The sequence below is a fragment of the Paenibacillus sp. FSL k6-2145 genome, from assembly GCF_037976585.1.
In the GTDB taxonomy this organism is placed as follows: domain Bacteria; phylum Bacillota; class Bacilli; order Paenibacillales; family Paenibacillaceae; genus Paenibacillus.
Genome location: NZ_CP150267.1, coordinates 5017191 through 5074861, shown reverse-complemented (window position 1 = coordinate 5074861; position 57671 = coordinate 5017191). Strand labels below are relative to the sequence as shown.

Genomic DNA, 57671 nt, shown 5'->3' with positions numbered 1-57671 from the left:
GCAGGTAACTCAGGTTGCTCATCAGAAGGTTCAGGTTGTGAACTCACCTCATCGGCTTTTACCGAAGTACCTGCTGGATTTGAAGCTGTACCACTACCGCTCCAAGCGGATGGTGGATACGGAAAAGTCATGGCTGCGGCCCGTTTGCTTTCACTTTTCTCACCTGCTGAATTCTCCGTCCATACTTCCACCTCATAATGCTGCTCGGCATTCAGCCCTGACCATACATGACTACGCTCGGTGCCACGGTAGATCTCACGATCTTTATGGGTGATCACAATCACCTCATTCATGGAATCCAGTTCCCAAGTTAGCTTAATCGTATTAGTACCTTGCGCTATGGCTGCTACTGTCAGTTCCTCGGAAGGCAACGTCTCGAATTCCGGAACCTGGAGTGCCTCACCCTCCCCTGCCTCATTAAATGGAATGATTGCAAAGTCAGTATAACGCTCTGCACTGATTAATTCAGACACATGTATTGATGTCTCCGTTGTTGTTCCCACAAGCTCTTCATTTCGATAGATTCGATAACCCGCAGCACCGGGAATCAGTTCCCATACGATGTCTGCACCATACATGGAACGTCCCTCTACTACAGGAGGTGAAGCAGCACTACCGGGCAAAGTCATTGCATGAAGGTAATAACCACCATCACTACTGCCCGACGCATTCATGGTCTTCACTGTATAGGTATAGTTCACGCCCGGTTCGAGTTCCTTGTCGTCATAGAACAGTTCATCTGCAGGAATACGAGCAACCTCCACACCATCCCGTTCAATGATAAACAACTCGGCACCTTCGACCCGGCTCTGTTCCAATATAAGACGAATGTGGTCCTTCGCCGAATGATACTCCACTTTGACCGGAGCTGCTGGCTTGGTCAGGACAGAATACATGAGCTTCTCCGATGTATCTCCCTGATCATTCTCTGTGTAGATTTGAATCGGGTACTGCTTACCTGCATCCAGTTGATCAATAATAAACTCTTTTTGTTTGCCTCGGTATACTTCTGTACCATCCAGCAATACAACAAATGTTTCGTTCCCAAATGGGAAGTCCCATTCCAGTTTGGCGTGATCTGTCTCGGGGTATATCTTCATTTCCAGTGAATCCACATGAGGCACGGTGTAAAAAGGAGTCACGGTCATTGGGCTTCCTGAACCAGCCGTATTATAAGGAATAATCTGTACCTGATCATATCGGGTTGCACTCTCCAAATGAGTTAATTTCACCTCTGTGATATCCCCTTCTTCTATAGTGGTGAACATCTGATCTCCGATACGTATGGTATATCCCTCCGCACCTTGCACCTTTGGCCAAGAGATCAATCCCTCCTTTTCCCCAATCATGCTTGCATGTAAAGGTTCATCAATAGTCGCGGGCAACGTCCGCAAGTGAACTTCGAAACCGGAATCACTCTCCCCCGCTGCATTTGATGTTTTGATGGTATACGTGTAATGCTCGCCTGGTGTCAGTCCATTATCTTCAAATGAAGCTTGATCTGCTGGAACCTTAGCGACTTCAACACCATCCCGCATAATGACGAATTGCTCTGCTCCCCGTGTGGAGCTTCCAGTCAGGTCCAGTACCGCAGTCTGATCTGTGATGTGTGTTATGCCTGCCGTCTGAGGTGAGATGGGCTTCGTTAAAACCTGAATCTGAATAGGTTCAGACCGATGACCATCTTCATTAATCGCAACAAGTTCGAATTCATACACTGTGCCATCCAGCATGCTATTGAGATGTACAGACGGTTCAGACACGCTCTGTACATCTCCCGTTATCCGATTACGAATCTCATATGCAGCCGCTCCCTTAACAACATCCCAAGCCAGATCCACCGCATGTGTTCCGGCTTTCACTGTGATATCTTCTGCAACCAATGGCAAAGTTCGAGTCATTATACCAAAAGTAAGCGGCGCACTCGTTCCACTCGCATTAACTGCCCGAATCACATAAGTGTATTTCGTTCCTGGCAACAGATTCTTGTCTACGAAATGGGTTTCACTTGAATCCATCTGAGTGATCTCTATTCCATCCCTTTCAATGACATAATGATCTGCCCCTTGGACACCAGTGTTACTGAAATCCAGACCTAGGCTGTTTTTTGCCACATCATATACTGGAACCTTATCGGGTTTCTGAGGCAAAGTCAGCAGAGATACTTCCGTCGCTTCAGAACGAGTCTCCTGTCTGTTGATCGCCCATAGTTGATAGTGATGCCACGTCCCATCCTGTAGACCGGTAATCGTTGCTTCATTCTCAATGCCCCTATAAATCTCCTTGCCATTTTGCTCAATCACATATTCAGCGGCACCTTCCACCTCAGACCAGGAAACTTTTGCCCGATGTACTCCTGGATCAACAAGTACTTCGGTAGGCGATACCGGTTTGGACAATCGGATGAGCTGCGCTCTCTCACCGGAACCAGAAGCATTCGCAGCCTGAACTTCCAAAACGTACTCTGTACCTGGCAACAATCCCTCAGCCGTGTAGGTCAGTTCTGATGTTCTGCCTACTTCTGTTCCATTGATTCTCACAATATAGAGATTCGCCGTATCTACCGCTTGCCATGCAAGTCCCATACTTGTTTCACCAGTCCAATTGACATTCAGTCCTTCCGGCCTGCTAGGTAGCGTAAGAATTGTACTACTGGTGGATGCACCGTACCCGGCAGCATTGCCCGCCTGTACTTCATAGGTATACTCACGACTGCTTGACAGATGCTGAACTGCGAGTTGTGTATCTGATATCTCATGGCTCTGTCCATCGATGACCACCCGATATTTCGTTGCCCCAACGACAGGCTCCCAGCTCAAGATCGCTCCCTGTTCAGTTACTTGAACAGCGTGAAGTCCCGATGGGCTCTCCGGTAGCGTTGTTCCTGATACCGAACTGCGCATCCCTTGTCCACTTCCGTTCACCGCTTGAACAGCCAGTTGATATGATGTTCCCGAATCCAGGCCCGCAAAGACCCATTCTTGGGTTCCGACAGGAACCGTTCCGGACTTCTCTCCATTCAACCATAACTCATAACGATCGGCTCCTCGTACTGCATCCCAATTCAGACGAAGGCTCGTTGTGGAAGCATCCGATACGTGTAAGCTGGTCACCTGCCCAGGTAACGTCTTGAGCAAAGGTAATCCTGCCAAGGGCCCTGGTCCTGTCTCGTTTCCGGCAATCAACGCATAGCTGTACTCCGTGCCACTATCCAGACCTGAATCCAGATACTCTGTCTTCTCTCCTTCATATATAGCTGTTCCATCACGCGAAAGACCATAATACGTTGCAGAAGTCACCGTATCCCACGTTAATGAAATATCATGCTCCCGAATCTGAACGGCCATAAACTCACCGGGCATTGCCGGCAGTGTGAGAAATCCGGTCCTACTGCTACCACCTGCGCCACTTTCATTCATTGCCGTTACCGAAATGTTATGAATGGTTCCTGGAACGAGGTTGCTGACGTAGGGAAGGCTACCCGGATCAGATACCGTCTGATCAAATACGGTGGCACCGTCCGAAGTAGTCGCGATGATGCGGTAAGCATCTGCTCCCTGTACTGAATCAAATTGGATTTCGGCCAAATGCGGCTGGGAATCTACTTTTCGAACATGCAACGTTCCGGGAGCTGCCGGGATCGTTAATACTTGAGCACTTACTGCATCACTTACTCCGGTATGGTTTCTCACCCTAACTTCATATTCATAGACCTGACCACCGCTTAGAGAGTGATCGATTATACTGTGGTTAGGGTAGTCCAGTGTCCATGACTGTCCTGTCGTTTTATTCGTTATCTCATACTGATATCCATTGGTATACCTTTCCCCTGTTGGCAAATCCACTGTAAGTTCAGCTGATGTCTCAGCGATCTGTGTCATTCTCACATGATTCGGTTGCTGGGGCTTGCGTTGAATATGGTAAGGGGATGATGTTGTCTCATATGTATTACCTGCTCTGTCCATGGTTTTCGCATGGATGTACCATATGCCTTCCGATTCGATGGATATTTTATGCTCGTCAGAGCGAGCTTCAAGCCAATGCTCCGGTGATTCTGCACTGTTCGTAACTTGATAGAATCGTTCCAGTTCCTGAATGCCTGAGTGGGCATCTGCATATTGAATGGTGGTGGATATGTCCATGTCCGTCCAGCCATGTCCGTTTGGTGCAAATGTAATCGTTGGAGCCATCTGATCCACATAAGCGATTCGACTCACTTCCTTGCTCACATTACCAACGGTATCTCTTGCTCGGGCTCGAATGGTGGTTGCGCCGTTTGTACTAACTGTACCGCTATTTCCTGTCATATACGGGGCATCATTCATGCTGTATTCATAGGAAATCGCTTGTTCATCAACACTTCCAGCGATAGTGAATTGCACATGTTCTTTACTCCATCCAGAAGGACTTAAACTAATCACCGGCTCGGTTGGAGCTGTCGTGTCGATTCGAACTGTAGCCTGAGCGGACGTGCTTATATTGCCTACACGGTCAAGTGAGCGTGCATATACGATCGTTTCTCCCTCATCGGTAACCGTCACTTCGCCCGTGTAATCGATCCAGGGACCTTCTTTGTTAAGTCGATATTGACTCTTGGCAAGCCCACTGCCTGCATCTTCACCACTGTTTATTGCAAAAGTTACATCCTGATTCGTCCAATCCTCTTCACTTAACGTAATCGTTGGTTGCTCAGGCCCAGTCTTGTCGATTCTGGCTGTTGCCGAAGTGGAAGCACTGACATTGGACGCCCGATCTACACTTCGTGCATAAATCTCCGTTATTCCTTCTTCACTGAGTGTAATAGGGGTCTTGTAGTCTATCCATTCTCCCTCGCTTCCCAGCTTATACTGTGTCAGACCAATGCCACTTGCTTCGTCCGTACCTTCCGTTAATGTCACGATTACCGCCGCTTTTGTCCATTCGGGCGGATTCAACGAGATAACAGGTGGCGTTGGTGCCGTCCGATCTACCCTGGCTGTCACAGCCGTTTCCTGTCCTGTATTACCAAACGCATCAATACTGCGTGCCATAACAGTTGTGTTGCCTTCACTGCTTACGGTAAACGGAGTACTGTATTCACGCCATTCTCCTGTCGGACCGACTTTAACTTCAGTCTTTTGAGTTCCGCTCAAGGCATCTTTTCCCTCTTCAACCGTAACGAGAACATCTTCCTTGGTCCATGAGGATGGAGTGACTGTAACAGACGGAGCAGTTGGACCCGTCGTATCTTTAATCATCTCTCCAGCGGATATAAATGGGGTCTGTATCCCTTCACCATTCAGTGCCGCCACAAAAACTTCATATTTTCCGTCCGCGAGTCCGGTCAGGGCAAACGCTGTACGTGTGGAAGTTGTTGTTCCCGTTGCAAGGACTTGCCCGCCTGGACTGCGTATTTCCGTTTTATAATGCGTACCTGCAGGATTTCCATTATTACTCCAACTCGCTGTAACGGAGTTGCCTGATTGTGTTACAGCCGCAGCAGCGGGTGGATTGGCCAGTGTATACTTGGAAGCTGGACTGGAGTAACCCGTATAGGAACCACTTGAATTTTTGGCCCGTACGGCAAAAGAATAACTGGTATTCGGAGTAAGCCCAATCACCTGCCGACTGTTTGATGTACCTGTGTCCACGATCTGATTTGTCGTCATATTCTTCAGTTCATACGTAACGGATGCATCATTCGCCTTCTTATCCCAATTCACCGTCAAGCTATTAGGGTTAACCAATGTATATGTCGGCGTTCCGGGCACAACAAAACTTCTTACCGTAAAGTTAACGGTGCCTGCTGAGGACACCCCACCTTTGTCATCCATGACCCATACTTGTAATGTGTGTGTGCCATCTGGCAGGGTGTCAGGCAAAGTGTAATTGGTGTTGAAAGACTGATTAGAACCCGTTGCGGTCATCTGGGTCAGAATGTTCTCGGACCCACCATCTATGGACCATTTCACGGTCAACTGGTCGCCTACATCCGTATCTCGCGTTGTACCAGAGATCTGAAGTTGCTCGCCTTTGTAATAGGTTTGACCCGAAGAGGGTGCTGTTAAGGTAAATGAAGGTGGAGCATTTTTGGGGCCAATCCCCACAATGGTTGAAAATTTGCGTGAAGCCTGATTTGCTGTTGACTTGGCGTCCCACCAAAATTGTGCAGCTGTATCACTCGCCGTAACGGTCTGGCCTGGAGTGAACGCTGAAGGTGAAGACCCTCCCGTGAGCCGGGCGCTGTCTGGACTGCTGTACTGGCCCATATATATACGATCTGCATTCACAACATTGTACGTATTGGCATAAAAAGCCGTGACCTGAACACCGCCGCTGTAATTGCGCCATCCATTCTCGATGACTTCAAACGGAGATGCATCATTGCCATTCACCATCGTATCCCAATAAAATGTTCCACCCAAATTCAGTGCCGTTCCACTACGATTGATAGCTTCCAGTTCAACCTTCATGTACCCACCTTGTGAGGTAGCATTAACGATAGATACACGCAAAATATATTCCACATTGTCCTTTTGCCGGGACATTTCAATCACATTATTGTTAATTCGGTAATAATTCAATGGCAACGTTTTGAAGTTCACGGGTGATCCATTATGGTCGATAATCGTAGATACATTCCCTGTATCGCCACCGTAAAATACATTTGTGTTTGGTAGTAATACAATTCTGTATTTGCCATCACTGTTCATCTCTACTTTCACCTTGGATGACTGTACAGCCTTCATGCTGGACGTGTCGGATACAATCCCGATTGTTTCAACCGTTTCAGCCATTACCGTGGCTGCACCCCATTCAAGCAACAGGGCTTGAGGTGATAATAACGCAAATGCCAGTACCACTTTGGTTAACTGTTCCGCTTGTTTCTTCACACGTTTTCCTGATTTCTTCAACGTCTACTCTCCTTTTTGGCACACAAAAAAGGGAGGCCCCCCAACAAAGGAACGATGTCCTAAGTTGGGGTGCCTCCCCTAACAAGTGTCATTTTTTCTTGATTATAACGATTAAGCGCATGAATGTAAACACTTGATCATGAACGCCTTACTTCTCATTTCTCATCTCTGATCTTTAATAACGCTTCGTCCAGTGCGCCAACGACCTTGTCACACCATACATCAAATTCCGGATCTTCGGTCTGTAATTCAGGATGGGCCAGTATGTGCTCAATCGTACTTCGAATACCCTGATCGGCTCTTGTCGTTGCTACAAATTCCGGAACAAGCCGCTTCAGCTTACTGTTGTCAAACACAACGGTATTGGCTTTGTCCCCCAGCAAACCGCCGCGAAGATCCTGGTCACTGCATGCTGCCAAGAACTCGGAGGGTACATGTACCGCATGAAGCTTAACTCCCAACACACCGGCGATAATCTCATGAATCTGATTCCAGGTGACGGATTCGTCCGAGGTGATATGTACCGATTCACCAATGGCATGGATATTTCCCATAAGCCCGATAAACCCTTTGGCAAAATCAGTATTGTGCGTAATGGTCCACAGTGAGGTGCCATCTCCATGGATGATAACGGGTTTGCCTTCACGTATGCGCTTGATAACCTGCCAGCTGCCTTGAGCACCATGAACACCGAGAGGTACCGATTTGTCACCATACGTATGGCTCGGACGCACGATGGTCACAGGGAATCCGTGCTCGCGGTATTGTTTCATCAGATAGTCTTCACAGGCAATCTTGTTGCGAGAATACTCCCAGTATGGATTCGATAAGGGCGTACCTTCCGTGATCCGGTAATCAGCCAGAGGAGTCTGATACGCTGATGCTGAACTTATAAAAATAAACTGCTTTGTTTTATCCTTGAACAAACGGTAATCTCTCTCCAATTGAGACGGTACAAAAGCGATAAAGTCTGCCACAACATCAAATTCCAGATCAGCTATCAGTTCCGCTACACGTGGCTCGTCATTAATATCCGCTTGAAGTACGTTGACTTCCTTAGGTAAGTCATGGTTATGATTGCCTCGATTAATCAGATACAGTTCACAGCCTTGCCGTGCAAGCATCTCCGTAATGGCCGTACTGATGGTGCCTGTCCCTCCAATAAATAGCGCTTTCATTTTCGCCACCTCCTGATCGATTTCACCCACTTTCTCATGATATCACGCACCAAAAAAAGGAGCAAAGCTCGGTGACCCGAAACCTTGCTCCTTCTGCTTATACGACCTTAATCGTTGCGTATATCATATACATACCGCAGTGAATCTCATATTCTCCCTTTGGCAGATCTTTATCGACCGTATAATAATTAGGTCCCTTTTGCATGTATAGATCCATGCCAAGCTTTTGTGATCCGACTGATTTGACATGTGTCACCGACCGGGTCAGAATAAAGTTGATTTTGGTTGGTACGCCAGCTTTCACCTCGATAACGTCTGGTCCAAAACCATCGTTACTTACGTCCACATCAATGACTTCATATCCCTTCAAATCCTCCGCTGTCTCGGCTTGTGCAGTTACAGCACTTCCAGATCCCGGGGATAAGTCTTTGCCCATAAAATAAACCAAAAATGATCCAAGCAGTACAACAACGGTCAGACCCAGTGTTAACCAAGGCCATGTTTTTCCAAACCAGCTTTTCATATAAACACTCCTCATTCGATGTCCCATCAATATTCAATCAACAGACGGATGTATTCTTTAAGCATACCTGATTCGCATGACAATGAAAATGACCCCTCTGGGCTATTGTGGTTGAGCCGTATTCCTTCAATAAAAAAAGCCTGATTTCTCAGGCTTTACTACGGTTATTCCCGTTCAGGCTTCCCAATATCCCTTTTTGTATAACTCAGGAATAGATCGGTGTATTCCGACTTCGTCTCATACGTAATTTATACAACTCTGGCAGGGCTACACCAATGAGCACAATAATAACTCCGAACCATTGCAATCCGCTGACATGCTCATGGAGCACGATTGAGGATAACAATACTGCAATTGGAAGCTCCACTGCACCCAATATTCCGGCCATGTCACCACCAATATGCGGAACGCCGATAGCGAACAATACTGGTGGAATGAAGGCCCCGAAGAATCCAAGCAGCAATCCAAATACAAGCAACTGGCTCCAGATCAATCCGTTAAAGAGGAATGTCGGCGGGAACAAAATGCACAGGAGGATCAAACCGCCTGTAACCATCCACGCACTGCGGAAGGCTGGATGCGCTGAAGGAACCGCTTTACCGCTGAACAAGACAAACAGGGAATAACTTACGGCTGCCATTAGTCCAAGAGCAATACCCAGACCGTTGAACTCACCCAATCCTTGTTCCAGGAAACCCGCTGCCAGTAAGGTTCCACCAAACAGAATGATCAACGTCAGGAACGTGACTTTGTCTGGACGTTGACGTTTGCTAATCGCCTGAATCAATACGCTAATCCATGTGAACTGGAACAACAGGATAATAGCAAGTGAAGCAGGGATATAACGCAAAGACTGATAATACACGAGACCTGTAATTACCGTTGGTGTTCCGGCAGCCATCAATAACAGACGTTGTTTCCACGTCAACCGTTTGAATACCTGTGCCACGGCTCCTGATGTTTTGCCATTTGCCTGTGACTTGCGTTTGGTTCTAAATCTTGTGTATAGCGCCAGCATCCAGGAAAGAAGAAAACCCGTTATCAGCTGTGTTCCGACAACCTCTCCAAGTTTATATCCTTCGCCATACGCCAGAACCACAATCGTGGATAATATGCCATAACTCATCGCTCCCGCGAGAACGGACAGATAATATTTCATTTGTGAATAAACCTCCTGATGATAAGAAAAATACGCCCGCATGTTGGTTCATGCCAAGGTCACAGACACCATCTAAATGCAAAAAATCCTAACTACGAGCAAGGAATACATTGATTCCTTGGCATCGTAGTTAGGAAGTATAGGCTTCCCGTAGAGACCCTCGCCCTGTGTACACTTTCGGCCTGCGAGGTTATACGAAATGATATATGCAATTTGATGTAATTCGTGTGTGACGACTTTTCATATATTACATGGGAGGTGAGATGGTGTCAACCCTATTCCGCATAAAAAGTTAAACTACATTATTACACCGAGTCGCTTCGATTGCTGTACCATTCTTCACACACACTGATTACGTAAAAACGTCATGTCCGATTGGAGCTTGAGAAGTCCCACTCCAATGTTTGCTGTAAACCTTCCTTCAATCCATCCAGATCCAGCCCATCCACGGCAAAAGCCTCACGGATCAAAGGCGGCGCGACGAATTCATCATACTTGCCCAGATAAGGCGCTTCATCTTCAGCCAGTAACGCAGATGCGTCTTCGGCCGTCCGACACTCACTCATAATCTCGGCTAACAATGTTCGTTCATCGATCTTGCCGGACACCACAAAATAATAGGGCTCCATGGGCACAACCGAACGCAAGGCAAGTTTCTTGGACAGATTATGCTTCATCAGGCGCTCCAATGTACGGAATGATTTACTTCCCACCCAAGGAAGAACGTACATCGAATCTCCCCCTGCCGGAATGACAACCTGCTTCAACAGTCCACTTTCACGAGCTAAGCGGCGTGCCCGTTCAAGTCGATTGACGGCTTGTGGTGACAGGTAGGGATAGATCACTGAGTCGGACAACACTTCACGCATTTTCTGTACCACCGACGTATGAATATCTCCTCCCGCTCCAAGCCATAGCGTATCTACTTTACCTTTTGCAGACTTCACATACACAGCCTTGTGCTTATGATCGACCTCTTCCACTTTCCACAGTTTACCTGCGAGCGAGAAGCAATAGCCAGGTGGGGGTACGGTTGTAATCGAACCAATCTCTTCCGAGCCGTTCAGCACTTTATGTTCCTCATCGTCCTTAAACACCGCGTAGAAGCGATAATTATTCACGATTTTTTCACCTGTCAGACCGATAATCAATGTTCGATCTTCTGTCCATTGCAGGTGATCCGTCTCAATGAGGTAATTCAGGAAAACCTGATATTGATCAGGTCTTATCAACGCAAAGGGAGCCAGCGAAAGGATGGCTTCTGCAAGATCTCTCGGCTCCGCCTCCCCCATACTTTTCAACATGCTCATCGTCTGATGATAAAGTACACCTATGGGCATTTTGCGGGCTTCAAGCGGCTCGACCCACTTGGTTTTTACATATAGTTCGATAACAGCAATCGCACGCATCAACGTCCACGGCATACGTGCTGGCAATTGCGCTTCCTCATCCTCTTCCTCCGGACATACAAAAAGCATCTCTGATGCCATGTCCTCTCGTCTTCCTGAACGTCCCAGACGCTGTACAAAGCTGGACGCACTATACGGTGCACCAAGCTGAACCACACGTTCCAGTTCGCCCAGATCGATGCCCAGTTCAAGCGTGACCGTTGCCGCAGCAACCGCGGGCCCTGATCCAGTGCGTAGGGCAGCTTCCGTCTCTTCCCTCAGCATGGCGGAGATACTTCCATGATGAACATGGAACACATCACGTTCCTCCCTGCGAGCCGCGACCCGCCGCATCTCAAGAATGGTGACTTCTGCATCGGTACGGCTGTTGGTGAAGATCAACGCTTTTTTACGATGTGTGCTCTCATAAATGAAGTCGTAGTAGGCTTTGCGTGCGTTATGAAGCTGCTCCGCCTGCTCCTCGTCCTGCGCATCTGGAAAAGAGAAATGTTCCACCCGCAGTCGCAGCTTGCGACCGCCCGGGGAAGAGACTACATCCACCCCCTGCTGCGTTCCGGCAGCAAGCCAAGATGTAGCCGCATCATAGTCACTAAGTGTAGCGGACAAGCCCACTCTTCGCGGTGCACAGCCAGCCATACGCTCGATTCTGGCAAGTTCGCTGAGTACTTGAATGCCCCGATCCGCTCCCATGAAAGCATGCACCTCATCGATGATGACATATCGCAAGTCATGAAACAGCGCCGGGATTGCATTCGGTCGATTCATGAGCAGACCTTCCAGCGATTCTGGCGTTATCTGGAGCACACCGGACGGATTTTTCATCAGTTTTGTTTTCTCCGCCTGAGGCACATCCCCGTGCCAATGCCAAACCGGAATATTTCCTTCGGATAACAGATCCTTAAGACGTTCGAATTGGTCGTTAATCAGGGCTTTCAGCGGTCCAATGTACAAAATGCCAACCGATTTTGAAGGCCGTTCATACAGCTCGGTCAATGCAGGAAAAAAAGCCGCCTCCGTTTTGCCGGAGGCTGTGCCTGCCGCAATCAGCATATGATGCGGAGTATGAAAACAGATATTGCAGGCCTCAATCTGAGCAGGCCGAAGCGATTCCCATCTTTTTTTATATATAAATTCCTGAACGAATGGTGCCAATCGATAGAACGGATTCTCACTCATAATTCAAACTCCGCCAGGAAATCGTCCAGATCATCCGTATTTGCGGAAGCATCTGGCCCTTTATCCGTTTCCTGAGGTTTGACAGCCCGCTCGCCAAGTAATTGAGTATATGTCACTTCGGGATTCTGGTGGAGCGTATGCAGTACATCCATAAAGTCCCGTACCACTTCACGCGTGGTCAGCAATTCATCCGCCCCCAGTCGATTCACCGCCGTTTGCATAAAATCAACCAATTGTTCATCCGTCAGACTTGCACTGTATCCAAAATGCAGGGCATGAATCTGCCGCAGCTTCTGGAGCAGAATTAGAATCTCTTCATGCGATAACATCGCCAGCTTCAGGATCGGGCCCGTATAATTTGCATACGCTTTGGCTGCATAACGACCATCAATAAGCCTGGAGCGAAGCGCTTCATAGCTGTATAGTCCACGCCGTTCATCCTCCACAAATTGCGGCGTACCGCCCACAAATATGCCCAGGTGCTCTGCCTTGCCCTGCATCGTATCATTAAACATCGTCAGCAATTTCTCATAGTTGCTTTGACGTGAGACGCTGTTTGTAATTTTGTACAGATTCACCGCTTCATCAATGAACAACAGTAATCCTTTGTAACCAATGCACGCTGTGAATTCAGACCATAATTTGAAGTAGTCATACCAGTTGTCATCGTCAATGATTACACCAACAGCCAGTTCTTTTTTTGCTTCCGTTTTGGTTGCAAATTCTCCTCGAAGCCAGCGAAGTGCCGCCTGTTTGCGATCATCATCAGCGAGCTTGTACCCATTCCAATAGGAAGCCAGTACCTTGGCAAAATCAAAGCCGTGAACCAGATTCTGCATCTCTCCCGTCACCGCATAGATCTGCTTCTCTACTTCCAGCGGCAGAGCCGGATCATCCGGGCGCAGGTTCTGACTTTGCATCGTGGATTGTTGCAACCCGGCGATCCATTTTTGCAAAATCGGCTCCAATGCTCCCCCATCCGGGCGTGTGCGTGTAGACAGACGAGTCATCAGTTCGCGGTATGTGGCAAGTCCCTGACCTTTGGTACCCACCAATCGTCGCTCTGGTGACAGATCGGCATCTGCCACAACAAATTCGCGATCCATCGCATAATTACGAATCATCTGCAAAAGAAAACTTTTACCGCTGCCGTAACGACCCGTAATGAGTTTAAACGCTGCTCCACCCTCCGCAATATTGTCCATATCCCGCAAAATGGCTTCCACTTCCGGTTTCCGGCCAACGGCAATCTGCTCCAGTCCAATTCTCGGGACAACACCAGCTGTCAATGAATTTACAAGTGCAGTGGTCAGCCGCTTTGGTATTTTAAGTTCTGTCACTGAATATCACCTCTTCACATGTTCGAACACATCTATATAATCAGGAGCAATCCGATCAGCATCAATCAGAAGATCACCGATCGTTTCCATAGCCACATCATTAATTTCATCCAGCAGAAGCGTAGGCATCGTTCCATATTGCTCAGCCAGACGCATCAGCTCCGTATCTGGACTTGCACCAAGTAGAACATGAATCGTTTGTACCTGCTGAGGGGATAGTTCCTTGGCAAAAAGCAGCCATTCTTCATCCAGATCAGCCTCAGCAGACTCGTCCCACTGCAACTCAATCGATTCTGCTGACACTCTTGTTGCAATCTCTACTGCAGATGGATCTGGCTCTATGGAATCTTCAGTTGGAGTGATCTCATCCCTTGCTTCTAGCGCATCTACTGAAATACTTGCAACATTTGCGCTGTTAACCTCTTCACCCTTCACTTCAGAAGGGTGATCATCCTCAATTGTAAGCGCCAATCGCACGTATTCACTTTCTTGCTGTAACGATGCCAATTTCTCTGTATCAATCCGAATCATCGGTTGTTCCACAGACTCCGCCTGCTCGATCGCATATGCTCTGTCCAGGTAACGCTCAATCAGATTCGCAAGTTCGGGTTCAAGAGTCTGTCCTCGCAATCGGCCTCTGAATCCGAGCAGTTCACGAAGTTTATTTTCAGTACATCGATAGATCCGCGTAACCATCTGCACAAATTCAGCCTGTTCACCTATGGGCATATATCTGAAAGATACCGATCTTCCATAGATCGAATCATCATAGACTGCTTTGCGAAACAGAATGCGCTCCATGGTGCGTTCATCGTTAGGATCACACTCAGGCAACAGTCCAACTTGTCGCGTACATTCCAGGTACGAATCAACCAAGGCCATGACGCGCGGGATGTACTGCTCCATCACTTCTTTGCCGCCATCTCTATAAAATTTACTGAGTGTAATATCGTAATCATAGTATCTTTGCAGCATATTCAGCGAGATATCCGATACCTTATCCTGTAAAATACGTTGCAGCTCCCTATCCAGCATCTCTGCTGGCAGGTATCCGCCCGAAAGGCCCATAACCTCGGATAAGGACCTCTCCATCTGATGGACCAGCACATAATCGACCATCCACTCTTGCATATATATATTTAATTGGGGCAACCGTTCACGGTAGTTCACCCATAGCTGCTTCAATTGATCATAACCATCCTGAGGATTCTGCCAGCCAATGCCGTTAATTAATTCGTAGATATGAACAAATAGATAGGACAGATCGGTATCCGGGTATCTCCCCTGACGTACTTCCTTCCTCCAAAACATATACCACTTGCGCTGGGCTTCATTCATCACGCCATACGTTGGCCAGTAACTCATAAAGGGAACCCACGGGGATACATCACCCTCCATCTCTGCCCACTGCTTTGCTTCCTCCACAAAACGTTTCTCTGAGGATAATATGCCTCCACGATGCTGCATCGTATCATGTGCAGACTGCACAATGGTTGAACGATCAGGAACCGGAACTGCTGCTGTTTCAGGTTCTTCACTCAGATCTATCTCCATAAATTCCAATTGTCTTGAGTTGTCTTTCATAGAACGTTATCTCACCCTCCTCCAAGACAGAATACGAACAAGTGTATCCATAGGGATCATTATATCACTTGTCCTGTGTCTGCGGTGACGAAATTTAGACATTCTTGGACACAAAAAAGAAGGCATTTCTGCCCTCTTTTCATCATGTATTTTTAACTTTTTCACAAATAATGAAAGTATCGTTTCAAATCGAACGTTGCACAGGCGTAATTACACGACAATTGCCCGGTTTTTCCCTTCACTTTTGGCTTGTACCAACGCCCGACTGGCTTTTTCGATCAGATCGGATGCATTGGAATGCTCATCTGGCACCATTACTGCACCACCGACACTAACTGTGACGATTCCACTCGGACCGGATGATTCCCTTTGAATCTGGAGAGCCAGCACGTGCTGTCTAATCTCTTCAGCAAGTTCTCCTGCATAATCAGACGTTGTGCTCTTCAATTTTAACATGAATGTGCCTCCACGAAGACGAGAGATCAAGGCATGATGCTGTTCGCTAACCACCGTAAGCACCTCACCGATCCATTGCAGACACAGGTCGCCTCCTTGAAGGCCATATGCAGCATTATACGAACGGAAATCATCAATATCTATAATGAGCAGTCCCAGACTGCATTTTTCCTGTAAACAGTCATCCCAGTCAGCTTGAAGCTGTGACTTGAACACCGTCTGAATCGGCATATCCGTTAACGGATCTGTCGTCAGATAGTTCTGAAGCTGGCTCGTTGTTTCAGTGTAATTGTCCTGTTCATGGTGGGACGCGCCGCTGTGCAATAGGACCATCACAGAAGGCTTACCCGCGTGCGTAACAGAAGCAAGTGTAATTTCAAGCAACAATGAGGTACCTGCCGCTGTGGTGAAATAGGACTGGCTGGTAATCAAACTTGTGTTATTGTGCTTTAATTCCTCAAAATTCTGTTGTAACGTCACTCTCGTTTGCTCAGGTACAAACGCCCTGAAGTCCTTGCCCATCAGGTCTTTGGAACTCTCGAACCCGAGCAGCTCGGATGCCTTTGTATTACAGTAGATAATCTGACCGTCAGTCAAAGTAAAAAATGCCACGGGCGAGTAATCCATTAACTGCAAATAACGCTGTTCATTTTGTCGCAAAATACGAGCATTCTGCAGCGCCTGTTCTTCGGCCTGAACCAACTGGTTCTCTGTCTGCCGACGTACAATGGTTTTGAGTAAAGGTAACACGCTAAGCTCTTTGGATGTCCAAGGATACGAAGTTGATTTTACAACCTCACGCCATTTCTCGAATGATTTACGCGGAGATAACCGCATGCCATCATCTGTCTTTAGCACTGCCTTCGCGGGGTCACCCGCCCAATCGACAACCTGTACGACCTCAGGTCGGAACCAGAGCATGTAGTTATGCTGTCCAGGCGAAATGGCAACATAAATAACCCCGGAAGCCTTATCCTGATAAGCTTTGGATGTTTCATACTCTGCACTCAGTTTCGACGTATGATAACTATAATCCTCGGACTTTCCTGCAAGCCAACCTGCCAGTTCACGAATCTGTCCACTGTTTGGCGTTTCACCATACAACAACAACTTGTCCTGGTAACAGATTGCTGCTCCGGCAGCACCCATCAGATTCAGCACCGTCTCTTCTTCTCCCTGTAATTCCTCAAGTACTCGGGCAGGACTTGTGTTACCGATAAAAATGTTGGCAATTCGTGAAGCGGCTTCACGTGATTGAATCTCCGATTGATAATCATCGAGTTGCTGACGCTGAAACAATTCATTCGAGAAGAACGCGCCCAGGAAATTGCACAGATTCCGTACGCGATGGGGCACATATCTAGCCGAATAATGATGGCATGTAATGAGTCCCCACAGCTGATTGTTATGAATGAGAGAGATCGTTACAGTCGCACCTACACCCATATTATGCAAATATTCGATATGAAGCGGAGATACACTGCGCAGAACTGAAAGACTCAAATTCAGCGGTTTGCCAGTGAGCGGTTGAAGCGTAGGCACAATCTCCACGGGTTTATAATTGACATTCACAATGGTTCGCAACCAATTGCGAAGATACAATTCCCGAGCCTGCTTGGGAATATCCGAAGCCGGATAGTGATGGCCAAGGAATGGTTCGAGTTCTTGTTCACGCGCTTCAGCAATTACTTTACCATTCCATTGCTCGTCAAACTCATAGATCATCACTCGGTCATAACCGAGCATTTCCTTCACCTGTTCAGCCGCAATCTGACTTGCTTCCACGCGACTATCTGTACTTTTGATCCGACCGAAGAATCGGGATATCCACTCAAAGTCGGTAGTCTCCACGCCCTCTTTTTCATAAAAAGGCTCAATCTCCAGAATGAGCAGCCCTTCACTTTCATGAAGAACAGAGGAGAAGACCCGGTCCTCACCGGATACCTTAATGGTCAGATCCATGTAATGCAAATCAGAGGTTACATCCGCATTGAAGCTGCTACCCAACAGTTTGCTTACTTCTTCCTTACCAATCAGATTTTCCAAAGGCATGCCCAGAACATCCTCATAGGCAATACCCAGATGGTCCTCCGTATTTTGGCTACACTGAACAATGGTTGGCGTAAGACTGGTATTAATGGCCAAAAGAACACCATGAGGTTGAATAAAGCCGGGGATATGAATTGGTTCTTTATCACAGTTATTCAGATCTATCGGATCATTTGTGTATGTTCCCTGATGAAGCAACGTGCGGTTCAACAAATTTTGTTCTTTCTTGGACTTCGGTTCGGCCATGGCCAGGAAAATCCCCTCTCATGATGTTATATAAGTTGAACTAATGATTATTTACATTGCACTACGATGACAGAATAACCTTCCAATCGCTGTTATCCCCAAATTTTATCGATTCCCTTTTCTAAAGGGAAAAATCCGGTTATAAAGGCGCACGCTTCGCTTTTTCAGGTTTTTTTCTGTCCTCTCCGTTAGGTGTAAATGTATAAGTTCAACTTATATAGATACCTTTTAATATATGAAAAAAGTCTGCCCTACAGGCGTTCAGGTTGATGAAAAGGGATGTTACTTGTCCGTATTAATCCACTGATCCAGCAGTCGGAATGTCTCTGATGCACTGTGTACCATGTTGTCATGATCTTCTGGAGTACTGATGGACTGCTGCAACAAACCCATAAACTCGCTCCATCTTGTTCTAGTCTCTGTGCCGTAGGCATTGAAATATTCCAATCCACGATCAGCTTCAATGGACAGGAACTGCGACAAACGTTTGGTCATGATCTGTCCACCGTTCGTGGACCCCTCAATTACATACAGGTATCCAAACAAACGGGCAGGTGTCGAAATATCCGGAAGTTCTTTGCAAAGTGGAAGTTGGCTGATTTCTTCTTCACTTGCACCAAGATTGCGCAGATCTTTCTCCAGTAGTCCAGCCTTGCCTCTAATCTCGATATCCAATCCCGTACTTCCCCAGAAAGGCTGCTGTACAGCCTGATCCTCCAGCGGCTTGAGGAATCCATAAAACTTTTCTAAATATGTTTTATATTCTTCTATAGTCACAGTTTGATTCATAATGGCTTTTGCATAAGGGTTCTGTTCTACTTGTCTGTGGTAATGAGCTGTCTCGCTCTTCAGACGTTCCATAATATTTGTTGCTGTCATCGTAGTTATCCCCTTTCACAATCTGTTCTGTTGTTGCATATGAGTGCTTATCCTCAACTGAATCTCAGTATATATTTGAAATAGAAACCGGTTTGTTGCAAACAGCTCCATTTAAATGCAATACAGACTCTATGTAAGTATACTTATTCTTGTTTGAGAAAACTATACGAATCCAACATCTGTACATAGTTAACACTTTTCTCCGTTGTTATCTTACCTAACTGTTATCTGCATGTTTTAGTATTAACCGAAAACCATAAAAATGACCCCTATAATCTGGAAGACAGTAGATTTCAGATGTCAACATGGTACACTGTTTTTATATCCTGTCATTGGAGGAATGCATTCTATGGATCTTACTGTTCAAGACGTTGTACTTCATCTCGTAGATAACATTGCACTGCCGGAAAACACGGTGGATCAGCTCATTACTGGCTCACTTGATCGTAAGGTCACAGGAATTATCATAGCTTTTATGCCCACACAATATGTGATTGAACAAGCCATACAGCAAGGTGCTAACTTAATCATTGCGCATGAATCTCCGTTTTATAACCATCACAGTCATACCGATTGGCTTGCAAATGATTCGGTTTATATGGACAAAAGAAAGTTGATCGACGAAGCAGGCATTTCCATCTATCGATGTCATGATATCATCCACCGCTTCCAACCGGATGGCATTACCGAAGGACTGATTCAGGCCTTGGGGTGGTCCTCTTATGTGGAGCAACGAATACCAGAAGCAGACATCCTTTCTTTTCCGGAAGGAAGCACCGTTGAAGCTATTGCTCACCATATGAAAAGTTCCCTGGGCATAGAATATGTACGCATAGCAGGCAATGCGGAAATAGTCTGTAGACGCGCAGCGGTACTGGTAGGTTTTCGTGGTAATGGACATGTGACGATTCCCTTGATTCAGAATGAGCAATTGGATCTCATCATCGCGGGTGAAGGATTCGAATGGGAGACACCGGAATATATCCGTGATGCTGTGCAACAAGGCAAGTCCAAGGCACTGATCATGATGGGGCATGCAGAGAGCGAGGCTTCGGGAATGAAGCTATTAGCAGACAGGTTGGCAGAACGTTTTCCCGAATTGTCTGTTCGTTTTGTAAACGAGAAGCCTGTGTACACTGTGATCTAGTAGGATCATTGGATTTGTACGGAGAGGATCTTCTAGCTGATTGCATCTAATCTCGTTGCCGAGCGTATCCCGGAGCTTTGCATACTTTCTATGCTCCGGGGTACGCTCGGCAGACTCTCGTTTCAGTTCTTGGATAGCTAACTAACGAACCTGACACACTCTATTTAGTGGATATTTTCCAATTTTCAAAAGTAACGAATCGTAGACACCCTATTCCTCCATTCCCCCCTATTTTACCGCCCATTTCTACCCGACATAACCCATTTAACGTCGCTGAGATTCGTTAGATTTATCAATTCAATCGAATCAATAAAAAAAGGTGTCACTGGTTCGTTAGATTATGATGAACAATGAGTACTGAGCACATATGCCGGCATCTCTTCATGCCCCTTCTGGATTTACCGAGTTCTTTATAGTACTCTAAATGCTGTGACTTCAAAGCTCAGGACATTTGTCCTTGGCGTTCAGAGTTAATTTATCATTTAATAATAGAAGTCGAAGTGATTGGATAAGGAGCGTACATATGAGAGGAATTATTTTTGCATTACTGGGCGGCGCGTGTATCACGCTTCAAGGTGTTGCCAATACTCGGATTAGCACCGACATGGGCACATGGCAGGCCGCTACGATTACACAACTGACAGGATTCATATTAGCAGCGCTGATCCTAATGTTTGTTAGAGACACCAACCTTCAAGGACTCAAACAAGTAAAACCTATGTACCTGGCTGGAGGTGCTTTTGGTGCCGTCATTATTTTCAGCGAAGTGACAGCCATTCAGCAAATTGGGGTTACATTCACGATCTCGGCCTTGCTCATTGCGCAGCTGTTCCTGACTTTTCTGGTGGATAGCAACGGATGGTTTGGCGTGGTAAAACAAAAGATGAAACTGCCGCAATTTCTAGGCATTGCCTTAATGGTGACTGGTGTCATTATTATGAAAATATAGTTTTTGAAGAAGGATTGGAACATATCGTCGGGGGTGAACAACAGCGTGCAAGAAATCCATAACGAGCAACAATTAATACAATATCTGAAGCAATATCAACTCGAAACTGTATTTCACGAGCCCCTGCGTACACATATGACGTTATGCCACTTTGAGAAGTGTGAACTGATCTGTCGTGAAGGGGAAACTTCCGAATATTTGTACGTGCTAGTCGAAGGTAAAATCAAGATTTTCACCACCTCCGCACAGGACAAAACGCTGGTGCTTTGTTTCAAAACACCGCTTGAAGTTGTCGGTGACATAGAGTATGTCCGTGAAAGCGATATTGTTAATACGGTTCAGGCCGTGTCACCTGTAGTGATGCTTCGCATTCATTATCAATGGCTCGCTGAGCTTGCCAGCGATTATGCACCTTTACTTAAATTTCTGCTTAAAATCATCTCTCACAAATTCTACATTGACTCGAACTTTTCCAATTTCAACCTGATGTATCCCGTTGAGGTTCGTCTAGTCAGCTACCTGCTCTCCATCTCAACAGAAGAAGCGGGTAACGTCGTTCATGAAGAGCTGGATGCGTTCAATCTGACCGACATCGCGAATCTGATCGGCACCAGTTACCGACACCTGAACCGGGTCATCCAGAAGCTCTGTGCAGACGGGTTAATTGAACGACATCAAGGATTGATTATGATCAAGGACCGGGCGGGTCTACGTGAAATAGCAGGTCACAACATTTATGAATAAGGAGTTCAACAACCATGTTAATCACAGGTATTTCGCTTGCGCTACTGGCAGGTGCACTTGTCAGTCTGCAAACGATTTTTAATAGCAAAGTTAATGAACGCACCGGTTCATGGTCCACAACAACGATGGTGCTTTTCACCGGATTCATTGCTTCGTTCCTCATCTCTCTGCTAGTGGAGGGCAAAAATACATTCAGCTTTCAGCATATGCAACCCTGGTATTGGCTCAGTGGAGCCATCGGTGTTGGTGTAGTCTTCTGTCTCGTGCAAGGCATGAAGTTACTTGGTCCCACATATGCCATCTCGATCGTGCTAACATCCCAACTGAGCTTTGCTCTATTGTTTGATTCCATGGGATGGCTCGGTCTGGAGCAAATTCCTTTTTCATGGAATCAGCTGCTCGGTGTACTTGTCATTGTTGGTGGAATTGTGTTATTCAAGTTCGGTGGGGGTAAATCGGAAAAATCAGAGCAGTCCCCTGGAACGTTGCAGTCAGACTCGTAAACGAACAAAAAAGAGTGTCCGTCCAATCCCGCAGATTGGTCAGACACTCTTTTTATGCAATCAAACCACGTATCGTCTCGTTCTCTTAAACAAACTCTACGTTATGGTAGACCTGCTGAACATCTTCAAGATCCTCAAGCGCATCGATCAGTTTCTCGAACTGAGCTTGTGCATCCTCTGGAAGTTCAATATGGTTTTGAGCCAGCATCGTCAGCTCGGCTACTGTGAACTCAGTAATACCCGCAGCTTTGAATGCTTCTTGTACAGCGTGGAATTGATCCGGTTCTGCATATACAATTACAGCATCGTCTTCGTCCACGATATCACGTACATCCACATCTGCTTCAAGCAAAAGTTCCAGTACTTCCTCGGAGTTTTTGCCTTCTATACCAATAACCGCTGTTGGATCAAACATGTAAGCAACAGAACCGCTGACACCCATGTTACCCGCGTTTTTGTTAAACGCAGAGCGCACTTCCGGCGCTGTACGATTTACATTGTTAGTGAGTGCATCAACGATGACCATCGCACCATTCGGTCCGAAGCCTTCATAACGCAGCTCTTCATAGTTCTCATCCCCGCTGCCTTTAGCTTTTTCCATCGCACGATCAATAATGGCTTTGGGTACATTATACGTTTTGGCACGTTCCAGCACGACTTTCAGTGCACGGTTCGCTTCCGGGTCCGGTTCGCCCTTTTTGGCAGCTACATAGATCTCAACCCCGAATTTAGCGTAGACCCGGCTCGTGTTTGCATCTTTTGAAGCTTTCTTTTCCTTGATATTATTCCACTTACGACCCATATCGTTTCCGCTCACTTTCAACATGTAATCTGCTTTCTACTATGTCATTATATCTTGTTGAGCGTACTTCAACAAGTTAATACCCACGAAAATATGGGAGTAACTGCGGTGATTATCCATCTCCATTTGAAGATTAGCCTCAGTTTATCCTCTCACAAATCTCTCAGCAGCAACGAACGCTACCTCTATTCACTCCATATATAACAAACAAGAAGCACCCCCTAAGGAATGCTTCCGTCACTAAATCAGTCCTGACTTCGTTCATCTTACCCGGTCAATTAAGCGTGGAATTGTCGACCATCCAACACTTCAGGAACATAGCCCGCACGGATGACAAAGTCTCCGAAATGTTCACCTTCATAGCGCTCTCTGGCATATTGGTTCACCATTGGAGTCAACGTATCCAGAATCTCGGTTTCGCCAATGTTTTCTTTGTACAGCTTATTCAGTCGATGGCCAGTGAAACTGCCACCAAGATACATATTGTATTTACCTGGTGCCTTACCGATAAATGAAATCTCCGCCAGCATCGGTCTTGCACATCCGTTCGGGCAACCCGTCATGCGAATAACAATCTCTTCGTCTCTCAGCCCGGCTTCGTCCAGTACAGGCTCCAGTTTGTCGATCAGGGACGGCAAGTAACGTTCGGACTCAGCCATCGCAAGGCCGCAGGTTGGAAGCGCAACACAAGCCATCGAACTTCTGCGCAGCGCAGAGTAATGTGCCCCATCCGTCAGGTTATACTGCTGAATGAGTGCTTCAATCTTTTTCTTCTTCTGGCTGCTGATATTACCGATGATCAGATTTTGATTGGCAGTCAGACGGAAATCACCCGTGTGCACTTTGGCAATTTCACGTAAACCAGTCATGAGCGGATATCCATCAACATCCTTTACACGACCATTCTGAATGAACAGCGTGTAATGCCATCTGCCATTATTACCTTTTACCCAACCATATCGATCTCCGTTCGTCTCAAAATGATACGGACGTGCCGCATCCAGTTTCCATCCCAAACGACTGGTCAGCTCACCAACAAACCACTCTACACCACGGTCGTCCAGCGTATATTTGAAACGAGCATGTTTACGAACTGCACGATCTCCATAATCACGCTGAATCATAACTGTTTTCTCTGCAACATCAATCATTTGCTCCGGAGTACAGAAACCAATGACTTTGGACACCTGAGGATAGGTTTTGGCGTCACCATGAGACATCCCCATGCCACCGCCAACGGAAACGTTGAAGCCTTGCAGCTTGCCGTTCTCCACAATAGCAATAAAGCCAAGATCTTGTGAATAGACGTCCACATCATTGGATGGTGGTACAGCAATACCGATCTTGAACTTCCGTGGCAAATACACTTTGCCATAGATTGGTTCAACTTCTTCGTCGGAGTCCTGGGAATCAATCACTTTCTCTCCGTCAAGCCACAGCTCATGATAAGCCCGGGTGCGAGGGTCCAGATGATTGCTCACCTGACATGCCCACTCGTACACTTCAGCATGCACATCGGATTGATTCGGATTCGGGTTACACATCACGTTACGGTTTACGTCACCACATGCAGCCAGTGTGCTTAACAACGAATCGTTTACTTCGCGAATGGTGTTCTTAAGATCCCACTTCAGTACGCCATGCAGTTGGAAAGACTGACGTGTGGTCAGACGAATCGTCTCATTGGCATATTTATGCGCTACCCTATCCATCATCAACCACTGCTCCGGGGTTACAATTCCACCGGAAGCACGTACACGCAACATGAATTGGTACGCAGGCTCCAGCTTGGATTTGTGACGCTCATTACGCAGGTCGCGATCGTCCTGCATATAACTGCCGTGGTGTTTCATCAGACGGTTGTCGTCCTCTGGAATTGCACCCGTGATGCGATCAGCCAACGTTTCGGTCAGACTTCCGCGCAAGTAATCACTTTTGATCTTTATATCTTCCACATCGCTATTCATGCGCTGTGGGTTAAGTAAGTTATTATAAACCATGCTGCTTTCTCCTCTCGTCTCTGCGGGATGGTGCAATCCGGCTGGGCCGGTAATTAATAGACGTCCCGCTGATAACGTTTCTCCTGCTGCAACCGTGTCAGATATTCCGATGCCTGCTCAGGCGATAAGCCGCCTTCTTGTTCAAGAATCGTGGTGAGCGCAGCATGCACATCATGTGCCATTTTTTTCTCGTCACCACAGATATATACGCTTGCACCTTCCTGAAGCCACTGGTACAGTTCTTTGCTGTGTTCCAGCATACGATGTTGTACATACACTTTCTGTTCCGTATCACGTGAGAAGGCTACATCCATCTTCGTGAGTACACCATCTTTGAGCCAACGCTGCCATTCCGTCTGGTACAAGAAGTCGGTGGAGAAATGCTGATCTCCGTAGAACAGCCATGTCTTGCCCTCTGCTCCTGTTTCTTCACGCTCACCAAGGAAAGATCTGAACGGCGCTACACCTGTACCTGGGCCAACCATGATGATCGGTGTATCCGGGTTCTCAGGCAGCTTGAAATTCGGGTTATGCTGTATATATACAGGCAAGGTGTCGCCAGCTTCGATTCGTTCAGCCAGATGTACCGAGCATACACCGTAACGTTCTCTGCCACGTGCTTCATAACGTACCGTACGAACGGTAAGATGAACTTCATCCGGGAAAGACTTCGAACTACTCGCTATCGAATACAGACGTGCCGGAATTTTGCGAAGAACAGCTACAAATTCTGCAGCAGGAATCCCTTTTAGATTATAATCCTGAACCAGATCCAGCAGATCACAGCTATTCATGACTGTGCGGAATTCGGAATCATCTGCGAGTAACGCTGTCAGGCCACTCTCAGGATTCAGTTTCGCAAGTTGTTCCACGACCGGTTTCGTCACAGCTGTAATTTCAAAATAACGCAGCAACGCTTCATGCACAGATGCCTGATCCCCGTTTTTATTCACGGTCACGCGCTCATCGGCATTCCATCCCATGGCTGCAATCAATTCATCAACAAGGCGCGGGTGATTCTCAGGGAATACCCCAAGGCTGTCACCAGGCTCGTAATCCAGGCTGGAGCCTTCCAAAGACAACTCAATGTGGCGTGTTTCACGGTCCGATCCTCTGCCATTCAGATTGAGATTCTCCAACACTTCAGCTTTGAATGGGTTCGTGCGATCATATTCGGACTCCCCGCCGTTCACCGCAGCTGTAACAGCCTCAGTGGTTACCGTGCTCGCAGCAGCAGAAGTACTACTTAAAGAAGCCAGTACTTCATTCATCCACTCCGCAGCCGGTTCATCAAAATCAACATCACAGTCCACGCGTGGTACAAGGGCTGTACCACCCAACTCCTGCAATCGTTTATCGAAGTCCTTACCTGTCTGACAAAAGAACTCATAGGAGGTATCTCCCAGAGCCAACACCGAGTAACGAAGTCCTTCAAGCTTCGGAGCCCGTTTGCTGTTCAGGAATTCATGCAGCGGAATCGCATTATCTGGTGGTTCGCCTTCGCCATGCGTACTGACGATAATGAGGAGATTTTCAATTTTCTTGAGTCCGTTCGGTTTGAAATCTCCCATCGATGACAACGTTACCTGAAGACCTTGCTCTTCAAGTTTCTTGGCCAGCTTTTTCGATAGGCCACTGGAATTCCCGGTTTGTGAACCAAAAAGCACGGTAACTTCCCGGGATACTGGCGGAGCACTGACAGGTGCAATACCTGTAGTTGGTGCAGCCTGTACCAGGTTAGCTGGAGCCGCTATTGTCGCGCTTGCCTGAATTGCTGCAATATATCCGCTCAACCAAGTCCGTTGTCCATCGGTCAATGTAGGAATAAGACGATTAAGCAGTTCAACTTGTTCTTGATTAAAAGGGCTGTTTGTCACTTGAAGTTCCACTGTTTGCCACCTCGCGCATTGCTTCGATTTTAATTCCGACTAAAATCATCACATTAATTTAATTTCTTCTCTCTAAAACCTAACACACCGGGTGTTGAGGGTCAATTTCAATGATTTTATAGCATTTATCAGTTTCGCTGATAAAGGACAAAAAACAACAAAAACCCTCCTTTTCAAATCATGGACGGTTTTGTTTTAATTTTAATTTGGCGGCCAGCTCAAGTTGAAGTTGAAAGTGGAATATAGTCACTAAAATCATTTCCTAGGACTCTGCTTTTATCTCCGTATACTCTGTCCAAGTGATTTTCTCCCCACAGACATATGCGGTCAATGATGTCCTGTAGTGTCAAGCCGTACTCTGTCAGCTCATACTCTACCTTGGGCGGAATCTGAGGATGAATGATCCGATGGATGATTTCATTCTTTTCCAGTTCACGCAGCTGTTGGGTTAGGACCTTCTGGGTAATGCCAGGAATGGCTCTGCGAAGTTCACTTGTTCGTTTTTTACCTGATATCAGCTGATGCAGAATAAGAATCCTCCATTTTCCACCGACCAGTTCCAGCATCGCCTGCACGCCACTCTCATATTTTTTCATTTCTTGTTCCATTTGTACTCCCCCATAATTCACATATATGTATATCCGTTATTAAAAGTAACCGAAGAACCCCAAAGTATCTACAGCACTCTCAGGTGCGTACTTCTCAAGGAGATGTCATGAAACTTATAATAACATTGGTCAGAATGTTTAACCAAAATAAAAAGAAAAAAGGATGGTTACTCCTACATGAAAGTTAAACTGGTCGTTACTCACCCAAGACAGGATTCCCTAACATTTGCCGTGATGAATCGTTTTATAGAAGGTATGCAGGAGAATTCCCATGAAATCGATATCCTCGATCTATATCATGACGGATTCGATCCCCTATATCGTGTAGAAGATGAGCGAGACTGGCAAAATCCCGATAAACAGCATTCCCCTGTGATTCGCAAAGAGCTGGATCGTGTGCTTGCGGCTGATGCCATTGTATTTGTTTTCCCGATCTGGTGGTACAACGTTCCCTCCATGCTCAAAGCTTATCTGGACAAGGTATGGAACATGGGGCTGCTGAACAAGGCAAACTCCAAAAAGGCACTGTGGATTGCACTAGCCGGAGGGACAGAGGCTTCATTCCATAAATACGACTATTACAACATGATTTCCAATTACCTGAATAACGGGATCGCGGGTTATGCAAGAATGCAGGAATCCCGAGTTGAATTCCTCTATGAAACCATTTCAGAATCCAAAGAACATATCGAAAGCTTGCTGGAGCAAGCATACCAAATCGGCAAACATTACAATTAACAATTCGCAAAAATTACAGATAACATTCATTTAAATCACAGATAACAACTGTAAAACGACATGAAGCTACATGTTCGTTGAGTAAATTACTTTTCACCCATGGCTGGCATATAATTAAGAAGGCTTACTCCAACCTGTGTCCGAGGTCAAAGTAAGCCTTCTTTTTCACACGCTACGATTCTGGTGTATCATCATTTCTTCCATACCAGTTTACTCATCATCGCATATAACAACGTAGCCGATTCGGCTCGGGTCGCTTCGGCAAGAGGTTTCACCTCACCGTTGTACCCGTGGGCGATGCCCAGATCCACAAGTAATGCCACACTATCCCGGGCATAAGAGCGAATCTCGGAAGCATCACGGAAGCGAGTAAGGTTATCTGTTCCAGCCTTCTCGGAGTCAACCAGTCCAGCCGCTGTAAGAGCTCTCACCGTCAACGTCATCATCTCTTGACGAGTGATCGTGGACTCTGGCAAGAAGCGCCCGTTACCGGTACCACTGGTGATACCTAGCGAACGCGCAGCTGTAACTGCTTCGTAGTACGGAGCCTTTTCGTTTACATCAGAGAATGCATTCCCGGAAGAAGCATTCAAACCCAGCGCAGTCATCAACCATTGCATGTATTGGCCGCGGGTCATCTCCTCTTTTGGATGTAACTGCGTGGAAGCACCGCTTGCCTCAGCATCAATTACTCCTCGGACAGCCAAAGCCTCCATTGCTTTCTTGGCCCACTGCACTTCTGCAAGATCTGCGAATGTCTGCTCCACAGGCACAACAGCATAATTTCCTGTGAGTGATGTTACAGAAAATACAAGCTGCCCGCTGTTTAAATCGTAGTAACTTTGCGGCAATGGGGTTGCCACACCGTTCGCGCCGATGGCAAATGCTACAATCCGATCCTGCTGAGCATTTTGTGATGATTGGTAAGGCAGACGAACTATCAACTCGCTTTCCGATGGCCATGGTTGACCATCCAGTTGAAGTTCAAGCTGGACTCCATATTGCGTGCCAAGCTGATCTGCGACTGTTTTTGGCAGCTCCGTTCTGACAAATCGGATTGATGCAATCCCATCACCAACGATATCCTTCATTACCAGTGTCGCAGGAAGCTCCAACATTCCCAGCTCTGTAACAATGTTGAACACATGTGATTCACCCTGATCTATTAACGCAGAGGCGGGCAGAGATACTTCGTATGCTGTTGCTCCCGAAACCGGCTTCAGCCGAAGTTCGACCAAGCGCTGACCCACATCTATTGAGGGGGCAACTTTAAAAGCCTCTTTAATCGTTGAAACATCCACGTTGGACTGCACTACACCCTTTTGGTTAGACTGTCCCTGCAACTCCAGAACTGAACGGTCTTTCTCCGGTTTAGGCTGTGGTACAGCATTCTCTGCACTTGGACTTCCACTTCCTGATTGTCCGTCATTGTTGCCTGGACCAGAACCATTTCCTGGATTTCCACCGGAATTGCCGCCTGGATTACCGCCCGAACCAGGGTCCGTACCTCCAGGGGAAGGAACAGATGCGAGCACCTTCACCGTCAACGGTACAGTCAGGGCTCTACTGTCGTCAGAAGTTCGAGTAATTTCCAACTCCAATGTTACTGTTGTTTCCTTAGATGGTGGGATAATCGTTCCATCGGTTTGAATGACGGACGGTACCGAACTGGAAGCGATCTTCACCGTGAAACCTTGTGGCACGGATGGTAACTTCAGTTTTTTTGCACCTGCGGCAGGCTGTTCCAATGCTGTAATGCTTGTAGCTACATCGACAGCGCTCTGCTGAGCCGTATGCACCTGATAAGCGGAAGATACACCTCTCACGGATTGCCCCGTCGCATCAAAAGCTTCCACTTTGTAATAATATTCCGTGCCGGGGTTCAGTTCACTGTCCGTGTACTCCCGTCCATTGCCGCTATAGACCACCTTGTACTCACCTTGCTCACGATCTGAGCGGTAGAGCTTGTAGCTTGCTGCACCAAGATGAGCATCCCAGTGAAGCGTTGCGCTTGTTGAATCCAACGCATCAGCATTAAGGCCAGCACTATCATTTGCAGGTGGTACAGCGTCAGGTTTAACGATCATAATCCAACTAATCATCGGGTCCTGCGATGCCGTATTACGCACGGTCAACTCTAGCTTGTTGTCCGACACGCTGATGCCTTTGTGGGCTCTAACACTGGCAGGCGTAAAAGTAACTGCACCGGTATTGGTGCCATTGATGATGAAATTTGCTCTGCGCGATGTATTGGTCCACGGATCGTTGAATCCGGCGTACACATCGTATGTCCCGTTTGGCACATCAAATCTATAGGTTAAGTCCGTGCCTTTAGGTGAATTGCTGACATTGCCACCGTTCAGATAACGTACGGTCGAGAATATATCTCCGCCATTTGAACCCGATGACAGTGCATCTGCGCTGGTATACCCCCAATTGCGACCCTCTGCCGGAGCGTACATCTGGTCCGCCGTTCCCGGGTTGGCAAGTGTTCCTTTCATATAGGCACCCATGAGATTGTAATCAGCCGTTTCGTAACCTCCGCTATTCATAAAATATAGTGCATTCTCTGGAATGACGTTTACACGAACCGCCTGCTTTTTGTTGTTATATTCCGGTGTCGTTACCTGCAACGTAAGCGGTCCTGGCTTAGCAAAATCTTCTGCCGTCATGGCCCGGTTATCAATCGTCCATACTGCTGGCGTTGATACCAGTGCTCCACCCTCGCGCACATTCAATGTTGTTGGCAGGGATGGTACTTTGCCTAGCGCCACGGCTTCTGGCAACGGATCAGCAATATCTACCTTGCCCATCGAATTCAGCAGATCAGGTGTCCAGCTGTTATACCACTTGATCGCGATATCCGAGCCTATTCCAAACTCAATTGGCAAGAACACGTATTTTGCAGCATCATTCGAGAAGTTGCCACCATTCCACGTATCCCCCACGTAAATGAACTTGCCTTTTTCAGGATCGACTGGAATGACGGAAGTGGTCTGTGTGCCAAATGCCTTGCCTGGATCGGGATCTGTTGGCAACGTACGCACGAACGGATTGGTCTGCGTTGACCATGGGCCAAAGATGTTGTCCGCAACCGTCACTTTGTTTTCGTTAGGGGCCCAGCCAGAAGCTCCGGAAGTCAAAATATAATATTTCCCCTGATACTTGAACATCGCCGGTGCTTCACGTTGCCCTCCCGGGAACACTCGCACGTAATCTACGCCGTATTCCGCCTGATAGGTAGAATCTCGTACCGGATTGCCTTTGTCGTCCGTTCGTCCTTCCTTATGCCACCCTGTTACGTCACTGTAGTCTTCATTCAGTTTGGAGATATACAGCGTCAGGTTTTCTTCGCTGGAGTAGATCAGATAACCGGTGCCGTCATCGTCCTTGAACAACGTCATGTCACGTGCCATACCCTTATCGCTTGGAAAGTAATCTTTCTCCCCTTCCGGGGCTCTGTCCATCCGGTAACTCTTCTGATACACAAAAGGCCCTGTTGGAGAGTCGCTGATCGCATAACCGGCCCTCGCCTTACCATAATTCGCATTATCGTTATAGGGGTCCTTGTCGCCGTCCATGTGGGCCCACATCACGTATTTTTTCGTTTTGTCGTTGTAGATGACCTTTGGTCGTTCAATGATCCGTCCTTTGCGAATATCTGCCCAGATATCCACGCGGTCCTCACGCCCCGCATACAATTTGGAGATCAACGGGTCATTGTCAAAATCATCCATGGATTGAAGTGTTGTTAGCGCCATGCCTTCATCCGTCCAATTCATCAGATCCTTGGATGAATACACACGCACACCAACAGCTGGCCAGCCGCCCTTATGATATTCGCCATACCAGTAATAGGTCTCCGTCTGTTCATCATAGAAAAAGCCTGCCCCATGCGCATCAATCGGCTTACCGTCCAGATCTGGCCACAATTGCCCTGGTGTAATGCTCGTGCGAACTGTGGCAACACCAAGCGGTGCGGATGCTGGAGAAGTTACGCCGTCCACGGTCGCCTGAATGATGTAAAAATATCCTGTGCCCATCGTCAGACCACTATCGTTAAATGTGTTTTCATTGCCACTATAGACCTGTTGATACGTACCCGTAGCACTGGTAGACCTGGAGAGCGTATACGTTACATCAGATCCAGCAAGGGCATTCCACCCCAGAGAGATTGAAGTATCCGTCACAGCTGTGGCAGCAAACTCTGCTGGAGAGTCAATGGAGTACGTAGTAGCTTCTGCTACGGAGAATGCTGACTCACCAGCTGCATTAAAGGCCGTCACACGATAGCTGTAGCGGGTGCCCGGCTCAAGTGCAATATCCGTAAATGTGAGCCCTTTCCCTTCATAGATTTGCTCGTATTGCTCACTGCCAGCTTCGGCCCGAACCACGCGATAACCCGTTGACTTGTCCACGGCGGACCAAGATAGCTTCACGCTCTTTGCGTTGAGTGCTTCGGCCTTTAATTCGCCAGGAGCCTGTGGTGCCGCCGCAGTCGTCCGAACTTCCAGCGGAGCAGTCCATAATGATTCAGTTAGGCCTCCGTATTCATAAGCGAGCTTGTAATAATACACCGTATCCCCGCTTAATCCTACATCCGTATGTTCCAAAGATCCGGTACTGGTTACCAGAGAATAACCGCCTTCAGGCGTAGAGGAACGGTACAGGCGATAGGCTGATGCACCTACGATTTCAGACCATTGCAGTGAAACCGAAGACGCCGTCTGCTCCGCAATGGAGAGCTGAATATCGTTCCCAGGCGGCTGCTCCGCAATGATCACGTCATCTGCATGTACCGACTGCCACTTATTCCGAATGCCCACGGTACCTGACCCGTATGTAGTATCGACCAGATCAAATACTAACCGATCGGAGCCGTTTTCTGCGATATATCCGCGAATGTTGGTACCTGATAACACCACTTTAAGTGTGTACCATGTATTTTTGGCAAACGCATAATCCACCGTTTTCAAAGTAGTATCTGTTCCGTTCACCCTTTTGGAGAAAACGAGTTTATTATTGGGAACCTGCATTTGAAAATAGTAAAAGTTGCTCTTATCCTGAAACCGCGGCAATATTCCCGGATACCCCTGACCGGCTCCCGTGTAAAAGCGCATGGACACGGTCATGTCCGACATGGAGTCTCCAGTAGAAATGATGCCTTCATTGGTATCGCTCTGGAAAAGCGTGGAGTTGGACGCATCTGTCGGGTCAGAAATCACTTCCCAGTTGCCTGAGCTTACGTTCCACGCAGGTGATTCCGTGTAATCCCCATCCGAAAAATCGTCCTGCAGCAACGTGGCGGGTATACTGTTCAGATCGGCATACGCCTTACTCGGCAGCAACAACGGTCCGGAAGACAGCGCAAGTGTTGCAGATAACATAAATATCATGGGTTTCCTGAGTTTATCCAATGTTCATTCTCTCCTTTGACGTGAAAGATGAAAGCATGGTTCTTGGATACGCGGTGTTGTTGTTCAGCCTATCCTCAGCAACCAGTGGTCAGTAACGAGCGTTTGTCCACCTCCTTATTTTAATGAAACCGGTTTCATTGAAGTGCAAAAAAAGACCCGTCTTCCCTTCTAAGTGCAATGATACCCATACGGAATACCGTGTTTTCTTTGCCCCTATGCAGTGAAACAGGTTTTTAGTATATAAATGTAATCGCTTTCCTGAATTATATTATTGCCTTATTCAAGCTGTCAACTGTGAATTGGGCTCAAACATTTTTCGTTAAAACCACGCAAAAAAAGCGCGAGTTCTGCCTGTTTTGCAAGCAAAATTCGCGCCTTTTCTCACCCTTCGAGCTTGTTCGCAAGCTCGCACGTGATTCGTAATCAAAAGCGGACTTTTTGAACAACCTCTAATTAGAATACTTTCGTGGTCCACGACTCACAGTTCCAAGTCTCCGTAACTACATCACGGTAGAATTCCGGTTCATGGGAGATCAGAAGAATACTGCCTTTGTAAGCCTTGAGCGCACGTTTCAACTCTTCCTTGGCATCAACGTCCAGATGGTTCGTCGGCTCATCGAGTACAAGCAGGTTGGTTTCGTTATTGATCAGCTTACAGAGACGCACTTTGGCTTTCTCGCCACCACTTAGTACAGCTACCTTGCTCTCAATGTGTTTTGTAGTCAAACCACATTTTGCAAGTGCAGCACGCACCTCGAATTGGGTATAGGAAGGGAACTCCTGCCAGATCTCTTCAATACACGTATTGTAGTTGGCATCCTTCATCTCTTGCTGGAAGTAACCAATCTCCAGATGTTCACCGCGTTGAACGGTTCCTTCCAGAGCCTGAATTTCACCCAGAATACTGCGCATCAGGGTTGTTTTACCGATTCCGTTCGCACCAACAAGGGCGATTTTCTGTCCGCGCTCCATACGCAGATCCAGTGGTCTGGATAACGGTTCGTTGTATCCAATTACAAGACCTTTGGTTTCAAAAATGAGCTTGCCGGATGTCCTTGCATCACGGAAATTGAACTGCGGTTTCGGTTTCTCCTTGGCGATCTCGATGACATCCATCTTGTCGAGTTTCTTCTGTCTGGACATCGCCATATTACGTGTAGCAACACTTGCTTTATTCCGCGCTACAAAATCCTTGAGGTCAGCAATCTCTTGTTGTTGGCGCTTGTAAGCCGACTCCAGCTGCTGTTTTCTCATCTCATGCACTTCCTGGAAATGATCATAATCGCCCACATAACGAGTTAGATTCTGGTTCTCCATGTGATAGATCAAGTTGATTACACTGTTCAGGAACGGAATATCGTGAGAAATGAGGATAAATGCATTCTCATATTCCTGCAAATAACGTTTCAGCCATTCGATATGCAATTCATCCAAATAGTTCGTAGGCTCATCGAGGAGCAAAATATCGGGTTTTTCCAGCAGCAGCTTAGCAAGCAGTACTTTGGTACGCTGTCCACCACTCAGGTCATTGACGTCTTTATCCAGACCGATATCCGTCAGACCCAGACCACGTGCGGTTTCATCCACTTTGGCATCGATCATGTAGAAATCCTGGTTTGTCAGTGTATCCTGAATCGTACCCACATCTTCAAGAAGTTGTTCGAGTTCCTCCGGGGTAACATCGCCCATTTTGCCATACATATCATTCATTTCCTGTTCCATGTCAAACAAATACTGGAACGCGCCGCGAAGTACGTCACGGATCGATTGGCCTTTGTTTAATACAGCATGCTGGTCCAGATAACCAACACGCATCCGTTTGGACCACTCCACCTTGCCTTCATCCGGCTGAAGTTTTCCTGTAATAATGTTCATGAAGGTGGATTTACCTTCACCATTAGCCCCGATCAGACCAATATGTTCGCCCTTCAAGAGGCGGAATGAAACGTCGTTAAAGATAGCACGGTCACCAAAACCGTGACTTAATTTTTCTACATTTAATATGCTCATTCATGACACCTTTTCTATATAGACTTAATTCTTTGTATATTATAAGCGTTATATCCTGCACAACTCAACGCCATATTAAAAAATATTGCACCTTTTTGTCTGAAATTTGCCTTATATGAAAGTATGGGTTAAAATTTTGCCTTAACGAATTACTACTATATAGAACGGAGCTCTTCGAAGAGCATCAGGTGAACAATATGATTGAAGTGAAACAATCCAAGTTGAGTGATGGTGGTGAGTTTAACCGCGGGGTATTTGCTACCGTAGATATTGCCAAGGGAACGCTTATCCATCAGGCACCCGTTGTGCCTTACCCAAATGAAGATCATGAGCATGTCGAAAAAACGATTTTGGAAGATTACGTGTTCGAATACGGGGCGAATCATACCGCCATTCTGCTGGGTTACGGCAGTCTAATTAACCACTCCTATGAACCTAACGCTACTTATGATATCAATTTTGATAACCACACCTTTGACTTCTACGCGTATACAGATATCAAAGCTGGCGAAGAAATCGTGATCAATTACAACGGTGAGGAAGACAGTATGGACCCGTTATGGTTCCTGGACGATTACGAGGAGCGTATGCTGGAGTTCAATAAGTCCAATGATGATGAGGGTGAAAAAGAGACCGAACCCCAGTCCCTGGATACGGACACGAGTAAATAAACGTTAAACTCAAGTAAAGTTCGCAAGCACTCTGTTGTATGTGCGAAAAGAACTCACTGACTCCGGTGAATGATGAAATGAGTAACTGGAGACTCTTCACAGTCCAAAGTTTAAACACAAAAAATAAGCAAGTCCTCCGTTAATGGAAAACTTGCTTATTTGTGTTGTCTTCGTTTCTAAGCCAGATACACCTATTCATGTTTCATTGTTTATCGTGCATCTTAACTTGTTTTAATCCGTAATCGGCGGATCTGTATGCAAGTCTTGATCGGGTGTCGTGGATCTCCACTTGGTAAATGCTACCTCGAACCCTGCACGCTTCGGTGAACACAAAAATGGACCTGCATGTTTGTTCGTCGGATAGGCAAACCGTGCAACCCGAATCGTACGCCAAGGATGCTCATCTGTGCGAGCACGAATGACAACGGCCTCGTTACTGTAGGAGGCTCTAATTGTTACGATTCGTCCACCCCACTCTGGCACAGGAGAGAGTGACCAATCGGAATACGTATCCGTCACGACGGCTCCAACATGTGCCACGCCATCATTGACCTCAACTCCAGCCTTGATCCATTGGTCTTCTCCGTACCATAACATTAGTCCCGCCTGATCATATAATTCGGTGAATGAGCTTAGATCAAACGATACCTCAATCGCTTCCGTTCCGTCCCATGGAGCAAGCATGGCATGTCCATCCCGATGACAGAACCCGTAGAATGTGTTCTCCCAGAAGTCACTGCCTTCCCGAGCTTCCACAACGAAACGATCCCCATCCATCCGTGCAGCAACGGGTTCCTTAGTCCACTTGCCTTCATGAAGCCCAATAAAATCCGTTGACATCGTTGTTTTCATCCTTCCTTCCGTCCCAAAGGGGAGTTCATCCTCACTTCATCACTTCTAAATTAAAGAACCCAGGTCCGATGCAGCAGTAGGATATGCAAAATTCATGGTGTTTAACTGATCGATAGTCAGATTGAACTGAATCGCCATTGCAAAAAGGTTGATCAATTCTTCTGTTTTGCTCCCGAGCACATGCGCACCCAGAATACGTCCGGTTGATTTATCGATCACCACTTTGGCCATGGCAAATTTTTCATGAGTTCGCTTGTAAGTATACCATTTCGACATATCATTTACCTGCACCTCGTAGCCCTCTTTCTTGGCTTGTTCCGTGCTCATACCTACAGCTCCAAGGGCAGGGACAGTAAACACAATGGAAGGCATCACTTTATAATTAGGTTTGTGTTGATTTCCCTCCAACAAATTAAACGATACAGCCCGGGATTCCTGACCTGCTAACGGGGTTAAAGGCAACCCTTTTGTATCAGTTACATCGCCAGCAGCATACACTCTCGGATTACTTTCACTTTGCAAGTACTCGTTCACCATAATCCCTTTTTTGCTGTAGCTGACGTTGGCTCTCTCCAATTCCAGCCCATTCACATTAGGAACACGCCCGGCTCCATGAACGACAAGTCCGCACTGCCACTGGTGATCTGCACCATTACGTGTGCCATGAACGACATAGGCGTTCCCCTCTTGCCGTATGGACTTCACCTCCGCGTTCAAGTGAACATGAATGCCGATCTCTTTTGATTTTTGCAACAAACATTCTACCAGCTCCGCATCAAACGACTTCAGAGGCTGTTCACTCCGATGCAGGATGTGGACTTCCGTCCCGGCTCTGGCCGCAATATGCGCAAACTCAAATGCAATGTATCCACCGCCTACCAGAACTAATCGATCCGGCAGCTGTTTCAGATCCAGAAAGTCGTCACTATATATAAGATGCTCTGAGCCCTCAATCTCAAGTGGCGCAGGTCTTGCACCGGTAGCAATCAGGATGTGTTTGCCATGGAGCACTTCTTCTCCCACTTGAATATGATTTTCATCGACAAATGAAGCTTTACCATGGAACGTATCCATTCCGGCCTGTTTGAATTGATCTTCACTTGCTCTAGGTATGCTTTCGGTAAAGGTGCGTTTAAAGGCCATAAGTTCAGACCAGTTGATGGTCGCCTGTCCCTGAATTCCTTTCCCTTGCATCCGTTCATTCCAGTCAATCAGCTCAGCCGCTCCAGCCAGCACTTTCTTGGGATCACAGCCACGCAGTGCACACGTTCCGCCGAACTCACGTTCATCAATTACAGCGATTTTCCAGCCAGCTTCAGCGCAACGGGTGATTACAGAGCTTGCCGCGCTTCCTGTGCCAATCGCAATCAAGTCATAAGTTTCTTGTGTCATCATGGTTCCTCCTCATCCTTTTGGTACATCTATTGCAGGGATGCCTGAAGTTACAGCAATCCAGCCTGTTTAAGGTACTCTGCTGCAACCTGTTCAGGATTCGCTCCCTCTACGTTCACGTCATAGTTCATCTGACGCATCTCATCATCCGTAATTTTGCCAGCAAGCTGATTCAGCACCTCAACCAGTTGTGGATATTGATCTGCCGTTTCTTGACGAAGCATCGGTGCGCCTTGATACGGCGGGAATAACTCCTGATCATCCTCCAGCACAACAAGTTCATATTGTCTCAACTCACTATCTGTGGAGTAGGCATCTACGAGGTTGATATCGCCACGTTGAACAGCACCATAGCGAAGCTTCGGTTCCATTGTCGCAACGTTCGGAAATTCAATCCCATACTTCTTCTGAATGCCTAGGTAACCGTCTTCCCGATCCGAGAATTCCAGCGTAAATCCTGCCTTCATCTGCTGTTCCACCGGTTTGAGATCCGAAATGGTCTTGAGATTGTATTGATCTGCGATGCTCTTTGGAACGGCCAACGTATACGTATTGTTGTAATCCATAGGGTTCAGCAGCACCATGTTGAACTGGCTCAGCATTCCATCTCTTGCCTGTTCGTACACCTCTGTCCGATCGGTACTCACTGCTGTTTCCTTCATGAATTCGGAGATCGCTGTCCCGGTGAATTCGGGATAGATGTCAATATCACCTGATTTGAGTGCATTGAAAAGGAATGGCGTTTTGCCTAATCCGGGTTTTAGTTCAACGGTCAGGTCTGTATCTTTTTCAATCAGCAATTTATACATGTTAATTAGAATCTCCGGTTCAGCTCCCAGTTTGCCAGCAATCACGAGATCCTTCTGTCCACCACGTGCCACGAAGGGAATGGTAATCACAAGTATCGCGATAAGAGCCAGCGAACCCAAGGTAACCAATGTTTTCTTGAAGGATAACCGCTGGAATTGACGCAATAGTACATCAAACAAAATAGCCAGCAATGCGGCCGGAATGGCTCCAAGGATGATCAGTGCCGTATCGTTCCGATCAATGCCCAGCAAAATTAATGCACCCAAACCTCCTGCGCCAATCAAAGCAGCAAGTGTCGCCGTTCCTACAATCAGGACCATCGCGGTCCGAATTCCGGCCATAATGACAGGCATCGCCAGTGGCAGTTCCACTTTGATTAGACGTTGCCAACTATTCATGCCCATCGCATTCGCCGCTTCGACCATGGAAGGATCGACTTCGGATATGCCTGTGTAAGTGTTACGAAGTACGGGAAGCAGCGCATACACCACCAATGCAATAATTGCAGGAAGTGTACCTATGCCGAATAACGGGATGAGTAATCCGAGAAGCGCCAGGGATGGGATAGTTTGCAACACAGCCGTAACCCCGATAATGGGTTCAGCCACTCTTGGTTTGCGTGTCAGGTATATACCAAGCGGAATAGCGATGAGGACAGCAAAGAACAATGCGATAAAAGAGATCTGAATATGTTCCAGGAGAGCAGACAATAACTGGCCTTTACGCTCGCTGAACACCTCCGTGAATCTACTCATGTCCATCACCTCGTTCCTGTAACTGGCCAGACCAGTACTTCATCAGATCAACTCGACTGATTTCGCCAATAATCTGGCGGTTACGTTCAACCAACAGATGGTCATGGGAAGCCATGATATCAACTAATTCTGTTAACGTAATGGAGACGGGAACGGCGGTTTTGGCTGATTTTGGTACATGACCCGGTGAGAGTGGTGACATGATGGATTCGAGATCAAAATCAGATTGTGAACTCGTATCGGTGTTAGGACCTCCAACAAACTCACGTACGAAGTCATCGGCTGGCTGCCGGATCAGCTCTTCCGGGGTACCTACCTGCAATATTTCTCCATCCTTCATAATGCAGATGCGATCGCCCAGCTTCATCGCTTCCTGAATATCATGAGTGACAAACACAATTGTTTTTTTCATCTGACGCTGGATATCCAGAATATCGTCCTGCAATTTCTCCCGACTCATCGGATCGAGTGCACTAAACGGTTCATCCATCAAAACTATCTCGGGATCAGCAGCGAGTGCACGCAACACACCAATTCTCTGCTGTTGTCCTCCGGATAACTCGGACGGTTTACGCTCACTGTACGTTTCTCCGTGCAAACCCACCATGTCCAGTAACGTATGTACACGCTCCTTGATTTGATCTGACTTCCATCTTCGCAGTTCAGGAACAACCGCAATATTTTCGGCAATTGTCATATGCGGGAATAGTGCAATCTGTTGCAGCACATATCCGATATTCCAGCGCAATTCGTGAATGTTGTATTCATCGATTGGGCGTTCATTAATGCGCACTTTTCCATCTGTTCGCTCAATCAGGCGATTGATCATTTTGAGCATGGTGGTTTTGCCACATCCACTCGGACCAATCATGACAAACAGTTCTCCCTTGTTAATGTTGAGGTTAACCTGACGTAAAGCCGTTGTTCCATCAGGATATTGTTTCGATACATTTTCGAACTGAATCATTCGCTCTCTTCGCCCCTTTATCTAGGGCGTGTCTCAGACACGCCCTAACATTCATCCTCATCTATTTCCCCAAAAGTGTGTTCGTATAATCACTGCTTTTCCGTGGTGTCCCTGGTTAGGGAGAGATCCATATTTGAATCAACGATGTCAACAAGCTGGTAGACATGCAAAAAGACGGGCACTAGGCACCGTCTTCTCATGATATGAAAATATTTCTTCCATTATTTCCATACTTCCATATGATTTTGAATAAATTGCTCGAATGAAATCGGGTTATTCCCCGTTATTTTTGTCACCGTATCTGTCGTTTGATCTTCTCTCCCCTCCTCCCGGATAGGCACATCCAGTCCTGCGAGGGCAGCAGCGTATTCTTCTGACATTCCTGCGCAAATCATGCTGTTCCTCAATTCATTGTCGGACAAAGATCCATGCTGGATGGACTGACCCAATACACGGCTCAAGACGTCTGCAACCTGTCCATAGGACAACGACTCCGGCCCTGTAATGATATGCTCCGTATTATGAGGAACAACATCTGTCAGAGCACGGAACGCAACTGCCGCGATATCATCTGCACTAACAAATCCAATTTTCCCGTCACCCGTAGCACTGTATATTTTCCCGAGTTGTTTCGTCGTCTCCCGATGCGGTCCCTCCGTAAAGTTCTCCATAAAATAGGATGGCTGCAATACAGTCCACTCAGGAGCATGGGCTTTTAAATACTGATGTACTTTGCCAAAAATAGGACCATCTTCATCAATTGAAGCACTGCCAAGCAAGACAAATCGCTTAATCCCACTCCACAATGCTTCCTTGATGAACGGAATCATGACGTCTTCTGGGGTCATGTCCATGACTGGCACGACAAGATACACTTGATTCACATTTTTCAGCGCCGGAGCATATGTCTCGGAATCATACCAATCAAAATAGACACAGTTATCATCAGAGCCAGAAAGAGATGGTTTAGTTCTTCCTGCCAAACGCACCGGATAATGATGCTTTTGAAGTATGGCCGCAACACGGCTTCCTGTCTTACCATTAGCCCCTGTAATAAGTGTCAACGGTTTATCTTTGATCATGCTTGTTACCTCCTAAGTCCGATTTGAGTACGACCATTGGATTCCAATAGTCTTTATAATGTGTAATTTTCCCATTAGAGTGGCTCACTACAGAGATGTAAGTTTGGTTGTATGGCTGACCTGTAACTAATGAACGCCCTTTACAAGTAAATTCAGCCACAAACTGTTGTTTCGTGGAATCAGCCAAGATCACCGGTTCAGAAAACTGCTGGATTTCAATCATCCCCAGTAGATTATGAAGATGATTCGTAATTGCAGCTTTTCCTTCCAGTTTCTGAGGATATCCTGCTGGTGCATATGGGAATTCGAAGATAGCTTCAGATGTATATAACTCCAACCATTGTTCCAGTTTTCCATCCAGTAGCAATTTAGTGAATCCATGCATGATCCGATGAGGTATACTATTGCCCGCTTCCAACTGCTGAGATTGTGTCATCCTTATTTCCTCCTTCAGTTTGTTTCGCGTTCTTTTTCCAGACCAATCGGTCTATAATAGTCAAAAAATAAACGCCCTAAGCGTTCATTTTCAAAAAAAGATAAAGAATCCTTACTCAAATCATGTAAAACATTAATCCATAGCCCTTAGGGTCATCTGTACAAAATCTCGCAGGGCTTCTGCGCTTGCACCACTTTTCGCCGTAAAGGTCAATGAGAGTCGGGAATAATTCAGAAAACGGGCAAGCCCGGGCAATTCTTCCTCTGCGTGCCTCAGTTCGCCACTCCTCTGGCCTCGTAACAGCGCAGTATGAAAAACATCTTCCATTTGTTGGTTAGTGGTTTGAATAAAGGCCGCGATTTCGTGATTTTGTGGTGCCTGTTCAACCGCGCTATTAATGATGAAACATTCATTACGACGTTCGTTGTCGGTCAACACGTTAACCGCTTCGTTGAACAACTCTGTCACGCCTTGCCTCACACTTGTGCATTCGTTTAATAGTTTGATCCCCGCCTCTGTCTTCTGCTGAATATAGAATTTAAGAGCAGAGACAAATAAATCATGTTTAGTTCCGTAGGTGTCATACAGGCTTTGCCGCGCAATGCCAAGTTCACTCAGCAGTAAGCTCAGAGATGTACCTTCATAACCGTACGCTCCAAATACAGACGTTGCTTTTCTTAGCACAGTCTCCGTGTCAAACTCCTTGGCTCTTCCCAATTGCAGACCTCACCTCCCTATTCATTAACTAAAGAATACCTTTTCCAGACTGATCAGTCAAGAAAATAAATGCTTTGATTTTTGCCAAAGTGGTATAATGTGAATAGAAGCTGAATGAATTCTTTTACCACTTACAACCATGACCACATATAAAGGAGTGTACCTATATGTATATTCAAATTACAGATTTGGCTGCAAAACGATTGACGGAAAGCCTTAATGACCAACCCGGATATTTCAAAGTGATCTATGACTTGGAAGGTTGCGGATGTAACGGAGTTATCGCTATTATCATTGTTGATGAACTTTCGGCTCTCGACGCGCAGATTGAAACCAATCTGGTTCCGTTCTATGTTGATCCGAAGCAGCAGCTGAACCTAGAACAACACATGAAGCTGGATACGGAAGAAAATTATCCTTCTTTCAAATTAAGCAGTGATTCTGGTGTGCTCAGCGCCAACGTTCGCGTTCGTGACACCCGTGCAGTAACAGCGGGAAGCTCCGGTGGATCTGACGCCTGCATGTTGTAATACAGTCTCCAGCATACTTGAAGTAATCTAGTAGTATCTCTCTTCACATCAAAAGCCGTTGCATCTAATGCAACGGTTTTTTTAACGTTCTTTTCTTTATATGCCTCTATCAGCGTTGCAAAAAAGACTCTATAAAAGATGAACTAAACATTTGCACGAAACGGAGAGGACAGAAAAAACCTGAAGAAACGAAGTGTTCGCCTTTATCCTAAGATTTTCACCATTATAAAATTGAATCAAAAAATCTGGGGATAACAGCGATCGGAAGGTTGTTCTGTCATCGAAGTGGCACGGTAAATACCCTCTAGTTAGATTTTATAGCAAACTTTGTTTACAACTCGGAAACAATTGGAGAACCTATGGATATAATCCTCTAGTATACTCGGTATATAGATTCATATATTCCGAGGAGGAACACACATCATGAAATCTTTTACTCGTAAATCCATCATATCTACAATTCTCGTAGGCTCTGTTGTAGCAGGTTCTGCATTTACTACGTTTCCCATCACTTCAAGCCTGAATTCCGTCGCGACTGCGGCAAGCTCCAGCTTCACTCAATTTCTGCATGATAATGCACCTGGTCGCACGATCAAAACGATTAAAAATGTGGCAACCGTGACCAATGTGTCCAGCACAGTTGTACTTGTCAATAAAAAGAGAAATCTGCCTTCAACTTATGCACCACAAGATTTGGTTGTACCTAATATTCCTTTTAGCTTCTCAGGTTCCAGTCCGAAGAAACAAATGCGTAAAGTAGCTGCAACCGCTATTGAAAAATTATTTGCCGCTGCCAAAAAAGACGGCATTGATATCAAAGCGGTGTCTGGCTATCGCTCTTATGCGACACAGAAATCGATCTTTGACCGTAATGCCAGCATCAAAGGTGAAGCTGTTGCCAATAAAACAAGTGCTCGGCCAGGACAAAGCGAACATCAGACTGGTCTAGCCATGGATATCTCCAGCGCTTCGGCTGGTTATGATCTTCAACAAAGCTTCGGCAACACCAAAGAAGGCAAATGGCTGAAAGCCAATGCCCACAAGTACGGATTCATCATCCGTTATGGCAAAGATCAGGAGAAATTGACTGGTTACTCCTATGAGCCATGGCATGTACGTTATGTAGGGGTATATATTGCTGGTGAGATTACCAACCAGAAACTTACGCTCGAGCAGTATTTGGAACGTACCAAATAAGGCAGGTTTGAACCCAAAGCTTCGACAGTTATTAGATCAGATAAAAGATGCGTGACTATAGATAACATGGCTGAAGGAGAAGATGGGGCCGCAACTGGCCCTCTTCTGCTTCAGTCTTTCATTTACCCACTTCATCATGTCCCAACGATTCTTCTAAAGACCAGTGGCAGTCTCTTCAGACCTTCTGTTCCAGCCCAAGAGCCTACTCCAGCAAGTATTGCATTATGGCACAAATAAAGTGCGACATTGTACACGATAGGGCCTAGAATAATCTCCACGACTACAAAACGTTTTAACGTCGATGATTGGATCACATATACCCGAAATTCATGAGGGTCATGTCCTCCCATATACCTTGCGATCAATGCTTTCATGAATCACCTCTAATGTTTTATTTTAGCGTATGGCAGACAATCCTTGTCTTATTCTAAAATAATACTTACATAAAGTAACTAAGTGTGTTATAGTCAGTTTATAAATCATACATAAGCGAGGGAAACTACCATGAGTGAGTTGGAGAATCTAGTCAAAAACCGTAGATCGGCCGTTATTTTTGAAGAAGGAATTGAAATTTCGGATTCGGAACTGCAAGAAATGTTTGCCCTGAACAAATTTGCACCATCTGCCTTTAACCTGCAACACACGCACTATCTAGTGATTAAAGACGAGGAACAGAAAGAGAAAGTCTATGAAGCTTCCCAGCAATATAAGGTAAAAACAGCTTCTGCGGTCATCGTGGTATTGGGCGACGTCAACGCGCATCATCATATCCGAACTATTAACGAAGGCTTGTTGAACCTGGGCGCACTCACTCCTTTCCAATACGAGCAGGAATCCCAAAGTGTCACTGAATTTTACGAATCTCGGGGCAGATTCTTCCAACGTGAGGATGCGATTCGCAATGCCAGCCTGTCTGCCATGCAATTGATGTTGATCGCTCAGGATCGCGGTTGGGACACTTGTCCAATGATTGGTTTTGACTCGGAAGAACTGCAACAGAGTTTGGAAATCCCTAACCATTACGTACCGGTTATGCTGATCACCATTGGCAAAAAGTCGGAAGCCAAACAGCGCCCACGCGGTTACCGTAAACCGATTAACGAATATGTTAGCTTCAACAAAATGCACGCTGAATAACATAAAAGTAGTTAAATGACACAGCAAAAAAGCCACGATCTCGTGGCTTTAATATGTTTCATAGATCAACGTATCCAACATGTGAAATTCATCGTCAAACTCCGCATATATGTATAGTCGACCAGCAGGTGTATCCCCCGCATCATAACCCAATCGGAAATATTGATCTCCCTGAAATTCTACATCAGCCAAAATCAATTCATTGATATCTTCGTCCGGATGAGCCTCGGCAATAGTTTTAAGCGCCTGCTCACCAAGCATGTCCCACCGTTTCCACGTCTTTTCCATATATGGGGATAGGGCTTCCATCTCTATCTTGGTTGAAACCTGTGCAGTGACTACCAGTTCTTTATCCTGAATATGTAAGTGCATCTGATAGTTGGACATCGATGCGTCATACTGAAACACACCCATCCCCTGAACTTCATGATCGGATTCAAAAATCAGATTGTCTGCATATTGCAGTCTCTCCAGCTTGGGATTAGCGCTATAATCCAACTTGATTAATTTGTTCTCGGAACAGTACAACTCTCTTAGTTGTACGTTATGGCGAATATCCAGCTCCCTTATATGGTTGTTAAAACAACGGACACTTTCTAAAACCATATTTGAACGAAAATCCAACTGTTTGATATGATTGTGATTACAGCGAAGTTCAATCAAGTTTGGACAACCTGTTACATCAAGTTCCAGCATGTAATTGTTGGCGCAATCAAGTCGCCGCAGTTGCTTATTCTGTTCAAGTTCAAGTGAGAAAAGAGCGTTATAACTGCAACTAAGTTCCTCCAACTGCTCAAGGTGCTCCGAAGCCAGCTCCGACAACATATTCCAATGACACTCCACCGTTATAAGTTTGGAATTATAAGAAAGATCTAATTTTCGAAGTCGATTAAAACTGCAATCCAGCACTTGCAATTCCGAATTGGAACGGAGGTCCAGTGTAAGAAGCTGATTCTCTCTGCAACGTAACGTCCTCAGCTTGTGATTCTGAGTAAGATCCAGACCGGTCAATTGATTATAGGCACAATCCAGCTCTTGAAGACCCCTGAAATACTCGATTCCATCAAGATTGCTAATATTGTGATTGGAAAGTTGCAATATCTCAACCTCACAAACGTCACTCTCCTGAATGAAATCCCGCTGATCACAAAAACGATCCAACACAACTTGCCTGAAACGTTCATCCGTGAAGGCATAAGTAATATCCATGTCTAACGCCTCCCCCTCTCGTTTTGCTCTATGGAACAGTCTTCCAACATATTATCCCTATTCTATGAGTTTCGTCGCCGGGATTCAACAATTACTTAAGCAAATTCTTTTATACCATGTTAGCATCCAACATGTAAGAGAAATCGTACAGAGAGGAAGATTTTCATGGAAATGTATATCGAAAACCTCCCGTCATATCGTCTCGCCTATGTTCGACAGGTTGGTCCTTACGGTCCAGCCAATGCTCAAGCGATGAATACGCTGAAACAATGGGCAGACAAAAACCAATTGCTTCATGAATCAGCAACATTACTGGGCATACCCCAAGATGACCCAACTACCACACCGCCCGAAAAATGTAGATATGATGCCTGTATTGTTATCACTGAATCTGAACGTCTGGAAGATGATTCTATTGAGATTGGCGAGTTATTAGGCGGAGATTATCTCATCTGTAAGGTGAGACATACGGCAGAAGCTATTCAGCAGGCATGGAATGTGATCATCCCTCATTTACAAACAAGTGGTTATCGGATGGACAACAAACCGGTTATAGAACGATATCGTTGGGCACTGCTCAATCAGCATTATTGCGAAATATGTGTGCCTGTAAGACCCGTGTAATCCACGTTACGAGGAAACAAAAAAAAGTGACTTCAGATTGAAGTCACTTTCTTGTTTAATACTATTACTTTTACTATTTAAGTTGAACTAATCATTTACACGATAACGGAGAGGACAGAAAAAACCTGAAAAAGCGAAGCGTTCGCCTAAAAGCTTTCTGAAAGAAAGCTGCATCGGAAGCATATGCTATCCCCGGATTTTTCCCTTGAGAAAAGGGAATCAAAAAAATCTGGGGATAACAGCGATTGGAAGGTTATTCTGTCATCGTAGTGTCAGTGTAAATAATCTTTAGTTCAACTTAGATAACTAGATTAGAAATTAAAATGCCCAGTTGCCTTTACGGAATACCGGCTCGATTGTACCATCCTGTAACTCACCATCGATATCCAGCTCTGCGGAACCGATCATGAAATCAACGTGGGTCAAGCTCACATTGCACTCATGCTTCAGCAACTCTTCGTTCGACATCGTTGTGCCATCTTTCATGTTGAATGGATATGCACTTCCCACAGCCAAGTGACAGGATGCATTTTCGTCAATACCCGTATTGTAGAAAATGCGATTCAGGTTGGAGATTGGGGAGTCATGCGGTACGAGTGCGACCTCACCCAGATAACGTGCTCCTTCATCGGTGGCAAACAGATTCTTCAGATGCTCTTCACCGGATGCTGCCGTAAAAGCTACAACTTGTCCATCCTTGAATGTGATTCTCATCTGGTCTACCAGTTGCCCGTTTAGATTCAGAGGCATGGTGCTGCTAACATAACCATTCACTCCACTGCGCTTAGGCATGGTGAATACTTCTTCAGTTGGCATATTTGCGACCGTGTATACACCTTGTTTATTTTCGCTACCACCGCCACCCCAGATGTGGTTGTGGACCAATTCAATTTTCAGGTCTGTACCTGGCGCACGGTAATGCAGGCTCTTATAGTTCTTTTTATTCAGGAGATCACTCATGGTATTCAGGGTATCCAGATGTTCTCTCCAATTTTGTACGGCGTCTCCGCCATCTACACGGTTCATTTTGAAGATGGTTTCCCACATCACGTCGATTCGGTCTTCTTCCGGGATGTCGGCAAACACTTTGTTCGCCCAAGCCTTGGTCGGTGCTTTGATCAGACACCAGCTAATTTCATGATTACGTGTATACTTAGCATATCCCCGACGTGCATGTGCAGCTGCCTTAGTAGCACGGGAAACACTATCGGAGTCAATTCCGTTATACAGTTCAGGATCTGGAACTTTGATCGTCAGGGTAGCGCCGCCTGCTTCTGCAAACTTCTCCATCATATCCGCTTTCCACGCTGGATAATAGTCAAAGCTGTCATTGGAACCATGTTCAAAACGACTGCGGGTAATGTTGTCGTCATCGAAGTCCACTTGTACATAGTTTGCACCAGCCGCATAGGCTTTTTGCACAATCAGACGTGTGAATTCAAGCGTTTCGATGGGAGCAGTGACGAGCAGATCCTGTCCTTTTTGAATATTCACGCCAACTTTAACAACTAGTTCTGCGTATTGTTCCAATGACTTTTCAAAGGTTTGTTCAAATTGACTCATGGTTGTGTTCACTCCGTTTCATATATTAGTAGCATCGGTTTGCAATGACTTGGGATCTGTTGAGTGGCCGTTACAGCGAAGGATCGTACTTTAGATCGTCGTTGTCTCCAAATTTTCTTCATCGTATTTTTCAAAGGTTAAAATTAGGAGACAAATACGAACGCTATCGCTTCTTCAGAATCGATTCCTTCTCTTTCACTACGCATGATCAATTTGCAAAATTTCATCTATACAAAATGATCTATACATTTCGTTTTTCTTGTTCACGTAACTCAATCCGGCGGATTTTACCAGAGTTGGTCTTTGGCAGATCCGTAACAAATTCGATCTTACGTGGATATTTGTAAGGTGCTGTGATTTCTTTGACGTGGTGCTGCAATTCACGCATCAGTTCTGGTGAAGCCAGCGAAACATCTCGCAGTACGACAAATGCTTTCACCACATTGCCACGGATCTCATCCGGACTTGCAACCACCGCGCATTCCTTCACACTGGCGTGTTTCATGAGTGCTTCTTCCACTTCGAATGGTCCAATGGTGTAACCCGAACTGATGATGATATCGTCACTGCGGCCTTCAAACCAGAAGTAACCTTCTTCGTCTTTACGTGCACGGTCCCCTGTTACAAAATAATCGCCACGCTGACTCGCTTCCTTCCGTCCCTCATCCTGATAATAGGACTTGAACAAAGCTGGCATCTCTTTGTGTACCGCGATATCTCCTACTTCACCCGCAGGAACAGGTTGTCCCTCTTCGTCAATAATTTCAATCAATCCAGGTGTAATCGACTGACCCATAGAGCCAATGCGTACAGGCGCATCCTTGAGACTGCCGATTAACAACGTGCTCTCGGTCTGTCCATATCCGTCTCGAATAGTCAGATCGAAGTGACGTTGGAAGATTTCAATGACTTCCTGATTGAGCGGTTCGCCCGCTGAAACAGCACTGCGCAGATGGGACAGGTCATAATGTCCAAGATCATCGGCTTTGGCCATCAACCGATATTCCGTTGGTGTACAGCAAAGGACATTAATCTGATGTTCCTGCATCAGTTCCAGATAACGCTTGGGCTGGAATGATCCATTGTAGACCAGGCCAGTCGCGCCTCTTCCGAGTACCGACAGGAACGGGCTCCAGATCCATTTTTGCCAGCCAGGTGCAGCCGTTGCCCACACGGTATCTGAAGGTTGAATATCCAGCCATAATGAAGAAGCGATTCGCAGGTGAGCATATCCCCAACCGTGGCTATGTACAACTCCTTTGGGATTACCAGTTGTGCCCGAAGTATAAGCAAGAATAGCTGTATCATCACGGTGTGTTTCCACCGCAGCCATCTCATCGGGTTGATTCTGCATTAACTCATGCACATTAACCCAGCCTTCAGCAGGTACGCCAACTTCGCCATTAGGTGATGCCACAATTCGATGTGCCAGTGATGGCAGATCCGCGTCCATCTTTTCCACTTCCGAGGTCGTCTCGGACCATACAATAACAGCCCGCGCCTCAGAGTGACGCAGACGATACTCCAGATCTTTGGCCCGTAACATCTCGGAGGAAGGAATAACGGCAATCCCCAATTTCAGACAAGCAATGTAAATGACATAGGCAATAATACGGCGTGGTACCATGACCAACACCCGGTCACCTTTCTCCAGTCCAAGTTCACGCAAGCCACCAGCAAGACGATTCGCCTGCTTGAACAAATCACCATACGTGATCTCTTCCAATTCTCGTTGATCGCTGAGCCATCTAAGTGCAATCCGGTCTGATGGATGATTCTCCATCTCGGATGTCAGGTTATAGCTTTCAGGCGAAATCCACTGTTCAAAGTTCAAATGGAGCCTCTCCTTCGTAGTTCAAATGTATAGCTTCTATATATTATACCCTAAATCCTAGGACCAGGTGCTATGAACTAGGCTCATTCCAAAAAAATAAACATAGGTCAATTAATGAACTATTATAATAGATCTTATCCTATAAAGAAAATGACATATACAAAATGGCGCCCTCCTGATAATCAGGTAGGCGCCATTTCATTCTTAATTTATATTAAATTAATTTTACCTAACTATAATTTTCACACAGCTATACTGTGTATGTTACCACGGATAATTACCCATTCCGTCCAAAATACTTTCGATCTCATTCAACTCTTCCGTTGTCAGATCCGCTGCCTGGAGGGCAGCCACGTTTTCTTCAATCTGGGACACACGGCTTGCACCAATCAGTGCTGAGGTTACACGGTTACCGCGCAAGATCCAGTTCAGAGCCAGTTGGGAGATCGTCTGCCCTCTTCGCTCGGCAACTGCCTGAAGCGCATCGAACTTGGCAATCCGTTCGTCCGTGTATGCTTCTTTTTTCAAATTGCCTGTTGGATTGGCGCGTTCTTCCTTGATCTTATCGACATATTTATTCGTCAACTGACCGCGGCCGAGTGGACAGAACGCAATGGAACCTACGCCCTGCTCATCAAGTACGTCTTGCAAACCGTCTTCAATCCAGCGATTCAGCATCGAGTAGTTTGGCTGATGAACCAGACACGGCGTACCCAGACGACGGAGAATGGTTACCGCTTCTTGCGTCTGTTCTGCATTATAATTGGACAAGCCCACATACAGAGCTTTACCTTGCCGCACGATGTGATCCAGTGCCGTCATCGTTTCTTCCAACGGTGTATCCGGATCTGGACGGTGATGATAGAAAATGTCCACATAGTCCAGCCCCATCCGACCAAGACTTTGATCCAGACTGGCAATCAGGTTTTTGCGGGAACCCCATTCGCCGTAAGGTCCACTCCACATATGGTAACCTGCCTTCGACGAAATGAGCAGTTCATCCCGGTAAGGACGCAGATGTTTTTTGTAAATCACACCAAAGTTCTCTTCCGCTGATCCTGGAGGTGGACCATAGTTATTCGCCAGATCGAAATGATTAATTCCGAGGTCAAAGGCACGTAAAATCATTTCTTCCTGAATATCCAATGTGCGGTTGCCACCAAAGTTCTGCCATAAACCCAGCGCAATTTGCGGCAGTCTGATTCCGGATTTGCCGGAACGTACATATTTCATCTCATCATATCGTTGTTCACTCGCAGTATAGGGCATCGTTAATTCTCACTTTCCTGTAAGGTTTGTTGAATTCCTTTTCATCTTAGACATTTTCCTGGAAAAACGATATGGCATTTCACTTTGAACATATGTAATAATGATTGTTATCTATATAAACTAGTCTTAAATTATTCATCTTTCACACTAATTAATATGTTAAAATGCAAGATGAGACGAAATCGTACAGGAGTGAATACCCTTGATTACGTATATGTTCAAGAACAATCATTTTCAGGAGCTTCAGCTCCTTCATTATGGCACGGAAGCCTGTACACCTGGTCACCACTTTGGCCCTGCCATGCGAGACTATTATAAAATTCATTATATTTTGAATGGCAAAGGCACCTTCGAAGTTGGTGGCAAAACGCATACCCTGCACAAAGGTCAAGGTTTTCTGATTGTTCCGCATTCCGTCGTGCATTACGAAGCAGATCAGGATGATCCATGGGAATACAGCTGGGTTGCTTTTCAAGGCAGCAATAGTTCTTCCTTTTTACAGCAGGCCTGTCTGTCCGAGCATCACCCGATTTTTGAGCTGGGTAATGAGGATGACGAGATGCGATCCTGCCTGCACCGAATGATCAATTCTCGCAATACCCACAAAGGCTGGGAGATTAGCATGACTGGTTTGCTATATCAATTCTTCTCCATTTTAATTGATCAGGCTAATTCAGATCATCTTCAACCCATGCCGGATTATTCGAAGGAAACGTATGTAACGCAGGTAATCGACTTCATTGAAATGAACTATGCCAATGCCATTACCGTTCAATCCATCGCGGCCCATGTCGGTTTGCAGCGCAGTTACCTGTGCTCTCTCTTCAAGGACAAGATGGGAAGCAGCATCCAGTCGTATCTGGTTCATTATCGGATGCGCAGGGCAGCCGAACTGACGCTTGATCCCGGTCTGACCATTGGTGATATTGCCCGTTCTGTGGGCTATACGGATCAATTGCTTTTCTCCAAAATGTTCAAAAAAGTGATGGGTGAAGCGCCCACCTACTACCGCAAACATAAAACAGCACCCTCCCAGTTAAGTTGTTAATTGGGAAGGTGCTGTTTTTGTTAATCGCTTAACCTTACTATCGTTATTCCTTACATTCTTTTCATTGGTTTATACCGTCTCCGGCATGGATATGCCAACAACTTGCACTTTGATTTCATCGACCATGACGCCTGCTAATTGTTCAACAGCCTGTTGAACATTATGTTGAAGTTCACGGCAGACCTCGTGCATCTTGTTGCCATATTGAATGTTGATGCGCAGCTGGATGGTTGCCTGATCGTCTTTGACATGTACGTCAATCCCTTTTTGCAGGCTCTTGCCGCTGATACTCTTGGCAATCCCTTCAGTCAGTCCAACCGACATGGAGGATACGCCAGCCGTTGATTGAGCGGCCATCCCCACGATCTTGGATAACACATCGTTCGAGATGTGAATGGTACCCATTTGAACAGATTGAGGTGCGATATATTCAGGTTCATTGTATTGTTTTTCGATAATTTCAGACATGTGCTCCACTCCTTCGAATAATTTAAATTCTATGCATTCTGCCATTTGTCCTTGAAGAACATGTTATAGATTCGAACCAGAAGAATTTTAACGATCATATAAACTGGGATAATAATCAGGATGGCAATAATTCCACCCAGGTCCCCTGCACCCAAGACCAGAATAATCGTCGTTAACGGGTGAATATCCAGCTTTTTGCCGAATACGTACGGTGCAACCAGGTTGTCCTGAATCTGCTGAGCGACGAGAATAATAATCAGAGACCAGATGGCAACCGATGGTGATACCACGAGACCCATGATCACAATAGGCACGGACGACACAATCGCTCCGATAAATGGAACAAAGTTCATGATGACCGCGATTACCGTGAGCAGTAATGCGTACGGCAGTCCAATGATCAGGAAACCGATATACATCAGTACACCCAGCGCCAGATTTACCAAGACTCGACCTACAATAAAACCACTCAGCGCCTGATCAATCTCAAGTACAACTTCACGGCTGTCATTTTGGAAACGTTTTGGAGCGATATGTGCCAGTTTACGACCAAATTTCTCGCCTTGTAACAGCATATAGAACAAAAGGATCGGTAGTGTAAACAAGATGATCGCAAAACTGGAAACGAGTGAGAAGAATCCACTTACATAGTTGGTTACAAAGTTAAATCCTTTGTTGATATACTCCGTGATCTGGGAGAAAGGTGTCGAGCCCTCAGGGAACAAGGCCTGAATGGCACCATTTTGCTCCAGCTCTCTCAGCTGTTCACTTAATGAATTAATTAGACTTGGTGCGTTATCAACCAGATTGATCAGTTGCTCACGTAACGATGGCCATAAACCAATGATGAAGAACACTCCCAGAATAGCAATAACCAGGTAGATTAGCAAAATACTTAGCGTGCGATTTATTTTCTTTTTCTCCATATAATTCACAAGCGGTCTGAGCAGATAATAAAAGAACACCGACAACATCATCGGCACGGTAATGACCGTGATCATGGTGACGAGCGGCTGAAAGATGAAGCTCACACGTGATAATAAATAGATATTAACCAATATCAGCGCCAGTGCAATACTGAACCGGACAAACGTATTTACTTTGAACAAAATATTTCCCTCCACATGGACATTTCTTCTCTTATTTAATTTGGAATCTCAATGGTAAACACGGTGGTCTCTCGCCCACGCCGGGAAAGGATCAGCCGTCCACCCATTTTCTCCGTATTACGTCGTGCGATGGACAAACCAAGTCCGGTGCCTCCGGTCGCTGTCCGCGCCTCATCCCCTCGTACAAACGGGTCAAAGATCGTTGACCATAGTTCTTGAGGTATGCCCACTCCGTTATCTGCCACCTCTATCACCACATGGGTATGAAGCGGAATGAGTTCGACGCGCAGTTCTGTCCCGAGTGGATTATAAGACAGAGCATTGGTGATCAGATTCTGAATGACTCTGGATAACAGCTCCGGATCATACCTCGCGTAGATCTCCTGATCAGGAACAAGTACATGGAGGACAAACTGTTTCTGTTCAATCTCCCCATAGGTATCTGCCATAATCTCGCGCACGAATTCTCCAATCTCTCTTCTCTGAATATGCATGCGAAAATCGGGCGAATCCACCTTGAGCAGCTCCAGCATATTCTGTATCATGCGTGCAACTTGAACAGACTTGTTATAGATGTATCCCAGATATCTTTGCTGCCTGTCCTTGTCCTCTCCACGTCCTTCCACCAAAGCCTGCGCATATCCCTGTATAGATGTTATCGGTGTCTTCAGATCATGTGATAAATCTACAATCAGTCGCTGTTTGCTCTCTTCAGCGTAACGTTTCTCCGCAGAGGTGTTCTCAATGACGTCCGCCATGTAGTTAAAGGTCTCACCGATCTGGACAAATTCCCTCTCGGCTGAGATCGACATCCGTGTACTATAATTTCCTTGTATCATCTGCGTAAGACCCGAGGAGAGGATGCTGAGTGGTTTTTTGATTCTCCGTGCGACCCAATAGCTATAGACAAAGATCAATAATAAAACCAAACCGATGCCAATCATAATGTAAAAGGATAATGGATGTTTCAGATTGGTAATCAACTGATTATCATTAATCCTTACGCTGACCAGATCACGCGGGATCTTCAGCAACACATACGCTGCCGCTCCTTCTGTCGAGAGAGGAGTGATCGAATAATAGTATTCCTGGTCACTCCGATTTTCCAGTCCATCATACAGATCGGCTTCACTGTATTGTGTGAACACATCTTGCTTTTCTCCCACATGACGAATGACGTTGCGATTCGCATCCAGAATCTCAATCCAGCCGCCGCTGTCCTTGAGACGTTGAATCTCTGTGTCTTTACCTTGAGAAACCGAACCTCCACCGGAGTAAAATTCATTCTCCAACTCTGCCACATACACGTGGGCTTCAACATTGAGATCCGGATCAACGACCTGATCCGAAATGCGAAAGTCCACAACATCCAGTGACACCATAAGGTACACGATTAATACCAGTAACAACAAAAAGAAGTTGAACAGCAAGAAATCCAGTGTCAGGGATGTCTGCAACAGTCGCTTTTCTCTAGCTTTCCATGGGCGCTTCAATTTTGTATCCCAGTCCCCTTATCGTTTTGAGATATTCCGGTTGTCTGGAGTCACGCTCGATCTTCTCCCGAATGTTGCTGATATGTACCATAATCGTGCTGTCCTCGTGCGCATAATAGTCGCCCCAGACGGCTTCGTATATTTTTTTACGGGTGAACACTCGGCCAGGTTGATCAAGCAACAATTCCATAATTTTATACTCTGTAGAGGTCAATGTTACAGGATTTCCTGAACGAAAAAGGATACATTGGGATCGATCCAGGGTCAGATCACCTAATACCAGATTCTGTTCTTTCGCTGCGGGGATCTCCGCTGCATCAAATTGATTGACTCTTCTGAGCAACGCCTCTACTCTGGCGACAATCTCAAGCGGGTTGAACGGCTTCGCTATATAATCGTCTGCCCCAAGTCCAAGCCCAAGGATTTTATCGTGATCCTGACTTTTAGCGGATAGGAACAGAACAGGCATGTTATGTGTGGATCTGATCTGTTTGATCAACTGCAATCCATCCATTACAGGCATCATGATGTCCAGTATGACCAGATCGATTTGTGTTGAACGTATACATTGTAACGCCTCGGCTCCATTCACCGCAGTCTTAATCGTATAGTCCTTCTCCAGATAGAGCTGAAGCAGTTCCACAATTTCTGGTTCGTCATCTGCAATTAATACGGTGTATCTCATGTTATTCCTCTCATTTCCTATACTCTATGCCTATCTCTACATTAATACTATATACTACGTCCCTTAATTCAACCTAAATCATTTCTAAAGATAATCTAAATAAATAGAAATAGAGCCCTGGCGC

Annotated in this window: 42 protein-coding genes and 1 riboswitch (1 of these 43 only partly in view); of the genes, 11 read left to right on the top strand and 31 right to left on the bottom strand. The window is 46.1% G+C overall.

Translation table 11 applies throughout. The features are described 5' to 3' along the window. The 9 genes from NZ043_RS22640 to NZ043_RS22600 form a co-directional block, all read right to left on the bottom strand. On the bottom strand, positions 1 to 6893 hold the 5' portion of the coding sequence (locus NZ043_RS22640) for a fibronectin type III domain-containing protein (protein ID WP_339309281.1). It extends 613 nt beyond the left edge of the window; 6893 of the gene's 7506 nt are visible here — the first part of the coding sequence; the start codon lies at positions 6891 to 6893; its stop codon lies beyond the left edge, outside the window. A 155-nt stretch (positions 6894 to 7048) separates the two neighbouring features. Beyond that, positions 7049 to 8071 (bottom strand): SDR family oxidoreductase, encoded by a 1023-nt coding sequence (locus tag NZ043_RS22635; protein ID WP_133384569.1) that lies wholly within the window; start codon positions 8069 to 8071, stop codon positions 7049 to 7051. 97 nt (positions 8072 to 8168) lie between these two features. Further along, the gene (locus NZ043_RS22630) at positions 8169 to 8594 is read right to left on the bottom strand and encodes a cupredoxin domain-containing protein (RefSeq protein WP_165980157.1); all 426 of its coding nucleotides are present in this window, start codon (positions 8592 to 8594) and stop codon (positions 8169 to 8171) included. Positions 8595 to 8799: 205 nt separating this feature from the next. Then, a complete protein-coding gene (locus NZ043_RS22625; RefSeq protein WP_091031123.1) occupies positions 8800 to 9753 on the bottom strand; it encodes a DMT family transporter in 954 nt (317 codons plus the stop codon). 107 nt (positions 9754 to 9860) lie between these two features. Continuing rightward, positions 9861 to 9971: riboswitch (purine riboswitch) on the bottom strand. Between the two features lie 147 nt (positions 9972 to 10118). Further along, positions 10119 to 12338, bottom strand: a complete 2220-nt coding sequence (locus tag NZ043_RS22620; protein WP_091031124.1) for a DEAD/DEAH box helicase — start codon at positions 12336 to 12338, stop codon at positions 10119 to 10121. Beyond that, the gene (locus NZ043_RS22615; RefSeq protein WP_133384568.1) at positions 12335 to 13678 is read right to left on the bottom strand and encodes an ATP-binding protein; all 1344 of its coding nucleotides are present in this window, start codon (positions 13676 to 13678) and stop codon (positions 12335 to 12337) included. The genes NZ043_RS22620 and NZ043_RS22615 overlap by 4 nt, the downstream gene beginning before the upstream one ends. Before the next feature lie 6 nt (positions 13679 to 13684). After that, the gene (locus NZ043_RS22610) at positions 13685 to 15262 is read right to left on the bottom strand and encodes a TerB N-terminal domain-containing protein (protein ID WP_133384567.1); all 1578 of its coding nucleotides are present in this window, start codon (positions 15260 to 15262) and stop codon (positions 13685 to 13687) included. 210 nt (positions 15263 to 15472) lie between these two features. Continuing rightward, positions 15473 to 18013: a diguanylate cyclase gene (locus NZ043_RS22605; RefSeq protein WP_091031131.1), complete on the bottom strand. Its 2541-nt coding sequence runs from the start codon at positions 18011 to 18013 to the stop codon at positions 15473 to 15475. 282 nt (positions 18014 to 18295) lie between these two features. Next, a complete protein-coding gene (locus NZ043_RS22600) occupies positions 18296 to 18892 on the bottom strand; it encodes a biliverdin-producing heme oxygenase (protein WP_133384566.1) in 597 nt (198 codons plus the stop codon). 349 nt (positions 18893 to 19241) lie between these two features. Here NZ043_RS22600 and NZ043_RS22595 point away from each other — a divergent pair, with 349 nt between their 5' ends. The 4 genes from NZ043_RS22595 (at position 19242) to NZ043_RS22580 (ending at position 22235) form a co-directional block, all read left to right on the top strand. Beyond that, complete coding sequence (locus NZ043_RS22595; RefSeq protein ID WP_133384565.1) at positions 19242 to 20039, top strand: Nif3-like dinuclear metal center hexameric protein; 798 nt, start codon at positions 19242 to 19244, stop codon at positions 20037 to 20039. A gap of 523 nt (positions 20040 to 20562) precedes the next feature. Then, positions 20563 to 20988, top strand: coding sequence for a DMT family transporter (locus NZ043_RS22590; protein WP_339309280.1), 426 nt, complete (start codon positions 20563 to 20565; stop codon positions 20986 to 20988). Between the two features lie 45 nt (positions 20989 to 21033). Continuing rightward, the gene (locus NZ043_RS22585; RefSeq protein WP_047842749.1) at positions 21034 to 21732 is read left to right on the top strand and encodes a cyclic nucleotide-binding domain-containing protein; all 699 of its coding nucleotides are present in this window, start codon (positions 21034 to 21036) and stop codon (positions 21730 to 21732) included. A 14-nt stretch (positions 21733 to 21746) separates the two neighbouring features. Continuing rightward, on the top strand, positions 21747 to 22235 hold the full coding sequence (locus NZ043_RS22580) for a DMT family transporter (protein ID WP_062834134.1): 489 nt from the start codon (positions 21747 to 21749) through the stop codon (positions 22233 to 22235). 85 nt (positions 22236 to 22320) lie between these two features. Here the strand turns inward: NZ043_RS22580 and NZ043_RS22575 are convergent, their stop codons facing one another. The 4 genes from NZ043_RS22575 to NZ043_RS22560 all read right to left on the bottom strand — a co-directional run bounded on the left by NZ043_RS22575 (position 22321) and on the right by NZ043_RS22560 (position 27534). Continuing rightward, positions 22321 to 23037 carry a YebC/PmpR family DNA-binding transcriptional regulator gene (locus NZ043_RS22575; RefSeq protein WP_036608916.1) on the bottom strand — a complete coding sequence of 239 codons (717 nt, stop codon included), beginning with the start codon at positions 23035 to 23037 and terminating at the stop codon, positions 22321 to 22323. Positions 23038 to 23315: 278 nt separating this feature from the next. After that, a complete protein-coding gene (gene cysI, locus NZ043_RS22570) occupies positions 23316 to 25037 on the bottom strand; it encodes an assimilatory sulfite reductase (NADPH) hemoprotein subunit (RefSeq protein WP_133384564.1) in 1722 nt (573 codons plus the stop codon). Positions 25038 to 25090: 53 nt separating this feature from the next. Beyond that, positions 25091 to 26926 carry an assimilatory sulfite reductase (NADPH) flavoprotein subunit gene (locus NZ043_RS22565; protein ID WP_339309279.1) on the bottom strand — a complete coding sequence of 612 codons (1836 nt, stop codon included), beginning with the start codon at positions 26924 to 26926 and terminating at the stop codon, positions 25091 to 25093. Between the two features lie 218 nt (positions 26927 to 27144). Beyond that, entirely contained in the window at positions 27145 to 27534 is a 390-nt protein-coding gene (locus NZ043_RS22560) for a winged helix-turn-helix transcriptional regulator (RefSeq protein ID WP_133384562.1), read from the bottom strand. Between the two features lie 177 nt (positions 27535 to 27711). Here NZ043_RS22560 and NZ043_RS22555 point away from each other — a divergent pair, with 177 nt between their 5' ends. Next, positions 27712 to 28272: an NAD(P)H oxidoreductase gene (locus NZ043_RS22555; protein WP_133384561.1), complete on the top strand. Its 561-nt coding sequence runs from the start codon at positions 27712 to 27714 to the stop codon at positions 28270 to 28272. A 191-nt stretch (positions 28273 to 28463) separates the two neighbouring features. Here the strand turns inward: NZ043_RS22555 and NZ043_RS22550 are convergent, their stop codons facing one another. Both NZ043_RS22550 and NZ043_RS22545 read right to left on the bottom strand, forming a co-directional pair. Next, complete coding sequence (locus NZ043_RS22550) at positions 28464 to 33689, bottom strand: S-layer homology domain-containing protein (protein WP_339309278.1); 5226 nt, start codon at positions 33687 to 33689, stop codon at positions 28464 to 28466. Between the two features lie 453 nt (positions 33690 to 34142). Further along, the gene (locus tag NZ043_RS22545; protein ID WP_017688769.1) at positions 34143 to 35699 is read right to left on the bottom strand and encodes an ABC-F family ATP-binding cassette domain-containing protein; all 1557 of its coding nucleotides are present in this window, start codon (positions 35697 to 35699) and stop codon (positions 34143 to 34145) included. A 197-nt stretch (positions 35700 to 35896) separates the two neighbouring features. Here NZ043_RS22545 and NZ043_RS22540 point away from each other — a divergent pair, with 197 nt between their 5' ends. Continuing rightward, complete coding sequence (locus NZ043_RS22540; RefSeq protein WP_339309277.1) at positions 35897 to 36370, top strand: SET domain-containing protein; 474 nt, start codon at positions 35897 to 35899, stop codon at positions 36368 to 36370. 231 nt (positions 36371 to 36601) lie between these two features. On the opposite strand, the gene NZ043_RS22535 is transcribed toward NZ043_RS22540, so the two are convergent. From NZ043_RS22535 to NZ043_RS22505, 7 genes are all read right to left on the bottom strand, one after another. Then, positions 36602 to 37210, bottom strand: coding sequence for a DUF1349 domain-containing protein (locus NZ043_RS22535; protein ID WP_249910879.1), 609 nt, complete (start codon positions 37208 to 37210; stop codon positions 36602 to 36604). 57 nt (positions 37211 to 37267) lie between these two features. After that, positions 37268 to 38614, bottom strand: a complete 1347-nt coding sequence (locus tag NZ043_RS22530) for an NAD(P)/FAD-dependent oxidoreductase (RefSeq protein ID WP_339312835.1) — start codon at positions 38612 to 38614, stop codon at positions 37268 to 37270. Positions 38615 to 38664: 50 nt separating this feature from the next. Further along, positions 38665 to 40179, bottom strand: a complete 1515-nt coding sequence (opuFB, locus tag NZ043_RS22525; RefSeq protein ID WP_339309276.1) for an osmoprotectant update ABC transporter permease/substrate-binding subunit OpuFB — start codon at positions 40177 to 40179, stop codon at positions 38665 to 38667. Next, positions 40172 to 41146 carry an ABC transporter ATP-binding protein gene (locus NZ043_RS22520; RefSeq protein ID WP_339309275.1) on the bottom strand — a complete coding sequence of 325 codons (975 nt, stop codon included), beginning with the start codon at positions 41144 to 41146 and terminating at the stop codon, positions 40172 to 40174. The genes opuFB and NZ043_RS22520 overlap by 8 nt, the downstream gene beginning before the upstream one ends. Positions 41147 to 41367: 221 nt before the next feature. Then, positions 41368 to 42228 (bottom strand): ergot alkaloid biosynthesis protein, encoded by an 861-nt coding sequence (locus NZ043_RS22515; protein ID WP_339309274.1) that lies wholly within the window; start codon positions 42226 to 42228, stop codon positions 41368 to 41370. Next, positions 42215 to 42664 (bottom strand): nuclear transport factor 2 family protein, encoded by a 450-nt coding sequence (locus NZ043_RS22510; RefSeq protein ID WP_249910883.1) that lies wholly within the window; start codon positions 42662 to 42664, stop codon positions 42215 to 42217. Before NZ043_RS22510 ends, NZ043_RS22515 begins: the two co-directional genes overlap by 14 nt. 132 nt (positions 42665 to 42796) lie before the next feature. Further along, on the bottom strand, positions 42797 to 43381 hold the full coding sequence (locus NZ043_RS22505; RefSeq protein ID WP_076327883.1) for a TetR/AcrR family transcriptional regulator: 585 nt from the start codon (positions 43379 to 43381) through the stop codon (positions 42797 to 42799). A 167-nt stretch (positions 43382 to 43548) separates the two neighbouring features. Here NZ043_RS22505 and NZ043_RS22500 point away from each other — a divergent pair, with 167 nt between their 5' ends. Both NZ043_RS22500 and NZ043_RS22495 read left to right on the top strand, forming a co-directional pair. Next, positions 43549 to 43911, top strand: coding sequence for an iron-sulfur cluster biosynthesis family protein (locus tag NZ043_RS22500; protein ID WP_339309273.1), 363 nt, complete (start codon positions 43549 to 43551; stop codon positions 43909 to 43911). A gap of 423 nt (positions 43912 to 44334) precedes the next feature. Next, the gene (locus NZ043_RS22495) at positions 44335 to 45108 is read left to right on the top strand and encodes a M15 family metallopeptidase (RefSeq protein ID WP_339309272.1); all 774 of its coding nucleotides are present in this window, start codon (positions 44335 to 44337) and stop codon (positions 45106 to 45108) included. A 134-nt stretch (positions 45109 to 45242) separates the two neighbouring features. Here the strand turns inward: NZ043_RS22495 and NZ043_RS22490 are convergent, their stop codons facing one another. Further along, complete coding sequence (locus NZ043_RS22490) at positions 45243 to 45482, bottom strand: hypothetical protein (RefSeq protein ID WP_249910884.1); 240 nt, start codon at positions 45480 to 45482, stop codon at positions 45243 to 45245. Between the two features lie 130 nt (positions 45483 to 45612). On the opposite strand from NZ043_RS22490, the gene NZ043_RS22485 reads away from it, so the two are divergent. After that, positions 45613 to 46245, top strand: a complete 633-nt coding sequence (locus NZ043_RS22485) for a nitroreductase family protein (RefSeq protein WP_339309271.1) — start codon at positions 45613 to 45615, stop codon at positions 46243 to 46245. 48 nt (positions 46246 to 46293) lie between these two features. Here NZ043_RS22485 and NZ043_RS22480 read toward each other — a convergent pair whose 3' ends face one another. After that, a complete protein-coding gene (locus NZ043_RS22480; RefSeq protein WP_339309270.1) occupies positions 46294 to 47454 on the bottom strand; it encodes a leucine-rich repeat domain-containing protein in 1161 nt (386 codons plus the stop codon). Positions 47455 to 47619: 165 nt separating this feature from the next. Here NZ043_RS22480 and NZ043_RS22475 point away from each other — a divergent pair, with 165 nt between their 5' ends. Continuing rightward, positions 47620 to 48078, top strand: a complete 459-nt coding sequence (locus tag NZ043_RS22475) for a GyrI-like domain-containing protein (protein ID WP_339309269.1) — start codon at positions 47620 to 47622, stop codon at positions 48076 to 48078. Between the two features lie 318 nt (positions 48079 to 48396). On the opposite strand, the gene NZ043_RS22470 is transcribed toward NZ043_RS22475, so the two are convergent. From NZ043_RS22470 to NZ043_RS22460, 3 genes are all read right to left on the bottom strand, one after another. Continuing rightward, complete coding sequence (locus tag NZ043_RS22470) at positions 48397 to 49641, bottom strand: aminopeptidase (RefSeq protein WP_289392273.1); 1245 nt, start codon at positions 49639 to 49641, stop codon at positions 48397 to 48399. 241 nt (positions 49642 to 49882) lie between these two features. Beyond that, positions 49883 to 51424: an acyl--CoA ligase gene (locus NZ043_RS22465; protein ID WP_339312833.1), complete on the bottom strand. Its 1542-nt coding sequence runs from the start codon at positions 51422 to 51424 to the stop codon at positions 49883 to 49885. 315 nt (positions 51425 to 51739) lie between these two features. Next, positions 51740 to 52744 (bottom strand): aldo/keto reductase, encoded by a 1005-nt coding sequence (locus tag NZ043_RS22460; protein WP_091031170.1) that lies wholly within the window; start codon positions 52742 to 52744, stop codon positions 51740 to 51742. A 202-nt stretch (positions 52745 to 52946) separates the two neighbouring features. On the opposite strand from NZ043_RS22460, the gene NZ043_RS22455 reads away from it, so the two are divergent. Continuing rightward, positions 52947 to 53792, top strand: a complete 846-nt coding sequence (locus NZ043_RS22455) for an AraC family transcriptional regulator (protein ID WP_289392269.1) — start codon at positions 52947 to 52949, stop codon at positions 53790 to 53792. A gap of 69 nt (positions 53793 to 53861) precedes the next feature. On the opposite strand, the gene NZ043_RS22450 is transcribed toward NZ043_RS22455, so the two are convergent. The 4 genes from NZ043_RS22450 to NZ043_RS22435 are packed head-to-tail and all read right to left on the bottom strand — an operon-like array spanning position 53862 to position 57547. Continuing rightward, positions 53862 to 54260, bottom strand: coding sequence for an Asp23/Gls24 family envelope stress response protein (locus tag NZ043_RS22450; protein ID WP_047842725.1), 399 nt, complete (start codon positions 54258 to 54260; stop codon positions 53862 to 53864). Positions 54261 to 54289: 29 nt separating this feature from the next. Next, complete coding sequence (locus NZ043_RS22445; RefSeq protein WP_091031174.1) at positions 54290 to 55369, bottom strand: AI-2E family transporter; 1080 nt, start codon at positions 55367 to 55369, stop codon at positions 54290 to 54292. Between the two features lie 35 nt (positions 55370 to 55404). After that, complete coding sequence (locus tag NZ043_RS22440; protein WP_249910888.1) at positions 55405 to 56862, bottom strand: HAMP domain-containing sensor histidine kinase; 1458 nt, start codon at positions 56860 to 56862, stop codon at positions 55405 to 55407. Beyond that, positions 56840 to 57547, bottom strand: a complete 708-nt coding sequence (locus tag NZ043_RS22435) for a response regulator transcription factor (protein WP_310334824.1) — start codon at positions 57545 to 57547, stop codon at positions 56840 to 56842. The genes NZ043_RS22440 and NZ043_RS22435 overlap by 23 nt, the downstream gene beginning before the upstream one ends. Positions 57548 to 57671: the final 124 nt, after the last annotated feature.

Excerpts from the sequence above, each read along its gene's own strand:
- NZ043_RS22635 (WP_133384569.1), bottom strand. The coding sequence starts at position 8,071 with ATGAAAGCGCTATTTATTGGAGGGACAGGCACCATCAGTACGGCCATT.
- NZ043_RS22630 (WP_165980157.1), bottom strand. The coding sequence starts at position 8,594 with ATGAAAAGCTGGTTTGGAAAAACATGGCCTTGGTTAACACTGGGTCTG.
- NZ043_RS22625 (WP_091031123.1), bottom strand. The coding sequence starts at position 9,753 with ATGAAATATTATCTGTCCGTTCTCGCGGGAGCGATGAGTTATGGCATA.
- NZ043_RS22620 (WP_091031124.1), bottom strand. The coding sequence starts at position 12,338 with ATGAGTGAGAATCCGTTCTATCGATTGGCACCATTCGTTCAGGAATTT.
- NZ043_RS22610 (WP_133384567.1), bottom strand. The coding sequence starts at position 15,262 with ATGAAAGACAACTCAAGACAATTGGAATTTATGGAGATAGATCTGAGT.
- NZ043_RS22605 (WP_091031131.1), bottom strand. The coding sequence starts at position 18,013 with ATGGCCGAACCGAAGTCCAAGAAAGAACAAAATTTGTTGAACCGCACG.
- NZ043_RS22600 (WP_133384566.1), bottom strand. The coding sequence starts at position 18,892 with ATGACAGCAACAAATATTATGGAACGTCTGAAGAGCGAGACAGCTCAT.
- NZ043_RS22595 (WP_133384565.1), top strand. The coding sequence starts at position 19,242 with ATGGATCTTACTGTTCAAGACGTTGTACTTCATCTCGTAGATAACATT.
- NZ043_RS22590 (WP_339309280.1), top strand. The coding sequence starts at position 20,563 with ATGAGAGGAATTATTTTTGCATTACTGGGCGGCGCGTGTATCACGCTT.
- NZ043_RS22580 (WP_062834134.1), top strand. The coding sequence starts at position 21,747 with ATGTTAATCACAGGTATTTCGCTTGCGCTACTGGCAGGTGCACTTGTC.
- NZ043_RS22575 (WP_036608916.1), bottom strand. The coding sequence starts at position 23,037 with ATGGGTCGTAAGTGGAATAATATCAAGGAAAAGAAAGCTTCAAAAGAT.
- cysI (WP_133384564.1), bottom strand. The coding sequence starts at position 25,037 with ATGGTTTATAATAACTTACTTAACCCACAGCGCATGAATAGCGATGTG.
- NZ043_RS22560 (WP_133384562.1), bottom strand. The coding sequence starts at position 27,534 with ATGGAACAAGAAATGAAAAAATATGAGAGTGGCGTGCAGGCGATGCTG.
- NZ043_RS22555 (WP_133384561.1), top strand. The coding sequence starts at position 27,712 with ATGAAAGTTAAACTGGTCGTTACTCACCCAAGACAGGATTCCCTAACA.
- NZ043_RS22545 (WP_017688769.1), bottom strand. The coding sequence starts at position 35,699 with ATGAGCATATTAAATGTAGAAAAATTAAGTCACGGTTTTGGTGACCGT.
- NZ043_RS22540 (WP_339309277.1), top strand. The coding sequence starts at position 35,897 with ATGATTGAAGTGAAACAATCCAAGTTGAGTGATGGTGGTGAGTTTAAC.
- NZ043_RS22535 (WP_249910879.1), bottom strand. The coding sequence starts at position 37,210 with ATGTCAACGGATTTTATTGGGCTTCATGAAGGCAAGTGGACTAAGGAA.
- NZ043_RS22530 (WP_339312835.1), bottom strand. The coding sequence starts at position 38,614 with ATGACACAAGAAACTTATGACTTGATTGCGATTGGCACAGGAAGCGCG.
- opuFB (WP_339309276.1), bottom strand. The coding sequence starts at position 40,179 with ATGAGTAGATTCACGGAGGTGTTCAGCGAGCGTAAAGGCCAGTTATTG.
- NZ043_RS22520 (WP_339309275.1), bottom strand. The coding sequence starts at position 41,146 with ATGATTCAGTTCGAAAATGTATCGAAACAATATCCTGATGGAACAACG.
- NZ043_RS22515 (WP_339309274.1), bottom strand. The coding sequence starts at position 42,228 with ATGATCAAAGATAAACCGTTGACACTTATTACAGGGGCTAATGGTAAG.
- NZ043_RS22510 (WP_249910883.1), bottom strand. The coding sequence starts at position 42,664 with ATGACACAATCTCAGCAGTTGGAAGCGGGCAATAGTATACCTCATCGG.
- NZ043_RS22500 (WP_339309273.1), top strand. The coding sequence starts at position 43,549 with ATGTATATTCAAATTACAGATTTGGCTGCAAAACGATTGACGGAAAGC.
- NZ043_RS22495 (WP_339309272.1), top strand. The coding sequence starts at position 44,335 with ATGAAATCTTTTACTCGTAAATCCATCATATCTACAATTCTCGTAGGC.
- NZ043_RS22490 (WP_249910884.1), bottom strand. The coding sequence starts at position 45,482 with ATGAAAGCATTGATCGCAAGGTATATGGGAGGACATGACCCTCATGAA.
- NZ043_RS22485 (WP_339309271.1), top strand. The coding sequence starts at position 45,613 with ATGAGTGAGTTGGAGAATCTAGTCAAAAACCGTAGATCGGCCGTTATT.
- NZ043_RS22480 (WP_339309270.1), bottom strand. The coding sequence starts at position 47,454 with ATGGATATTACTTATGCCTTCACGGATGAACGTTTCAGGCAAGTTGTG.
- NZ043_RS22475 (WP_339309269.1), top strand. The coding sequence starts at position 47,620 with ATGGAAATGTATATCGAAAACCTCCCGTCATATCGTCTCGCCTATGTT.
- NZ043_RS22470 (WP_289392273.1), bottom strand. The coding sequence starts at position 49,641 with ATGAGTCAATTTGAACAAACCTTTGAAAAGTCATTGGAACAATACGCA.
- NZ043_RS22465 (WP_339312833.1), bottom strand. The coding sequence starts at position 51,424 with ATGGAGAATCATCCATCAGACCGGATTGCACTTAGATGGCTCAGCGAT.
- NZ043_RS22460 (WP_091031170.1), bottom strand. The coding sequence starts at position 52,744 with ATGCCCTATACTGCGAGTGAACAACGATATGATGAGATGAAATATGTA.
- NZ043_RS22450 (WP_047842725.1), bottom strand. The coding sequence starts at position 54,260 with ATGTCTGAAATTATCGAAAAACAATACAATGAACCTGAATATATCGCA.
- NZ043_RS22435 (WP_310334824.1), bottom strand. The coding sequence starts at position 57,547 with ATGAGATACACCGTATTAATTGCAGATGACGAACCAGAAATTGTGGAA.